The organism is Kocuria rhizosphaerae (assembly GCF_044462265.1).
Lineage (GTDB): Bacteria > Actinomycetota > Actinomycetes > Actinomycetales > Micrococcaceae > Kocuria > Kocuria rhizosphaerae.
The window spans coordinates 1-46,030 of record NZ_JBISWL010000027.1; the positions used below are offsets into that span (position 1 = coordinate 1).

Annotated in this window: 39 protein-coding genes and 2 pseudogenes; 23 read left to right on the plus strand and 18 right to left on the minus strand. The window is 67.5% G+C overall.

The window, feature by feature from the left end; translation table 11 throughout:
* The 6 genes from ACH9EU_RS03315 to nrdF form a co-directional block, all read left to right on the plus strand.
* Positions 1 to 1,063: App1 family protein (locus ACH9EU_RS03315; protein ID WP_396412515.1), on the plus strand; the 1,063-nt coding region annotated here is incomplete at its 5' end.
* 94 nt (positions 1,064 to 1,157) lie between these two features.
* The gene (locus ACH9EU_RS03320) at positions 1,158 to 2,618 is read left to right on the plus strand and encodes an aldehyde dehydrogenase family protein (protein WP_396412516.1); all 1,461 of its coding nucleotides are present in this window, start codon (positions 1,158 to 1,160) and stop codon (positions 2,616 to 2,618) included.
* A gap of 297 nt (positions 2,619 to 2,915) precedes the next feature.
* Positions 2,916 to 3,152, plus strand: a complete 237-nt coding sequence (gene nrdH / locus ACH9EU_RS03325; protein ID WP_396412517.1) for a glutaredoxin-like protein NrdH — start codon at positions 2,916 to 2,918, stop codon at positions 3,150 to 3,152.
* A gap of 82 nt (positions 3,153 to 3,234) precedes the next feature.
* A complete protein-coding gene (nrdI, locus tag ACH9EU_RS03330) occupies positions 3,235 to 3,726 on the plus strand; it encodes a class Ib ribonucleoside-diphosphate reductase assembly flavoprotein NrdI (protein ID WP_396412518.1) in 492 nt (163 codons plus the stop codon).
* Positions 3,723 to 5,882: a class 1b ribonucleoside-diphosphate reductase subunit alpha gene (nrdE, locus tag ACH9EU_RS03335; RefSeq protein WP_396412519.1), complete on the plus strand. Its 2,160-nt coding sequence runs from the start codon at positions 3,723 to 3,725 to the stop codon at positions 5,880 to 5,882. Before nrdI ends, nrdE begins: the two co-directional genes overlap by 4 nt.
* A gap of 80 nt (positions 5,883 to 5,962) precedes the next feature.
* A complete protein-coding gene (nrdF, locus tag ACH9EU_RS03340) occupies positions 5,963 to 6,961 on the plus strand; it encodes a class 1b ribonucleoside-diphosphate reductase subunit beta (protein ID WP_396412520.1) in 999 nt (332 codons plus the stop codon).
* Positions 6,962 to 7,328: 367 nt separating this feature from the next.
* Here the strand turns inward: nrdF and ACH9EU_RS03345 are convergent, their stop codons facing one another.
* Positions 7,329 to 8,246, minus strand: a complete 918-nt coding sequence (locus tag ACH9EU_RS03345; protein ID WP_396412521.1) for a hypothetical protein — start codon at positions 8,244 to 8,246, stop codon at positions 7,329 to 7,331.
* A gap of 850 nt (positions 8,247 to 9,096) precedes the next feature.
* Positions 9,097 to 10,372, minus strand: a pseudogene (locus ACH9EU_RS03350) (IS3 family transposase).
* A 220-nt stretch (positions 10,373 to 10,592) separates the two neighbouring features.
* Between ACH9EU_RS03350 and ACH9EU_RS03355 the strand changes: the two are divergent.
* Positions 10,593 to 11,915 (plus strand): NYN domain-containing protein, encoded by a 1,323-nt coding sequence (locus ACH9EU_RS03355; protein WP_396412522.1) that lies wholly within the window; start codon positions 10,593 to 10,595, stop codon positions 11,913 to 11,915.
* Positions 11,916 to 12,116: 201 nt separating this feature from the next.
* On the opposite strand, the gene ACH9EU_RS03360 is transcribed toward ACH9EU_RS03355, so the two are convergent.
* The 3 genes from ACH9EU_RS03360 to ACH9EU_RS03370 all read right to left on the minus strand — a co-directional run bounded on the left by ACH9EU_RS03360 (position 12,117) and on the right by ACH9EU_RS03370 (position 13,736).
* The gene (locus ACH9EU_RS03360; protein ID WP_396412523.1) at positions 12,117 to 12,593 is read right to left on the minus strand and encodes a hypothetical protein; all 477 of its coding nucleotides are present in this window, start codon (positions 12,591 to 12,593) and stop codon (positions 12,117 to 12,119) included.
* A gap of 160 nt (positions 12,594 to 12,753) precedes the next feature.
* A complete protein-coding gene (locus ACH9EU_RS03365; RefSeq protein ID WP_396412524.1) occupies positions 12,754 to 13,068 on the minus strand; it encodes a 4a-hydroxytetrahydrobiopterin dehydratase in 315 nt (104 codons plus the stop codon).
* 428 nt (positions 13,069 to 13,496) lie between these two features.
* A complete protein-coding gene (locus ACH9EU_RS03370; RefSeq protein ID WP_396412525.1) occupies positions 13,497 to 13,736 on the minus strand; it encodes a hypothetical protein in 240 nt (79 codons plus the stop codon).
* 880 nt (positions 13,737 to 14,616) lie between these two features.
* Between ACH9EU_RS03370 and ACH9EU_RS03375 the strand changes: the two are divergent.
* A pseudogene (locus ACH9EU_RS03375) lies at positions 14,617 to 14,922 on the plus strand (IS1380 family transposase); the annotation flags it as partial.
* Between the two features lie 122 nt (positions 14,923 to 15,044).
* Here ACH9EU_RS03375 and ACH9EU_RS03380 read toward each other — a convergent pair.
* Positions 15,045 to 16,067, minus strand: coding sequence for a hypothetical protein (locus ACH9EU_RS03380; RefSeq protein WP_396412526.1), 1,023 nt, complete (start codon positions 16,065 to 16,067; stop codon positions 15,045 to 15,047).
* Between the two features lie 238 nt (positions 16,068 to 16,305).
* Positions 16,306 to 19,764 carry a TM0106 family RecB-like putative nuclease gene (locus ACH9EU_RS03385; protein WP_396412527.1) on the minus strand — a complete coding sequence of 1,153 codons (3,459 nt, stop codon included), beginning with the start codon at positions 19,762 to 19,764 and terminating at the stop codon, positions 16,306 to 16,308.
* Between the two features lie 827 nt (positions 19,765 to 20,591).
* Here ACH9EU_RS03385 and ACH9EU_RS03390 point away from each other — a divergent pair.
* Positions 20,592 to 21,581: a hypothetical protein gene (locus ACH9EU_RS03390; RefSeq protein WP_396412528.1), complete on the plus strand. Its 990-nt coding sequence runs from the start codon at positions 20,592 to 20,594 to the stop codon at positions 21,579 to 21,581.
* Positions 21,582 to 22,492: 911 nt separating this feature from the next.
* On the opposite strand, the gene ACH9EU_RS03395 is transcribed toward ACH9EU_RS03390, so the two are convergent.
* Positions 22,493 to 23,011: a Pycsar system effector family protein gene (locus ACH9EU_RS03395; protein ID WP_396412529.1), complete on the minus strand. Its 519-nt coding sequence runs from the start codon at positions 23,009 to 23,011 to the stop codon at positions 22,493 to 22,495.
* Entirely contained in the window at positions 23,008 to 23,706 is a 699-nt protein-coding gene (locus ACH9EU_RS03400) for an adenylate/guanylate cyclase domain-containing protein (protein ID WP_396412530.1), read from the minus strand. Before ACH9EU_RS03400 ends, ACH9EU_RS03395 begins: the two co-directional genes overlap by 4 nt.
* Positions 23,707 to 23,827: 121 nt before the next feature.
* Here ACH9EU_RS03400 and ACH9EU_RS03405 point away from each other — a divergent pair, with 121 nt between their 5' ends.
* From ACH9EU_RS03405 to ACH9EU_RS03415, 3 genes are all read left to right on the plus strand, one after another.
* Positions 23,828 to 24,337: a hypothetical protein gene (locus ACH9EU_RS03405; protein ID WP_396412531.1), complete on the plus strand. Its 510-nt coding sequence runs from the start codon at positions 23,828 to 23,830 to the stop codon at positions 24,335 to 24,337.
* 722 nt (positions 24,338 to 25,059) lie between these two features.
* A protein-coding gene (locus tag ACH9EU_RS03410) for an IS5 family transposase (protein WP_396412532.1) occupies positions 25,060 to 25,960 on the plus strand; the annotation gives its coding sequence in 2 pieces (ribosomal slippage) (positions 25,060 to 25,410 and positions 25,412 to 25,960; 900 coding nt in all).
* 753 nt (positions 25,961 to 26,713) lie between these two features.
* Positions 26,714 to 28,225 carry an SLC13 family permease gene (locus ACH9EU_RS03415; RefSeq protein WP_396412533.1) on the plus strand — a complete coding sequence of 504 codons (1,512 nt, stop codon included), beginning with the start codon at positions 26,714 to 26,716 and terminating at the stop codon, positions 28,223 to 28,225.
* An 84-nt stretch (positions 28,226 to 28,309) separates the two neighbouring features.
* Here the strand turns inward: ACH9EU_RS03415 and ACH9EU_RS03420 are convergent, their stop codons facing one another.
* From ACH9EU_RS03420 to ACH9EU_RS03435, 4 genes are all read right to left on the minus strand, one after another.
* On the minus strand, positions 28,310 to 28,930 hold the full coding sequence (locus ACH9EU_RS03420; protein ID WP_396412534.1) for a dihydrofolate reductase family protein: 621 nt from the start codon (positions 28,928 to 28,930) through the stop codon (positions 28,310 to 28,312).
* A 278-nt stretch (positions 28,931 to 29,208) separates the two neighbouring features.
* A complete protein-coding gene (locus tag ACH9EU_RS03425; protein ID WP_396412535.1) occupies positions 29,209 to 29,685 on the minus strand; it encodes a VOC family protein in 477 nt (158 codons plus the stop codon).
* Between the two features lie 305 nt (positions 29,686 to 29,990).
* A complete protein-coding gene (locus ACH9EU_RS03430; RefSeq protein WP_396412536.1) occupies positions 29,991 to 30,434 on the minus strand; it encodes a DUF1801 domain-containing protein in 444 nt (147 codons plus the stop codon).
* 240 nt (positions 30,435 to 30,674) lie between these two features.
* The gene (locus ACH9EU_RS03435) at positions 30,675 to 31,433 is read right to left on the minus strand and encodes a hypothetical protein (protein ID WP_396412553.1); all 759 of its coding nucleotides are present in this window, start codon (positions 31,431 to 31,433) and stop codon (positions 30,675 to 30,677) included.
* 402 nt (positions 31,434 to 31,835) lie between these two features.
* Between ACH9EU_RS03435 and ACH9EU_RS03440 the strand changes: the two genes are divergently transcribed.
* Positions 31,836 to 32,198 carry a dihydrofolate reductase family protein gene (locus tag ACH9EU_RS03440; RefSeq protein WP_396412537.1) on the plus strand — a complete coding sequence of 121 codons (363 nt, stop codon included), beginning with the start codon at positions 31,836 to 31,838 and terminating at the stop codon, positions 32,196 to 32,198.
* Positions 32,199 to 32,460: 262 nt separating this feature from the next.
* Here the strand turns inward: ACH9EU_RS03440 and ACH9EU_RS03445 are convergent, their stop codons facing one another.
* Positions 32,461 to 32,865, minus strand: coding sequence for an MmcQ/YjbR family DNA-binding protein (locus ACH9EU_RS03445; protein ID WP_396412538.1), 405 nt, complete (start codon positions 32,863 to 32,865; stop codon positions 32,461 to 32,463).
* 157 nt (positions 32,866 to 33,022) lie between these two features.
* On the opposite strand from ACH9EU_RS03445, the gene ACH9EU_RS03450 reads away from it, so the two are divergent.
* The 8 genes from ACH9EU_RS03450 to ACH9EU_RS03485 all read left to right on the plus strand — a co-directional run bounded on the left by ACH9EU_RS03450 (position 33,023) and on the right by ACH9EU_RS03485 (position 40,837).
* Positions 33,023 to 33,214 (plus strand): hypothetical protein, encoded by a 192-nt coding sequence (locus ACH9EU_RS03450; RefSeq protein ID WP_396412539.1) that lies wholly within the window; start codon positions 33,023 to 33,025, stop codon positions 33,212 to 33,214.
* Entirely contained in the window at positions 33,211 to 34,458 is a 1,248-nt protein-coding gene (locus tag ACH9EU_RS03455; RefSeq protein ID WP_396412540.1) for an MFS transporter, read from the plus strand. Before ACH9EU_RS03450 ends, ACH9EU_RS03455 begins: the two co-directional genes overlap by 4 nt.
* A gap of 93 nt (positions 34,459 to 34,551) precedes the next feature.
* The gene (locus tag ACH9EU_RS03460) at positions 34,552 to 35,715 is read left to right on the plus strand and encodes a CE1758 family FMN-dependent luciferase-like monooxygenase (RefSeq protein WP_396412541.1); all 1,164 of its coding nucleotides are present in this window, start codon (positions 34,552 to 34,554) and stop codon (positions 35,713 to 35,715) included.
* Positions 35,712 to 36,398, plus strand: a complete 687-nt coding sequence (locus ACH9EU_RS03465) for a CE1759 family FMN reductase (protein WP_396412542.1) — start codon at positions 35,712 to 35,714, stop codon at positions 36,396 to 36,398. Before ACH9EU_RS03460 ends, ACH9EU_RS03465 begins: the two co-directional genes overlap by 4 nt.
* A complete protein-coding gene (locus tag ACH9EU_RS03470) occupies positions 36,395 to 36,841 on the plus strand; it encodes a MarR family transcriptional regulator (RefSeq protein WP_396412543.1) in 447 nt (148 codons plus the stop codon). The genes ACH9EU_RS03465 and ACH9EU_RS03470 overlap by 4 nt, the downstream gene beginning before the upstream one ends.
* A gap of 121 nt (positions 36,842 to 36,962) precedes the next feature.
* A complete protein-coding gene (locus ACH9EU_RS03475; RefSeq protein WP_396412544.1) occupies positions 36,963 to 37,979 on the plus strand; it encodes an LLM class flavin-dependent oxidoreductase in 1,017 nt (338 codons plus the stop codon).
* Positions 37,980 to 38,363: 384 nt separating this feature from the next.
* Positions 38,364 to 40,571 (plus strand): catalase/peroxidase HPI, encoded by a 2,208-nt coding sequence (gene katG, locus ACH9EU_RS03480; RefSeq protein ID WP_396412545.1) that lies wholly within the window; start codon positions 38,364 to 38,366, stop codon positions 40,569 to 40,571.
* Between the two features lie 20 nt (positions 40,572 to 40,591).
* Positions 40,592 to 40,837 (plus strand): hypothetical protein, encoded by a 246-nt coding sequence (locus tag ACH9EU_RS03485; protein ID WP_396412546.1) that lies wholly within the window; start codon positions 40,592 to 40,594, stop codon positions 40,835 to 40,837.
* Positions 40,838 to 40,885: 48 nt separating this feature from the next.
* Here the strand turns inward: ACH9EU_RS03485 and ACH9EU_RS03490 are convergent, their stop codons facing one another.
* The 4 genes from ACH9EU_RS03490 to ACH9EU_RS03505 form a co-directional block, all read right to left on the minus strand.
* Positions 40,886 to 41,092 carry a helix-turn-helix domain-containing protein gene (locus tag ACH9EU_RS03490; protein WP_396412547.1) on the minus strand — a complete coding sequence of 69 codons (207 nt, stop codon included), beginning with the start codon at positions 41,090 to 41,092 and terminating at the stop codon, positions 40,886 to 40,888.
* Positions 41,092 to 41,571: a DUF2975 domain-containing protein gene (locus ACH9EU_RS03495; protein ID WP_396412548.1), complete on the minus strand. Its 480-nt coding sequence runs from the start codon at positions 41,569 to 41,571 to the stop codon at positions 41,092 to 41,094. Before ACH9EU_RS03495 ends, ACH9EU_RS03490 begins: the two co-directional genes overlap by 1 nt.
* A gap of 182 nt (positions 41,572 to 41,753) precedes the next feature.
* Positions 41,754 to 42,413 carry a hypothetical protein gene (locus ACH9EU_RS03500; protein ID WP_396412549.1) on the minus strand — a complete coding sequence of 220 codons (660 nt, stop codon included), beginning with the start codon at positions 42,411 to 42,413 and terminating at the stop codon, positions 41,754 to 41,756.
* Positions 42,414 to 42,584: 171 nt separating this feature from the next.
* Positions 42,585 to 43,349: an IclR family transcriptional regulator domain-containing protein gene (locus ACH9EU_RS03505; protein ID WP_396412550.1), complete on the minus strand. Its 765-nt coding sequence runs from the start codon at positions 43,347 to 43,349 to the stop codon at positions 42,585 to 42,587.
* A 113-nt stretch (positions 43,350 to 43,462) separates the two neighbouring features.
* On the opposite strand from ACH9EU_RS03505, the gene ACH9EU_RS03510 reads away from it, so the two are divergent.
* Positions 43,463 to 44,794, plus strand: a complete 1,332-nt coding sequence (locus ACH9EU_RS03510) for a flavin-dependent oxidoreductase (RefSeq protein ID WP_396412551.1) — start codon at positions 43,463 to 43,465, stop codon at positions 44,792 to 44,794.
* A gap of 7 nt (positions 44,795 to 44,801) precedes the next feature.
* Positions 44,802 to 45,998: an ABC transporter substrate-binding protein gene (locus ACH9EU_RS03515; protein ID WP_396412552.1), complete on the plus strand. Its 1,197-nt coding sequence runs from the start codon at positions 44,802 to 44,804 to the stop codon at positions 45,996 to 45,998.
* The last annotated feature ends 32 nt before the right edge of the window (positions 45,999 to 46,030 follow it).

Sequence of the window (46,030 nt, forward strand, 5' to 3'; positions counted from 1 at the left end):
GGATCCCACCAGCTCGGAGCTTCTGCAGACGGTCGACCAGGTCACCGAAGAGGCCCTGAACCTCGGCTACCGGCTCGAGCAGCGGCTGCACCGGGTCCGGCAGCGCCGTGCGGAGGCCCGCGGGGACGTCCCGGTCATGGTGGCCTTCGAGGGCTACGGCTCCCAGCACCACGTGCGGGTGCTGGGGCGGGCCCTGCTGAAGACCCCCGGGCTGATCGAGTCCACCGACGAGAGCCTCGAGTCCATCCGCGGCTGGCGCTCCTTCACCTCCGTCCCGATCGCCTTCGCCCACGTCAACGTGTGGATCGACGACTACGAGTTCCACCTGGTGGCCGACCGCGGCGGGGTCGTCGACGTCGACCTGCAGGTGTCCTTGCCCCCCGGCGAGCACACCGTGTGGATGCAGACGGAGGGCTCCGAGACGGTCGAGTCCCGGGTCTTCGTCGTGGCCGACGACCAGCGCATCGGGGTGCTCTCCGACGTGGACGACACCGTGATGGTCACGGCGCTGCCGCGGCCCATGCTCGCCGCCTGGAACTCCTTCGTGCTCAACGAGCACGCGCGCAACGCCACCCCGGGCATGGCCGTGATGATGGACCGGCTGCAGCGCCGCCACCCGCAGGCCCCCTTCCTCTACCTCTCCACCGGGGCGTGGAACGTCGCGCCCACGCTGCGGCGCTTCCTCACGCGCAACGCCTACCCCTCCGGGGCGCTGCTGCTCACGGACTGGGGGCCCACCACCGACCGCTGGTTCCGCGCCGGCGCCGCGCACAAGGTCCAGAACCTCGAGCGGCTGGCCGCCAACTTCCCCCAGGTGAAGTGGATCCTGATCGGCGACGACGGCCAGCACGACCCCGAGATCTACAGCGGCTTCGTCCAGCGCTACCCCGACCACGTGGCCGCGATCGTCATCCGCAACCTCTCCCCGGTCGAGACCGTGCTCGCGGGCCACCCGCTGGCCGGCGAGGACCGGCGCGTCACGGTGCCCGAGGGGACGCTGTGGATCGAGGGCAACGACGGCGGGTCGATCTCGCGCCAGCTCGCCGAGCACGGGCTGCTCTGAGCCGGTGCCGCGTCCGGCCCCGGTGCCGGACGCGTGGGCGGCCCTCGGCAGGTGCGCGCCCTGTGGCGTCCGAGGCGCCGCCTACCCTGGACCCATGACTCCCACCCGGACCGACCCCGAGACCGGCCCCACCGCCTTCCCCGAGGTCGACGACGCCGTCGAGCGGGCCCGCACGGCCTTCGTCCCGGACCTCGGCCTCGCCGCACGGCTGGACCGGCTGCACCGGCTCGAGGACCTGATCCGGGAGAACCGCGGGGTGCTCGAGGAGGCCCTGGCCGCGGACCTCGGCAAGCCGGCGCACGAGGCGTGGCTGACCGAGCTCGGGTTCACCCTGGAGGAGGTCGTGGGGATCCGGAAGGAGCTGCGCGGCTGGATGCGGCCCCGGCGGGTCCCGGTGCCCCTGAGCCTCGCCCCGGCCCGCGCCCGGATCGAGGCCCAGCCGCTGGGGACCGTGCTGATCATGGCGCCGTGGAACTACCCCGTGCAGCTCGTGCTCAGCCCCCTGGCGGGAGCGCTGGCCGCCGGCAACACCGTCGTCGTGAAGCCCTCCGAGGTCTCCGCGAACGTCTCGGCGGTGCTGGCCGGGCTGCTCGGGCGGTACCTGGGGGACTGCGTGAGCGTGGTGGAGGGCGGCGTCCCCGAGACCACGCGGCTGCTGGAGCACCGCTTCGACCACGTCTTCTACACCGGCAACGGGTCGGTGGCCCGCGTCGTCATGGCCGCCGCGGCCCGGCACCTGACCCCGGTGACCCTCGAGCTGGGCGGGAAGTCCCCGGCCTGGGTGGACGACTCCACCGACCTGCGCACCGCCGCCCGGCGGATCGTGTGGGGGAAGTTCGTCAACGCGGGCCAGACGTGCGTGGCCCCCGACCACGTGCTGGGCCCGCCCGGGGTGCTCGCGGACGTGGAGCCCGAGCTCGTGCGGGCCCTGGCCGAGCACTACGGGGCGGACGCGCGCCACAGCGACTCGTACGGGCGGATCGTCTCCGAGCGGCACCTCGCCCGGCTGACGCGGCTCCTCGACCAGGTGCCGGCCGCGGACGTCGTCTGCGGCGGGTCCGCCGATCCGGCCGAGTGCTACCTCGAGCCCACGGTCGTGCGCTCCGCGCCCGACGGCCCGCTCATGGCCGAGGAGATCTTCGGGCCGGTCCTGCCCCTGGTGGCCGTGCCCTCGGCGGAGGACGCGGTCGAGCTGATCGCCGCCGGGGACAAGCCGCTGGCCCTCTACGTCTTCTCGGAGCACCGGGCCGTCAAGGACCTGTTCCGCCGCCGCACCTCCTCGGGCGGGCTGTCCTTCAACGCCCCGCTGCTGCAGCTGTCCAGCCCGCACCTGCCGTTCGGCGGGGTGGGGGATAGCGGCACCGGCGCCTACCACGGAAAGCACTCCTTCACCACGTTCTCCCACGCGCGGGCGGTCCTCGACAAGCCGCTCGGCCCCGACACCCTGCGGGTCGTCTACCCGCCCTACCGGGGGCTGCGGAGCCGGCTCGCCGCCGCGGCCGTGGGGCTGCGACGACCCGGCCGCAGGACCCGACACGCCGTGTCCAAAATTTAATCCTGTCCACCGGTCGGCCCACGCCGGGAGCGCACAGCCTGTGCATATCGCGGGGCCCGGGGCGGAATTCCGCGGGACCCGGGGAAGGGGGCCTGTGGATGGGCAACGGTCCCGCTGGGGACAGGTCGCGAGGAGCTGTGGACAACCTTCACCACTGCATCTAGGGGTCGCTTCCTCTCCCTGGCACTAGATGTAGTATTGAAATCAGCCAGTTGGAGAGACCCCCTCACCGCCGCAGCACCTGCGGAAGTCCCGGATCTCCCCCGAAAACATCCGATCGAGCAAGGGGAAACAGCGATGTCCGTGACCGTGTACAGCAAGCCGTCCTGCGTCCAGTGCAATGCGACCTACCGTGCCCTGGGCAAGAAGGGCATCGACTACGACGTCGTCGACGTCACCGAGGACGAGGCCGCCCTCGCCCACGTCGTGGGCCTGGGCTACCAGCAGGTGCCGGTCGTCGAGACCTCCACCGAGCACTGGTCCGGCTACCGTCCGGACAAGATCGCCTCCCTCGCCGTCCTGCTCTCGGCCTGAGGCCGGCGCGCCGTCCGCTTCCCCGCGGCGCCCCGGACTCCCGGAGCACGAGCCACCGACCACACCTCGGAGCGCGGAAGCAATGATCACGCACGACCCCGGCACCCGGACCGGACACATTCCGCGGGGCCACGGCGACGCCGCCGCGGCACCCCGCGACCCAATGGTCGTCTACTTCTCCTCGGTCTCCAACAACACGCACCGCTTCGTCGAGAAGCTCGGCGTGCGCGCTTTGCGCCTCCCGCTTCACACCGGGGAGGAGCCCCCCACGATGACCGAGCCCTTCGTGCTGGTGGCCCCGACCTACGGCCGGCCCGACGGCGCGGGCGCCGTGCCCCCTCAGGTCGTGAGATTCCTGAACCGGGAGACCAACCGGGCCCTGCTGCGCGGCGTGATCGGGGCCGGGAACACCAACTTCGGGTCGTCGTTCTGCCTGGCCGCGGACAAGATCGCGGCGAAGTGCGACGTCCCCGTCCTGTACAAGTTCGAACTCATGGGCACCCCAGAGGATGTCCGCAAGGTCACTCAAGGATTGGAACAGTTTTGGCGACAATTTCGGCAGCCCCCGGCGTGAGCGTCGAGCCGGGCCACGAGGACAAGCGGGTCCCGGAGAAGTACCGGGGCCTCGGCTACCACGAGCTCAACGCCCTGCTGAACCTCTACGACGTCGACGGGAAAATCCAGTTCGACGCCGACCGGCAGGCCGCGCGGCAGTACTTCCTGCAGCACGTCAACAACAACACCGTCTTCTTCCACGACCTCGAGGAGAAGCTCGACTACCTGGTCTCGCACCAGTACTACGAGCCCGAGGTCCTGGAGAAGTACAGCAGGGAGTTCATCAAGGAGCTCTCCAAGCAGGCCTACGCCCGGAAGTTCCGCTTCCCGTCCTTCCTCGGCGCGTTCAAGTTCTACACCTCCTACGCGCTGAAGACCTTCGACGGCCAGCGCTACCTCGAGCGCTTCGAGGACCGGGTGGTCATGGTCTCCCTGTACCTCGCCGACGGCGACGAGACGCTCGCCGCGGAGCTCGTGGAGGAGATCATCTCCGGGCGCTTCCAGCCGGCGACCCCCACGTTCCTCAACGCGGGCAAGCAGCAGCGCGGCGAGCTCGTCTCGTGCTTCCTGCTGCGCATCGAGGACAACATGGAGTCCATCGGCCGGTCGATCAACTCCGCCCTGCAGCTGTCCAAGCGCGGCGGCGGCGTGGCCTTCGCGCTGAGCAACATCCGCGAGGCCGGGGCGCCGATCAAGAAGATCGAGAACCAGTCCTCGGGCATCATCCCGATCATGAAGCTGCTGGAGGACTCCTTCTCCTACGCCAACCAGCTGGGCGCCAGGCAGGGCGCCGGCGCCGTGTACCTGCACGCCCACCACCCGGACATCTACAGCTTCCTGGACACCAAGCGGGAGAACGCGGACGAGAAGATCCGCATCAAGACCCTCTCCCTGGGCGTGGTCATCCCGGACATCACGTTCGAGCTGGCCAAGAAGAACCAGGACATGTACCTCTTCTCCCCGTACGACGTCGAGCGGATCTACGGGATGCCCTTCTCGGACGTCAACGTGACCGAGAAGTACTACGAGATGGTCGCGGACGGGCGGATCACCAAGAAGAAGATCAACGCCCGCGAGTTCTTCCAGACGCTGGCCGAGGTCCAGTTCGAGTCCGGGTACCCGTACGTCATGTTCGAGGACACCGTGAACCGGGCGAACCCGATCGACGGCAAGATCATCATGTCCAACCTGTGCTCCGAGATCCTCCAGGTTTCCGAGCCCTCCACGTACACCGAGGACCTGGACTACGCCGAGGTCGGCAAGGACATCTCCTGCAACCTCGGGTCGCTGAACATCGCCCTCACCATGGAGTCCCCGGACTTCGGGCAGTCGGTGGAGACCGCGATCCGCGGCCTCACGGCGGTCTCGGACATGTCCAACATCAACTCGGTGCCCTCGATCGAGCGCGGCAACCAGATGTCCCACGCCGTCGGGCTCGGGCAGATGAACCTGCACGGCTACCTCGCCAAGGAGCACATCCACTACGGCTCCGAGGAGGGCCTCGACTTCACGAACATCTACTTCTACACGGTCACGTACCACGCGATCCGCGCGTCGAACGAGATCGCGAAGGAGCGGAAGGAGACGTTCGCCGGCTTCGAGCGGTCCAAGTACGCGACGGGGGAGTACTTCGAGAAGTACACGACCCGCCAGTGGGCCCCCACGACCGAGCGCGTGCGGCAGCTCTTCGCCGAGGCCGGCGTGCACGTCCCCACCCGCGAGGACTGGGAGCAGCTGAAGGCCTCGGTCGTGGCGCACGGGATGTACAACCAGAACCTCCAGGCCGTCCCGCCGACGGGGTCGATCTCCTACATCAACAACTCGACGTCGTCGATCCACCCGATCGCCTCGAAGATCGAGATCCGCAAGGAGGGCAAGCTGGGCCGCGTGTACTACCCGGCGCCCTTCATGAACAACGAGAACCTGGAGTACTTCCAGGACGCGTACGAGATCGGCTACGAGAAGATCATCGACACCTACGCCGCGGCGACCCAGCACGTGGACCAGGGCCTGTCCCTGACGCTCTTCTTCAAGGACACGGCCACGACCCGCGACATCAACAGGGCGCAGATCTACGCGTGGCGCAAGGGCATCAAGACCATGTACTACTCCCGCATCCGCCAGCTCGCGCTGGAGGGCACCGAGGTCGAGGGCTGCGTCTCCTGCATGCTGTGACCCCCGACGACCACCCCGAACTCCCTGTGCGCGCCCGGAGGGCGCGCACAGGGCACCACCTCAGCGAGGAAGAGAATCCCATGACTCTGGAGAAGAGCGAGACCTTCGACAAGGTCGACCTGCTCCACCACCAGGCCCAGGCCATCAACTGGAACCGGATCGAGGACCCCAAGGACGACGAGGTCTGGGACCGGCTCACCGCCAACTTCTGGCTGCCCGAGAAGGTGCCGATCTCCAACGACGTCCCCTCGTGGAAGACGCTCACCGCAGAGGAGCAGCAGCTCACCATGCGCGTGTTCACGGGGCTGACGCTGCTGGACACCATCCAGGGCACCGTGGGAGCCGTCTCCTTGATCCCGGACGCCGTGACCCTGCACGAGGAGGCGGTGTACACCAACATCGCGTTCATGGAGTCCGTGCACGCGAAGTCCTACTCCTCGATCTTCTCGACGCTGTCCTCCATGAAGGAGATCGACGACGTCTTCCGCTGGTCCCGGGAGAACCCGTACCTGCAGAAGAAGGCCGAGATCGTCCTCAAGTACTACAAGGGCGACGACCCCCTCAAGAAGAAGGTGGCCTCGACCCTGCTCGAGTCCTTCCTCTTCTACTCCGGGTTCTACCTGCCCATGTACTGGTCCTCCCGGGCGAAGCTGACGAACACGGCCGACCTGATCCGCCTGATCATCCGCGACGAGGCGGTGCACGGCTACTACATCGGCTACAAGTTCCAGCGCGGCCTGGCCCTGGAGACCCCGGAGCGCCAGGAGGAGCTGAAGTTCTACACGTACGAGCTGCTCGACGAGCTCTACGAGAACGAGGTGCTCTACACCGAGTCCCTCTACGACGGCGTGGGCTGGACCGAGGACGTCAAGAAGTTCCTGCACTACAACGCCAACAAGGCCCTGAACAACCTGGGCTTCGAGGCGCTGTTCCCGAAGGAGACGACCGACGTCTCGGCGGCCATCCTCTCCGCACTGTCCCCGAACGCCGACGAGAACCACGACTTCTTCTCCGGCTCGGGCTCCTCCTACGTCATCGGCAAGGCCGTGAACACGGAGGACGAGGACTGGGACTTCTGATCCCTGTGAGACGCCGGGCTAGTTGGCCAAAGCGGCCATAGTTGGCCAAAACGGCAGACCGAGTTGGCCGATGGCCGCACAGTTGGCCAAGGCGTCTCTCAGGGATCAGGGAAGTGCGGTGAGTGACCGTTCTTGAATTGGGTGGTTCCCATGTCCTACAAAGAACGGGTGGCCCTGTGGCAACGGGGCCACCCCGAGGCGGGGCAGCGGACTCGATGCCAGGTATGGCTCCAGACAGTTCTATCCGTCAGCGTTTCTGACGATTGAAGGCCCGGTCGCTGAGGCGACCGGGCCTTCCTCCTTTCAGGCATCGATTACGAGCAGTCTGCGGCGCTTTTCCGGATCCGCTGATTTGTGATTGAGCTTCTTATCGTCCCCTCATGTCGCGCCTTGCACGCTCTGGAACAGTGCTCGGCCCAGCAGTTTCATGACCTCGAGCTGAACGTGCTCGTTGCTGAAGATGTGGTCCACCATCTGGCCCTGATCGGCCTGGTTGCGGAACGCCGCGGAAAGCACGGAGTTTTTTTAGGTCTGGACTGACCATGAACTGGGCCTCGGAGTTGTTCTTCGCCTGCGCCACGAGCCGGTCATCCTGCTGCAGGGAGTTTAGCTGCGAGGTCACGAAGTTCTCCCGCACGTCCTTAGGCAGGTCCTGGCCGAAGATCTCATTGAGCCGGTGCACGATCTCCTCCAGCGCCACGAGCTTCGGGTCCCGGTTCATCCCGGAGCCGGCGGCGCTGAGCGGGTTCAGCTCGCGGGCCTCCCCGGAGGCCAACTGGATATCGGCTGCGGGACCGCGTGGTCGGCTGACAACGTCGAGGAGGTCCACGGTGGACAGGTCCGGGGTCTCGGAGCGCTCGTCCTGCTTGGTGACCTCCCACAGCACCCGGTAGAAGATCACCCGTTTGGCGATGTCGGTGTTCTCGAAGTCCAGCAGCTGGGAGAGGAAATCGTAAAGGTTGGTGAAGGTCCGCAGGTCCTTGCGGAACAAGTCCAGCTCCTCAATCCGAGCGGCGTCCCCGGCGGCGCGGGCGGTGTTGTAGGCGTGCACGATCTCTTGTTGCACGGGTTTAACCGCCGCGGAGACAGCGTTGTTTCCCATCTCTCGCACCACGGCCTCGGCGACCCGGTCGACGTCGGCGTCGGTGTACCAACCCTGGGAGTCCAGCTTGGCCTGCAGATCGTGAATCAGGTTCGGGTCCGTGGTCGCCGACAGGCGCGCCTCGCCGTAGAAGGGCAGGAAGGACTCAAGGATCTCTTCTCCGGTGTTGGCGAAGTCCAGCACGAAGGTCAGCTTCTTCCCCGGATATGCCCTCGTCTTGGACGAGCAAGCGCACTTTCCGTTCATGTTCAAAGCTGACGCGCTTAGAACAGTATACAGGCAGTCCCAAATCTTCGGAGATAAGGGTGACATCGTAATCGAAATACTGAACGCGGCCTCCGAATATATCAGTATCGGTGGCCAATGACGCCTTGAGCTGACCCCACGTAGACACGACAGCGACGCCCTTGTCCTCGTCTGCGTACAGGCTCCACATGCCCGCCGACTCGTGCTCGGCCGCATGCCAGCACGATAAAAAGGTGAAGTTCCGGTACAGCCTCCGATGCCGGTCAAGACCCTCATAAAGTTCACCGATTAAGGCGTCGTCAATACCAGCGGCAACGCTGGACGCAAGGGCTCGATTGTAGTTGCCGACTTCCCCTCATAAGGGTCTCTCATCATCGCAGCATTCGGCATGGCGAGAGTGGCTGTTGAGAGCAATTCCAGGTACTTCCCGAGATCCATGTACCGCCACAGCTTCGTGTCGTCGGGCGGTTCCTGTAGCTCGGTGTCTGGCACATATCCCATGCCCCGAAGCATATCCACCACAGGATTCACTCCAACACTGGGTGTGCACACCGCTACCAACTACCACGTGTCTGCCGCACCATCAGGTGGCATTCGAGGATAGGGCAGTCCCGACGGAACGTCCGATGATCACCATCGTTGCAAGCTGGAGCTGGTCACCAACCTGCAAGTGCGTGCACACACGGGCACTGCCGCGGTCAGCAATGCGCGTACTCAGCAACTGTGGAAACTACGAAACCTGCAGGCAGGCCACTGTATTTGAACCGTCCCCGGTTCTTTGCCGCTCCTATGCGGGTGCCAGCACCGTGTGTGATGGCGTTGTGAGGCCAGCGTAGTACGCGGTCTCGAACTCCTCGGGCGGGACGTTCCCGAGGGTGGAGTGCAGGCGGCGGTTGTTGTACCAGTCGACCCAGCCGGCCGTGACCCACTCGACGTCGTCGATAGTGCGCAGCGGGCCGGTCCGGAATGGAGAGCCGTCCCGGACCGCCTCGTTCTTGAACAGCCCGATCGTGGACTCGGCCAGGGCATTGTCGTAGGCGTCGCCGATGGATCCGATGGAAGCGGCGATGCCCTCCATCGCCAGGGTCTCGGCGAAGGCCACCGAGGTGAATTGGGCGACCCGGCGTCGCTGTGATGGACCAGTCCGTCCTGGACGGTGTGCCCGGCACGGTCGCGCCGCCACAGCCCCATCCGCAGTGCCGTGGTGACCAACGGGGGCGTCTTCGTTGGCCCCGCGTGCCAGCCCACGATCGTGCGCGCGTAGCAATCGATCACGAAGGACACATAGACGAATCCGGCCCACGTGCGCACGTAGGTGAAGTCCGCGACCCACCGACGGTTGGGCGCCGGGGCGGTGAAGTCCCGATCCAGCAGGTCCGGGGCCCGGGCCGCGTTGCGGTCCTGGACCGTCGTGCGCACCCCCTTGCCGCGCACCAGGCCGTTGATGCCCAGCCGGCGCATCAGCCGGTCCACTCGGCGCGTGGACACCTCGAGGCCCTGGCGCCGCAGCAGTGCGGTCATCTTCCGGCGTCCGTACATCGACTCCGGTGATGCGTTACCGCCCGCGTCCACCCGGGTAGTGAGGATCGCGTCGATGATCACCGCATCCTGGTGGTCGCGGGTGCTGGGCCGAGCGCGTTTCCACGACCGGTAGGTCCGCTCGGCGATCTGCAGGCCCTGCTCGCGCAGCACCGTGCAGATCGACCCGACCGAGCGGCCCTTGGCACGCTGATCCTCGATGAAACCGAGGATCAGCGCCGTCGGGGGTCGAGTTCCCCGGCGAAGAAAACCGCCGCGTCCTTCAGGATCGCGTTGGCCTCGCGCAGCTCCCGGTTCTCCCGCTCCAGCTGCTTGATCCGCTCCTGCTCGCTGGAGGACACCCCCTCGCGTTGACCGGCGTCGACCTGGGCCTGGCGCACCCAGCGGCGCAGGGACTCCTTCCCGATGCCCAGTCGGTCGCCGACGGACTGACAGGCAGCGGTCAGGGTGGGGTACTCATCGAGGTGGTCAAGCACCAAGCGGGTGGCCCGCTGCTTGGTCTCCTCCGGGATCCTCTTCGGCATGATCTCTATCTTCCTTCCAGACTCGAAAGGAAGCGGCATCAAACCGGGGACGGTTCAATTTGCTCGTTGGCGTGGCGGAGGGCCGCAGTCGAACGGATGGAAGCCCTGCCGGCTTTCGAGCTGCGTATCTGCTCGCGCCACGGCCGAGTTGCGGCCTCGGGGGCTACTGCAAGTGGTTAGCTAAGGCACATAGTGCAGCTCACGCAATCGCGAGGACGCCATGGGCCACCGCAGATCCGCCATGTTCATAGACTTCGACAACTTCTTCAGCGGGTTGCTGAGTAGCGACCCGAAAGCAGCCCTCGAGCTCGCGGAACGACCGTCCGCATGGATCCACCGACTGGCCACGCATGACGCTGACGACGTCCGACGCTGGCTAGTACTGCGTTGCTACATGAACCCCTCTGGCAGCATCGCCCACCCCCTGAACCCCGGAGAGCGGCTGTACTTTTCAAAGTTCCGGCCATTCTTTACTCAGGCCGGCGTGGAGGTCGTGGACTGCCCCAGTCTCACGCGGGGGGCGAAGAACGGAGCGGACATCCGCATCGTGATAGACGTGATGACCGCTCTGCAGCACGAGACCTGCTACGACGAGTTCGTGCTGGCCTCCAGCGACGCGGACTTCACGCCGTTGCTCCAGGTGCTGCGCGCCCATGACCGTAGGACCGCAATCATCGCCACTGGCTCGACGGCTGTGGCCTATGAGGCCCTGGCCGACCAGTACCTCGATGAGCAGGACCTTTTCGACCTCATGGTCCCGGCACAGGAGTCGGAGGCCGACGTCGCTGAGGAAGCCGCGGCGATTCTGGAGGCGCACAGCGTCGCAGGGGACGCCACTTCCGGGGGCCGGCCCAACGACGAGGAGGCATGGCGGGAGTTCTGCGAGGTGGTGCGCAGCGATTACGAGTCCTCCAAGGTGCCCATCAATTGCGCCCGCCTTGCCAGCCGGATCCACGCAGATCTGGGTGAAGTCGTGACTCGTACCCGGTGGTTCGGTGGAGAAACGTTTCGGAAGGCTGTCGAGCGGATCGGCTTGCCGAATATCAACTTCTCACAGCACCACTTCTGGGACTCAACCAGGCACCCGGTGCCCGAACCTGTCCAGCCTGGCCCGAGCGACCTGCCGGAGGCCTCGGGGCCACTTCCTCCGGGTATCACTCGATTCTGCGACGTCGCCAAGATGCCCCGGCTGCCGCAGGAACACTGGCCCGTCGTGTTCGAGGTGCTCTCGGAGTATGCCCATGAGTTCAACTTCAACCTCTCGGAGGCCTCGAAGTGGTCCAGGGACCGCGCCGGGGAACTGGGCGTCGAGGTCTCCCGGAGAGCACTTCTCTACGTTATTCGAGGTGCCCGTACCGGGGGCGCCGACCTCAGTGTGGACCAGGCCCCTGATGCCCCTGCCATCGGCCGCGCTGTGTTCAGTAGCGTGCTCGAACAGGCCGCCCTGGCGGGGTTCTCTCCTTCCGAGGACGAGAAACAAGACCTGGCCGACTGGCTGGCAGTCGACGCGTCGAGCTCCAGGCTTGTCCACGGAATGCAGTGACGACCGGAGCGGTGCCCGACCTTCAGCCTTGCGTGGGTCGCTGGCAACGCTGTCGCTGGCTCAGTATGAACTCTTGAACGGTTGGAGCCGGACGGTGTCGGAGGGGGCGGGAATGGTCAACTAAGCCGGGTCGTCGAGCACATGTCCGATGTAAGTAAAATGCCTAGATCTCGGGACTTCAGGACTGGCCACATTGGCCAGTTAGCCCGGTGCCTCACATCCCGTGTGTAAGTTCTCTCGCACGTCCTTCGGGAGGTCCTGGCCGAAGATCTCGTTGAGCCGGTTCACGATTTCCTCCAGCACCATGAGTTTGGGGTCCCGGTTCATCCCGGAGCCGGCGGCGCCGAGCGAGTTCAGCTCGCGGGCCTCCCCGGAGGCCAGCTGGATATCGGCGGCGGGGCCGCGGGGGCGGCTGACGACGTCGAGCAGGTCCACGGTGGGCAGGTTGGGGGTCTCGGAGCGCTCGTCCTGCTTGGTGACCTCCCACAGCACCCGGTAGAACATGGTGCGTTTGGCGACGTCGGTGTCCTCGAAGTCCAGCAGCTGGGAGAGGAAGTCATAGAGGTTGGTGAAGGTCCGCAGGTCCTTGCGAAACAGGTCCCCGAACGTGAGCGTCTTGCCGTCTGCCGGCGTGTAGACCAGCTCGGAGAAGCCGCCTTCCTCTGCCGGCCGGCACACATCGGCGCGCCGGCCAGCGCGATCGTCATCCCGGAGGACGGGTCGCCGGTCCTCCACGCAGCCTGACGGAGGCCCGATCACGGGGCGCTTCCCTGATCGCCTCTTGGCGTATCCGCTCGGCGCCTCAACGGTCCGTTCGCCCCTGCCCGACGGCGCGGACTCACTCCGCGGCGGCGACCCCGAGGTCCGCGGCGTGGCCGCTGACGGTGCGGGCCAGGTCGATGTCGCGGCTGGTGATCCCGCCGACATCGTGGCTGGAGAGCGTGACGCCGACCTCGGGGTAGGTGAGGGTGAGGTCGGGGTGGTGGTTGGCCTCCTCGGCGGAGGCGCCGATGCGGTTCACGAGCTCCAGCCCGGTGGAGAACTTCCGGGTCCTGAAAGTGGCGACGAGGGTCTTGCCGGCCTGGCGCCAGCCGGTGAGCCCGGCCTCGGCGACCTCGGCAGCGGACAGCTTCCGTTGTTGGGCATCAGTCATGGTGCCATCATGGCCCCGGCGGGCCGCCGCGGGCCACCCCTAAAGGCACCACGCCTCCAGGGTGATGGCGGGTGTCGGCGACTGCGGGTGAAACGTCCGTCCGTACCGCGCGGGGATAACGCTGTCACGAAGACTCGTCCGAGCCCCAGCGGTCGGCATCGGCGTAGTGGGTCAGATCTCCCGGGGTCTATCAGAACCTCCCACCGATCGGCACGCCAGCCTAGTAGCGCTTGACAGCCATATGTACATGACAAGGCCCCGGAGAAAAACGCTCCCATATTCTGTCGAGGGCTTTCTGGTCGTCCGGGGTCACTGCGGCCCTGCACACCCCATATGTGCGGACCTCGTGCAGAACGCGACACCGCCCCCGTGCCGGGAGTCGGCGCGAGGACGGTGTTGGAGATGTTCAGCGGGGCCGCTGCCCCGGGCTACAGCTCGGGTTCCGGGTCTTCGGGTGCCTCATCGAGCATCTTGCACAGGTCGAAGACGTAGGCGGTGGAGTTCTCGGTGATCTCAGCTGTGATCGGCGGCGGGATCTCTTGGCCGAGTTCGGTGGGCGCGGGGTCGTAGAAGGCCGTCTCCGTCAGATCCCCGGAGAGGTAGAGGAAGGTCTCGGGCAGTCCCGCCTCGGCGAACGCCTCGGCCTCCACCCTGCCCGAGGCCGCCACGATCGCCGGACGGGGCGGTCGTAAGTTATCGTCTGGCCGTCGGGATCGTAGATCTCGAACCACGTCCCGGACACGCTGATCTCGTCGAGATATGCCTCCTCGACCGAGGCCCCCGCGGAGGCGAGCAGGTTGACGTCGAGGGTGAGGTCGCCGCGGTACTCGACCACAGTCTCGCCGATGTCGTTGACCAGGGCGCGGTACTGGATGTCGAACATATCGCCGGGGCTGACGTGGATGTGCGAGCCGCAGGCCGGGTAGGTGTCGTTGATGTTGACGTTGTATGGATACGGGAGGAACCGGCCGTGCGTGCTGGGTGGCCAGGGCACCTAGGCCGGCGGGACGGCTGGGGAGCCTGCTGCGGTCGGTGCGGTGGCGGCGACGAGGACGGCGACGGCCACGGCCACGGCAACCCGCCGTGAGGTGGTGTTCATGGTCGATCCTTGCTGGTGAGCCGTCGGTCTCGGTCCGGTGAGCCGTGGAGGCTGTCAGAGCCGTGGCTGGCGGATGGAATCGTGGCGAGGACGCGACCTCGGGGCTCACCACCGGTCACCCTCGGGAAGCGGTTCTCGTCTGAAGCCGGACTGCGACAAGGAACTCGACGAGGGGTCGGCTGCATTATGGCGCGACCCCATAGGCACAGTGTCGCCCCGCTGCTTCGGGAGAGAGCCGCCCCATGCGCAGATCATCCTTCGATCGTTATGCCGTGCTGAGCCTGGATGCGCCGAAGTCGAGGGGCGCTGTGGGTGGGTCCTGACAGACGAATGCTCCTGTGAACAGTGAGGATGGGACTTTTCTAAGGTTCCGATCCGCTGAGCAACAGGAGCACCCAGTAGCGCGAGGTTCTCGCAGCGTTTCCGCTGATTTCGATGACCCAAACCTCGTGTCCACCGCAGGGCTTCTCCCGGTGATGGCCCTGACCGAGGAGGCCGGGCTGCACGAGTTGATCGCAGACCACCTCACCGTGTCGGGCCCGGCCGGGGCGGACGCGCCCGTGAAGGTCCCAGCACTGGCGGCGGGCATGGTCGCCAGGGCGGACAGCATCACCGACATGGGCCTGCTCCGGCACGGGGGCATGGGACGGCTGATGTCCGCGAGTCGTGCCCCGACCACGCTGGGCACGCACCTGCGGGCCTACACCTTCGGTCACGTCCGCCAGCTCGACCCGGTCGCCTCCTGCCTCCTGACCGGGAGCCAGGACCCTCAAGTGGAAAAGCCGGGTAGACCGGCGAACCCTGCACGCCCAAATCCGAAAAAAGCCGCCCAGTTTCCGATCAGATCACCGGAAAATCCACGTCGGCGAATCCAGGCTCAGCGCATGCGCTCGGCCAGCTGGTCGAAGAACTCGGCAACCATCGTGTCTGCACCCTTCTGCATCAGCTCGGCTCCGCCAAACCGGTAGACCTCGTAGCCGGAGAGCCTGAGCCGGCGGTCTTCGGCAACCATCTCGCTGTAGAGGGTCGGGCTCGCGGTATCGCCGTTCGCGTAGTGCTGTTTCCCGTCGACCTCGAGGACCACGCGATGCCTGCTAGAGAAAAGGATGAGGAAGTCCATCCGTTGCCTTGCCAACGGGCTCCCGCTCTGGCCGACAGCACGCCGGGCCAACTGGGTCGCGGGATCGAAGTGCAGGTAGACCTGGGGGATCAGAGCCGGGATGTCGAACTGGCTGTCCTTGTAACGCCTCGCGTAGGTGTCGAAGACGAGGAGCTCGACAGGGTTGTCGCCCAGGGAGGCCCGCAGGCGATTGTGCAGGTCCAGGCCGACAGCCCGCGGTGGCACATCGTCGGCGAAGCCCTGCCGCTCTCGCCACCACTGAATTAGATTGCTGTACGTCAGGCCGTCAGCCGGGATCGGCTGGTCGTAGACGAGGCAGAACTCGCCGTTGCGGACGATTGCGATGTCATTGTTGACGGCATCACTGAGCACAAGCTCGGGCTTGGGGCCCTTCGCCGCGAAAATCAGGTTCTTGGCCGGCGTGCCAACTCCTCCGCCGCGGTCGTATTCGGCGAGTAACGCAGTCAGATTTTCGAGCAGCCCACCAGTCACCTCGAGCTCGGCGACCATGCGGCGCGCCAGGGCCACGAGTCGGGGAAGGTCCCAGCCCCCCGTGTATCCCCGGATGACGTCGCGCTTGTTCTCCTCGTCGACTGGCTTGCAGTCGGCTATCAACCATGGCAGCTGAAGCTCCTCGGCCAGCACAGTCTCGAGATCGCGTCGTGTGTAGGTTTGGATGAACGCTTCTTCGATGGCGCTCCGGAACGACCGTGAGGACACCTTCACCGGCACCCTTGGGGCGTCGGACAATACTCCATCGAGAAACTCAAATCCGCTCACGGCACCATTGTCCCCGTCTCTGGCGACAGACGCTTGGCCCTAGCTCACCTTGATGACGCTGCTCGGCATGGCGCGGAGCGAGACCAGGTAGTCATTTCCGGCCTGCGTCAGCTTCCAGTACACGGACTTGTCGCTCACCGTGCGCTTCTTCGTGCCAGTCGGATGCGAGGTGGCATTCGTGTCGGCCCTGACCTCATCGGTTACCGTTCTTCTTCCCGCTCTCGCCGCTTTCCTCGCGTCAGTCGAATTGTTCTGTGGTGCGGCAAAGACCGATGAAGGCGCCAAGTTCGAGAACTCCATGAGCGCTACTGGGCATGAACGAAGTCAGTGCTTTGGAGCGGATGAGAACTGCCCGCCATTTCGCTCGAGAGACAGCCACGTTGACCCGATTCCTGTTGAGCAGGAAACCCATGCCGCGGGGTACGTCGCCATACGACGAGGCGGTCATCGAAACGATGGCTACAGGCGCCTCCTGCCCCTGGAACTTGTCGACGGTGCCGACGCGCACGTCACTCAGATCCGCGGCCTTAAGCGCGCGCTGGATGAGCTCCACCTGGGCGTTGTAGGGGGCGACGACGAGGAAATCGTGCTGTTCGATCAGCCTTGGGGCTGCCAATGTGTCCGGGTCAGTCCAGGTCTTGCCAAGGAAGGCCCTGACCTGGGCCACAACCTCCGCCGCCTCCTCCTCGGATTCCGTGCGGTTTCCGGTGTGGTCGAGGCACACGACATGGAGCCCCGGCTCGACGCCGTCGAGACAGCGCCCTGCTGCGGGCGGCGCTGAATAAAGACGTCCGTCGTAGGAAAGGGTCGAGACCTTGGCGCAGAGGTCAGGGTGCATCCGGTAGGACTCTCCGAGGAAGTACCCGAACTCGGCCGGAATGGTGTCGTGGCCGTCCATGAGCCAGCCGAGAGCGGACTCGTTGACCGGCTCCGCGTGCACCGCTTGACTTACCTGCGGCAGCTGCTGGGGGTCACCCAGCAAGAGCAACCGCTGCGCGGCAACGGATGCACCGATGGTTGCTGCGAGTGAGAACTGGCCTGCCTCGTCGACGACCAGCAGATCCAAGCTGCGACGGGCAATAGTGTTCTCGTTGGCGAAGTCCCACACCGTCCCGCCGATGACGCACCCGGTCGCGACATGCTCGGAAAGATACTTCGGCACGTTCTTTAGCGCAGTCCAGGTGGGGCTCTCACTCTGGACCTTGTCCTTACCAACGAGAGAGGCATCGAGTCCGGCCTCCACGATGCCGCCGAGCATGTTCTCGACCACGGCATGGGACTGGGCGACGACTCCGATGCGCCAGTGGTACTTGTCGACGAGTTCCTTGACGACGTGCGCTCCCGTGTGGGTCTTACCGGTGCCGGGTGGGCCCTGGATTGCGACATACGAGTCATTCATGCCGATGAGCGCGGCGACGACGCTCTCATCAGTAGAAGCCGTCACGGGCAGCGTATCGTTCGCGCTGAGCCGCGGTGCCCGTTGCGCAAGGATGTCGAGGACGCCGCAGTTGGGTAGTGACGACGCCGCCGCGGCCTCGCAAGCGACTTCTCTGATCGCTGCCTCAATGTTCGTGGTTTTGGGCGGTGTTCCGGGTACCAGTGCGGCCGGGAGGTCGCTGGAAATGCCGCCGGGGTTTCGACTCTCTGTGAGAAGGACGACGCGCGGGTCCTCGAGGTCGCTCACGACAGCGGAGCTAGGCGCGACGACGTAGGGCACTCCATCGGACACGAACGACCCAGTCAGTGCCGGTGTCGGGTAGACGATTTGGGCCCTTGAGTCGGCCTTGCTGCCCGGTGTCCAGTCGCCGACCAGCCAGAGAACCCGGCGTGCGTTCTTGGCACGTCCCCCGGGGACAGCCCAATCCTCAACGATGGTGGCCGACTCGACGACGTACACGTCGCGGTAGTCGTGCCAGTCATCGACCATATGTCCGAGGCGTTCGTAGTGTTCCCACCAATACGGCTTGTGTTCGCGGCGGTAGTAGTCGAGGGACGTCGCCAACATGGCGAATGTCTGTTCTTCCGGCGTGCGCTGGGACCGCTGCGCCGGACCGGACTTCGCCATGAGGTTGCGGAAGAGCGGATCCTCGTCGGAGAGCTCCTCGCCCTGGATGTTCTTAATGCGGGGGACGATCTGGTCGTCAACGCCCGCCTCGACTGCGCGCTCGAGGAGCCAGTCCCGCAGGCGGAGTGTCGAGAGACAGTCGTACTGGTTGTAGTCAGCCAGGGACACCAGCCGTGCCTCGGCGGCTGCGGGATCGTGGTCCTGCAGTTGGCGGTGCTCGTGGTAGGCGACCACGGATGCGCCGCCGTCACCGACGGCGTCATCGTCGTCGGGGCGCAGCTGGTCACCCATGTAGAGCGGTTCTAGTTTCTTGATGCTGTACGACGGTTGCCCCACCCGCACCGAACCGCGCACGGTTGCGTAGAGATCGACGAACACCTCGGAGCGGAGCAGATCGTCGAGTGCCTTCTCCTTAGTCTGGTACCGCATCGCGAGCCGTTTGAGTGCGGTCGTCTCGTACGAGGCGTAGTGGTAGATGTGCATGTCCGGATGCTGCGCCCGGCGCTCGGCAACGATATCCATGAAAGAGATGAACGCCTCGCGCTCTTCAGTCGAGTTATGCGCCCATATCGCCGCGTACTTCTCCGCGGGATCAAGGACACCCCAAAGGTATTCGAGCCCGACGCGGCTGAGGTCGCCTTCGTCGTAGAGCGGGTCACCCTCGAAGTCGAAGAACAGGTCCCCCTCGGAGGGCGCCGGAAGCAGCGCGAGCATTGTGGACGCGGTATCGGTCAACTCGAACGCAACCGACCCATCCGCAGCCTGCATCTGCTTCCACTGCAGCCCCGCCTGCGCGCGCAGCTTCTCAAATGTCGCCTGCACCATCCCGGTCGGCCTCGCCGTCGAAGCCGCAAGATCCGCGATCGTTCGGATGGCCGGCTCTGCCGCGTGCAGCTTACGGCGCTGCTCCATCCGCATCCCGGCCACGCCGATGAGGTCGTTGGCCGCGGAGGCGGAGGCATGGCACTCAGGACACTTGCCACAGGCAATGAGCCGTTCATCGCCCCACGTGACAGCCACGCCTCCGGCCTGGTGTGAGGAAAGCAAGTGGCGGAGTTGCTCGCGCCGCTCAAGGAACACCGGTAGGACGTCGGAGACTCGGAAGTCGGCTCGCTCGCCGTTACCGAGCAGCAGCGACACGGTCGAGGACAGGGGCAGGCCCATCCGCTGGATCTGGTGGGCATACGCCCCGAGCTGAAGCAAGGCCTTCGGTTTAGCCGAGCGCGCGAGCTTGGCATCGCACACCACCCAGCCGTCGTCTGCGCGTTCGATGAAGTCGGCGTACCCGAAAAACTCACCGTCGAAGAAGGCCGTCTGATAGATCACATCTGGCTCGTCTAAGAAAGCGTCATGTGTCGCCTGGGCCGCCGCCCCAACCTTGACCATCGTGTACGGCGGCTTGATGTGATCTAGCACAGCAACGTTGCGCTCCCTCTGCAGATCCTCCAGCAGCCGAGCCTCGTGCCGGTCACCAAGCCTGCCGAGGTGCTGCAGGAATGAGTTCTTCTTCTCCTCGATGGCATCGGCCCGGCCAAGCTTGTAGTCGAGGGACCGCAGGAGGGCGTACTCGCACCCCGTTGCGGCGGTGAGGTCGGATGCGCTCCAGTGCAGCTTGCCGTCGACGAGAAACATGAGCGTTCCTCCTTTCTAGGACGTGGCCCCAAACCTGCAAGGCGACCACAGGTGTTGGAGGCGGGATATCTCTGCTCAGTGGGGATGGGCACCATCCAGGCGGTCGTGTCCGACGCTGCACGGATTCATGACCGTCATCTACTGTTGCGGCACACTTCAGCGCTGCCCACCGCACAGTGCCAGGAAGCGGGAATCACTTCCAATTTCTCGGTAGCTGGCGCAACGGATGAGTACCGTCATAGGAATACCACCTGGTAGCTACTGCAAAGAATGTGCTTGGCGACCGACCCAGGTGATACGGGCTTACGACGGCATCAGCTCACGTCGGAGACGCCCTCGGTACACCGACGCCTGCGATTTGTGACGCAAGGGGGAGCCTTGGTTCCCTCGCATGAGCGGTAGGTGTCCTTTGGGCAAGGGACCAGAGAGACGTCGTGTTTGCCTAGGCAATGGCGAGCAGTGAGCGGCATCTCAGGGCGAGGTAGCGTCCTCCGGCGTCACGTACTTGGCGTTTTCGTCCCGGTGCGGAAACTTGTCGATAGGTTGATGTTAGCGATTGCACGCGAGCCTGGCGGGGGATCGGTTACGATGCGCCTTTCGGTCGACAGTCCGCACCCGCCTACTACGGGGCGAATGCGGTGAAGAAACCCACCCCACGGCGTTGAAATCGCATTTGGGTCAGACGGTGTGACTTCGAGTGCGATTGACGGAAATCACTGCACAATGAGAAAGGCGGGGGCATGTACGGACGAAATGAGGAGCGGGACAAAAGTCTAAGGGAAGAGGGTGAACGCTTCCTAATATCAGTTTCACGACGGAAGGGGCCTGTGGGCGACGCCATCCGGAGGACAACCTACGAAGAGTTCAATCAAGGAACTTGCGTAAAAGCTAATGTTCGCCGAAAGTTTCGTCTCCCGGAAGAGATGGCCGAGCTTAGTTCGTTGTTGGCAGACATTTCGGAGAGATCCTTCAAAGAGTATGACGAGATCATGCTTAGCGCCTTGGTGTGGAAACAAAAAAAGAAGAATGGGCAAGTGGTCGGCGAGGGCTTCTGGCCACTCGCACACAAGCTCGGCAAGGTGTCATCCGACCTGAAAGACTCCCAAAAACCCGCTACTCTGCTTCGCCTCACCGAGGAAGTGAATCGGTACTTCACCCCGGAGGACCAGGATGGCGTTGAACCCGACGAGTCGCCGGCGCAGAGTGTGGGTGGCGAGTCGGGAGAGGCTCCTCCTGCTTCGCCTCAGCCATCCGCAACGTCACCCCAACCCGCCCGAGTCGACAACGGAGACGGCACGGTGCCTGGCCGTGCAGGACGACTCACTAACTTCACCCCCGGTAACACGCCGGAGGCTCCCTCCGAGCCCATCCCTGCCGCCTGGGTGGATTCGCAGTCCCGGGACGAGGCCACGGCACGTCATCATAAGGCCGTCGGGCGCCTGCGCGGTGTCGTTCAAGCCGCGGGCTACTGCACAGGCGTCTGGGATGTCGGCCAGGATGTGGCTTTCCTCGTCAACGATGTGCTGGTGAACGTCGAGGTCAAGACCGTGAGCGATGACATGTCGGCACAACTTCGCCTCGGGACAGGACAGCTTCTGGAGCAGCTCGAGCACCACAGGGAGCACATGGCCGCACAAACGCCGTGGTACGTGGACTCCAAGGTTGCGTCCCTGGCTGGTGTCCTCGTCGTCGTGGGTCCTACCGAGATCCCCCCGGTATGGACGCGCCTGGCACAACGAGCCGGGTTCTCCATCTGGAGCTGTGAAACCGCAGAGCAGGAGTTCGGCAAAGACCTCCCATCCGTCCCGCCATCTTAAGCCGCTAACATTCCGACGGCTTGCTGCGCGTTATTCATGATGGAGCAGTGAAGGATGGGGCTACCGGGGCAGGTAGCCTCATCCAGCTGCGGGAATGGCAATTGCCGCACCGATAGGTCAAGGTGTCACCAATTCGTGCGGCAGTCCCTCCCGCTCGAAGGTGACGGCGATCGGCTTGATGTCACTGGGAACGTCAGGGTCGTTCGGCTCAGTGATTAGTTCAACAGGGATGGTAAGTGTGCGCTGATCTTTACCTCCTTGTTGGTCCCAGAGCTCGTATGTGCGCTGGACACAATCATCGACGATATACGTCGTGTGAGTGCCTTCGCTGGCCAGTCGGTAGAGCGTCCGCTCATGAAGGCCGATGAAGTCGTCAGTAGAGAGGTACTTGTTGCCGTCATGCTCTATGTTATCGACTCGGGGATGAGAAGCGCGTCGATGTACTCAGGGGAGAGGGCTTCAGCGGTGCCTCTCACTAATTCCTGGTTGGCTGCCTCATCCTCGGGCGAATCCGCCTTCTTCCACGCGAATGGGCCGTATATCCCCGACCCAAACCACTTGTTCAGTTCATTCACAAAGTCGAGAGCCAGCCGTTGACCTGTTTGCCCCGCTAGAAAAGGCGTTGGCTCAGTGGACTTGGGTGGGGTGAATACTGTGGCCCCGTTGGCGGGGATGTCGCCGGCCTAGTGGAAGAGAATGGCGCTGGAGCCACTGGCTCGCTGGACTCCATGGTGGGCGTTGGCGATCACGTGTCCGGGAACGTATAAACCCGGGGGCTCGACTCGGGTGATAATGCAGGGCTTGCCGTCGCCGTTGGTTCGCCAGCTGTTGCTTCCCCATCGCTGTCGCCGCATCCGATTGCGACCAAGGCGACCACACTGGCCCCCCGACTACCCGTAATGCACTCGTTCTCATGGGTATGGCTGCCCCGAACTGTTGGCCGATATGAGTGCGGCGATGAACAGCGACAAGACACCAGCTCCGATCAGCCAGAGAGACCAACCCACCTTGAGGTGCTTCTTCCAAGCGATACCAGCCATGGCCACGATCTGCCGGGACAGAACAAGCGAGACGTCGTCGGTCCTAAGGGCAGCATCAAGGAACTCCGGTTGCCAGCCTTTTGCGTGTCCGAAGAAGACGAAATTCTCCTGGCGCTCTGCCTTCATCTGACGCCATCGCAGAGACGGTGCCACTGCCCAAAGGGCCAAGAAGCCGCCGACGATGAACAGCACAACGCTGGCCCAGTAGGGAAGCCAAGCCCAGGTATCACCCATGTTTGCGAAGATCATGTTTTGCCCGGACAAAGCCACGAGTGTGGCGATGGCAGCCGAGTCCAGAGCCACCGCGAAGCCAGCCTTGGCATCTACCTTGCCGGTCCAGTCCATCTGAGCGGAGTGGATCTGCCAGGCGTTTTCGATCGAGGCATTCACTGAAGGCCCCATTCAACGTTGCTGTGGTAAGTCACGGTATGAAATCCGAGAGCCTCGCAGCCCATACTAGAGTTCCAAAACTTGAGATCGCCGTAAGAGCGATGCAAATCATGTAGATCGTCGTGCACAGCTTTGGTGATGTTGATGGAGTACCGCCTATAGTCGCTCAGTCTGGCAGCATCGTTCGGCGCATCGCCTATGGATATCAGATCGTTGTCGATGCGCACTCCGCCGCGGACAATCAGTGCTTCTCCAGTGTCAATTCCAATCCCATGATCAATGTTGTACACCCGACTAACTTCGGGCCATTTGGCGTTAATGGCTGGTTCAATCACCTTGGACACTGCCCAATTGATTGCGAAGGCTGCACGGACAGCCATATCGTTCTTTCCCTCACCCATGAAGACAGCCATGACCCGGTCCCCGTCAAAACTTCTGATGGAGCCGTCTAGCTCCTTCAATATTCGGGAGGCTGTATTGATGTACGCCCGAATGATCGTAGCGGTGATCACCTTATCGACTGAGTGAGCGAGCTTGCTTGAGCCAGCTAGATCTGCGTACAGGTAGGTTGCGTCTAAGAGGCGTCCGCCATTCTCCATCACGACGTCTTCGGATTTTGGCACTACGATGCCTCGAGTGATGTTCCAGTCGGCGTCGAAGATCTTTTGAACCGATGTTTCAATGGAGGGATACACGCGGCACCTTTCTAATCTAAGTTCGACGGTTGCATCTGCATCGACTTTAGCGGCGTGAGCGGACACGCGTGTCGCACGGGTCGTCAGCGGCGGCATGTAGTCGGAACCGTACGCTTGAACCATGACTTCACATGAGACGAACCCATACCGTCAGAAGGTCGATGAGCTGTTGGAGCAGCAGGCCGCCGCAGCCGAACGACGTGACCGGGATCGAAAGGGAGATCGAGCAAAGATGCAGGAGACCATCGCAAACAGCGAGGGGCGCCTCAACAAGAACGTCTCACTCATGAGGGACGAGTTCGTCCGGCTGTACGTCCGGACTGCACCGCTCCAGGGGGTTGATGAGGACGGTTGGAAGCTTGACGACCGCTTCGCCATCGGGCAGAGCGGCACGTTCTACTACTACCCGCCTACGACGTTGCATCCCTCGCGCGGAGGACAAGGAGCGCCCCATGAGTGGGCGCGCTTTGACCTCAGGGAGCAGATGGGAAATCCGAACGGTGTGGTGGCGTACAGCCAGTGGCACAAGGACAACATAAAAATCGATGCACGCAACCTGATGTTCGACTTCTTCCCTTACCTCGATGACTGCTTCGACAAGGTCGTCAAGGAATCGATGAGGTCACGCTGACATCAGGTCCCCTAGATCAATCTGCCGACCGAACCGTCAGCGACCCCGACGCGCCCTTCAATAGGCTGCGCGTCGATGCCCCGCTTGGCCACATTGCAAGCCGCTCCCATAGGGTTGTCAATCCACGTAGGTGCATCAGACCGAGCCCGGCGGAGGGCAAGGCTCTTGCATGAGGTGCAGTTGAACAGCGAGCGGGTCATTGGTGCGGTCCGATGTTGACACCATTCCATCCAAGCGCGCCCTCAAGCTTGAACGCATGGAAGCGGGGCCGCGTGAGACTCGGAGCATCAAGGGGCCACCCTGTGGACAGACGGTGACAAGTAGATTGAAATACTGGACTCCGTTCGCATTAGCGAAAACCGCGGAATCATGCGGGAGGCCTGAGCACACACTTTGACAAATGGACTGACATCTCACAATCGAGTTCGCCAATGGCCGCGTAGTTGGCCCAAGCGTCGACGAGGGATCAGAACGTGAGGTGAGTGCCTGGCCGGACCCCAGGATCCGGTGCGGGTGGCACGTAGTGTCAATGGCAGTGCTGGCGCAAGACGATTTGTCAGCAAGGCGACCGCGTCTCGATGGCCGGGCAAGACGACCCGTGAGGTCGTGGGCTCGGGCGCTGGCAACAAGCGCACGGTGACCCGATCGGCGGCGACCGGGCGCTTTGTGCCGACTAGGGCATGTCTCTTTAATTGCGTGAACGGTTCTGCGACGCTGGGAGCATGTCTCGTACGGCTGTGCTCACCGATGACCAGTGGGAGCGGATCCGCCCCCTCCTGCCGTCCTCCGAGGGCAGGAGGGGGCGGCCGTTCCGTGACGACCGTCCCGTGGTGGAGGGCATCCTCTACCGGTACCGGTGCGGGATCGCCTGGCGCGACGTCCCCGAGCGGTTCGGGCCCTGGCAGACGGTGTGGAAGAGGCATCGGCGCTACAGCGCCGATGGGACCTGGGATCGGATCCTGGCTGCGCTGCTGACCGACGCCGACAAGGTCGGCCTCATCGACTGGGCGGTGTCGTTGGACTCGACGATCAATCGGGCCCATCAGCACGCGACCAACTTCGCCCGGGACACAGGGGGCGGGATGGAACTACACGAATCTGTCCATCGAGCCGGCTGATCACGCGGTGGGCCGCTCCCGCGGCGGGCTCTCGACGAAGATCCACTGTCTGGTCGACGGCACCGGAGGGCCCATGGTGGTGCTCGTGGGCCCCGGTCAGGCCGGGGACGCCCCGATGTTCCCCCACCTCATGCGCCACCTGCGGGTGGCCCGTGACGGACCGGGCCGTCCCCGGACCCGGCCCGGGCGGCTGCGCGGGGACAAGGCCTACTCCTCCCGCGCCATCCGCTCCCGGCTGAGGGCCCGGGGCATCACCGCCGTGATCCCCGAGCCGGCCGACCAGCAAGGCCACCGGAAGCGCCGGGGATCCATGGGCGGCCGGCCGCCGTCCTTCGACCTGGAGGACTACAAGGGCCGCAACGTCGTCGAACGCTCGTTCAACGTCTTCAAGCAGTGGCGCGGGCTCGCGACGCGCTACGACAAGCTCGCGCTGACCTACCGGGGCGGAGCCGTGCTGCGGGCCATCACCGTCTGGCTCAAAGCCCTATTGGGAGACATGCTCTAGGCACGGTGACAGTAACCCTGACGGCAGGATCCGCCAGCGTGTCCGACGGTTGAGGGCCCGGTCGCTGAGGCGACCGGGCCCTCATTCTCATGGCTCTTCTTCTCATGGCTCTTCGAAGTCGAGGCTGTAGCTGCCGCGTGATCGGGGCGATCGCCGGGCTGGGTCGTGCTCGTCGAAGCACGCCGAGTGGCACCGACTCACTGGTCCAGCGCATCGCGCGGAGCCCACGCGGCGGAAGGCCGGCGCTCACTGACCGTTCTGGGCCGAGCCGACGGGCGCGGACCGCCGCCCCCTCAACCCCAGCGTCCGTGACGACACGGAGTGCTTCGCCCCGCCAACACCGGACCCGCCTCGCCGCCTGGCAGGTGACCGGGATGGGACGCAGGCGTCGACATCGCCGATGTCCCGAGCGGGCTTGCTGATTCCGTCGACTGAGTCGTCGTGAGCGTGCGTCGAGAGCGGCCCATGGATCCGTGGACTCCAAGGCTTCCGGCCGGTGCCCACCTGACACCCCGGGGCTACAGCTTCTGTGAACGCATATCATGGCGTCCGAGCCGATCCGGATAATGATCGAAACGTGTTACATATGAATAATGCGCTGTTGTGCGCCCATCCTGAACCAATATTGCTCTAGGGTCGAGGGGAACGTTGTGATCTGCGCTATTCAGACTTCGAAGGGAACCCATGTCAGTGTCGTATCCGCCTGGAGCTCAAGAGGACACCAGGCCCGAGACCTTGCCGGCCAGAGACGCAATGGGGGACGTGGCTGAAAAAGCCGATGCTTTCGACGTCAAAGGCAAGCGCAACTGGTGGGCGCTCGCGGCCGGTCCGCTCGTGGGGGCCCTTCTGGCCTTCGTCCTTCCGGACACGCTGTCCTTCGAAGGTCGAGCTGTGGCGGGTTGCGCACTGTGGATGGCCATCTGGTGGATGACCGAGGCGGCGCCCATTCCGGTGACCTCGCTCCTCCCCCTGGTGCTGTTCCCCCTGTTCGGCATGGCCTCCATGTCGGAGGTGGCCGCTCCCTACGCCAATCCAGTGGTCTTCCTGGTCATGGGCGGCGTCATCCTCGGCCTGGCCACGGAGAAGAGCAACTTGCACCGCCGTGTCGCACTGCTGACCATCCGGGCTGTGGGCACCAGGCCGGCCCAGATGGTCTTCGGCCTCATGCTGGCCTCGGCGTTCATGTCTGCTTGGATTTCCAACACCGCAACCGCCGTGATCATGGTGCCGATCGGGGTGTCCATCCTCCACCTGGTGCGCAACCTCGACCGTAACGCCGTGGACGCCAAGTTCTCCGCGTCCATGATGCTCGGAATCGGCTACGGCGTGACCATCGGATCCATGGCCACTCTGATCGGCCAGCCGCCGATGGCGCTGATGAAGGCCTACCTGAGCTCCGAGCAGAACTTTGACATGGAGTTCGGGCAGTGGATGCTGGTGGGGGTGCCCATCTCCTTGGTGATGCTGGCCACCGCTTGGGTGGTGCTCACCAAGTTGGTCTTTCGCACGCGGCTCGAAGCCATTCCCGGCGGTGCCCAGCTGATCCGTGCGGAACTGGCCAAACTGGGTCCGATGTCGACCCCGGAACGTCGCGTGGCCGCTATTTTCCTGCTGGCCATCTTCTTCTGGGTGGCTGTGCCTTTCATTGCGAGCATTCCCGCGGTTGCGCGGACGCTGCCGTTCCTCGGTGAGATCTCCGACACCCAGGTCGCCATGGGTGCGGGCATCCTCACCTTCCTGATTCCGGCCGAGAAGCGCTCCACGGACAAGGACGGCGCGCCGCTTCTCGGCTGGAGCGCCGCCAAAGAAATCCCGTGGGGCCTTCTTCTGCTCTTCGGCGGCGGTCTGAGCCTCTCGGCCATGTTCACGGCGACCGGGCTGTCCCAGTGGATCGGCAACCAGGTGGGCGGCCTGACGGGTCTGCCACCCATCGTGATCATCTTGGTCGCGGCTGTCGTGGGCCTGGGCCTGACGGAGTTGACGTCCAACACTGCGACGGCCGCGGCCTTCTTCCCGATCATGGGCGCGGTGGCCGTGGGTCTCGGGATCGACCCTCTCCTGATGACCATCGCCATGACCCTGGCTGTCTGCTCGGCATACATGCTCCCGGTCGCCACCCCGTCCAATGCGGTGGCCTTCGGGTCCGGCGAAGTCTCCATCAAGCAGATGGTCCGCGCAGGCATCTGGCTCAATCTGATCTCACTGGGGCTGATCGTGGTGGCGCTGTACACCGTGGTTCCCTGGGCGTTCGGCATCACCGTCTAGCGCCACCTCGGCGACCAGCGGCCCGCGGACACCGGAACCTTCCAGGCGTCACGCGGGCCGCCGCGCGGCGAGGTCGACCGTCGCCTACTGCGACAGCTGCGAGATGTCGACGCCGGTGACCGGGGTGCCGGCCCGTTCGTAGACGAGCGAGATCGCTCCCTTGGGGAACGACTGCGGCGGCCTCACCAGTCTGAAGGCGGCCGGTGCGGCGCCGTCGCGGAAAATGCGCTTGCCCGAGCCCAGGACCAGGGGATAGAGGAGGAGGTTCAGCCGGTCGACGAGGTCTTCCCGCAGCAGGGTTGTCACGAGGTCACCGCTGCCGAAGAGGTGGACCTGGTCGAACCGGTCCTTGAGCGCGCGCACCTCGGTGGCGACGTCCGTCAGCACCGTGGTTCCCTCCCACGCCGGGTCGGTCAGCGTGCGCGACGCCACGAACTTCGGCACCGCGTTGAACTTCGCGGCGACGGGGTCGTCGTCGCCGTGGGCCGGCCAGTAGCCGGCGAAGATGTCGTAGGTCTTGCGACCGAGCAGCAGCGCATCGAGGTGCTCGATCTCCGCGCCGATCGTCTCGCCCGAGGCGTCGTCGAAGTAGGCCCCTTGCCAGCCGCCGAATTCGAAGCCGCCCTCACGGTCCTCGTCGGGTCCGCCCGGCGCCTGGTAGACGCCGTCGAGGGTGAGAAAGAGGTTGACCTGGATGATTCCCATGGTGTGATCCTTCGCTGGGCTCCCGCGAGATCCGCGGTGCACCATCTTGTCGCGACGGGATTCTGGCGTCAATCCCTCGCACGCGGACGACGTCGGCCCCGGGTTTCCGGCGGCTGCGGCGTGTCCGGTCACCGTGGCCGTCCGCGTCTCACATCCAGCCCTGAGCCTGTCGCAGGCGGATGAGGTCAGGTCCTGGCCGTCATCGGGGCCATTTGCCGCGTCCGCCGACGGCGCCCGCCGAGGCTCGGCCGGCCGGTGCCGAGAGCGTTCGACACTCCTCAGGAGGCGTCGGCGGCGGCTTCCAGGTCCGCGACGATGATCTTGCGCATCGGCATCATGGCGGCCATCGCCCGCTGCGCCCGTTCCGGGTCGGGGTCGGCCAGCAGCTCGACGAGCCGTCGGGGTACGACCTGCCAGGACAGTCCGTACTTGTCCTTGAGCCACCCGCACATGTCCTCCTGACCACCGTCGGCGGTGAGGGCGTCCCAGTACCGGTCCACCTCCGCCTGATCGGCGCAGTCGATCTGGAACGACACGGCCTCGGTGAAGCTGAACTCGGGTCCGCCGTTGAGGGCGGTGAACGGATGGCCGTCGAGCTCGAACTCGACCGTCAGCACCATGTCCGCCGGCCGCGGCCCGGCCTCGCCGTAGTGCGTGATGTCGGTGATCCTTGAGTTGGGGAACACCGAGATGTAGAAGTTCGCTGCGTCCTGGGCTTCGGTGTCGAACCACAGGCAGGGCGTGAGAGTCGTCATGGTGGGATTGTCCGCCCCCACCCCGGGCACGTGGAAGGTGTGGGTGCAGACATGACGAGGCGCCTGACGGGACGATCGGGCGTGCCGGAGCAGCAGAACGGGGAGGCAATGGGCTGACGGCCGATCCCGGTCACGGACGTGCGGGGCAGCCAGGAGGTGACAGGATCAATGGGTCCCCAGGCAAGACGTCCACGATGTCACGGTGCGAGTCCTCTCGAGCCGGTGCCCCGGGGCGGCCGAGGGGACGGTTGCCGACGTGCTCGACGGTGGCTGGGCCCAGGGGTCAGGCCGGCCCAGCAACGTGGTCACATCTTCTCGCCGGGCAGCCGGCCGGCCTGCTCGATCCAGGACCGCAGCTGGTCCGTATCCAGTTCATCGGTCTCGCGGATGTCGAGGTAGCGGACCTCCTCGTGCTTGGATGCCTTGGGTGGCACCGGATCCAGCGAGGATCCCCTGAAGAACTGCACCTGCACGTAGTTCGTGTAGCAGCGGAAGGCGAGGAACCAGCCCTCGTGCTCGAGGCCGTAGAACGGCTGGTTCCACTTCACGGCCTTGTGCACCTCGGGAACCGTGCGCACGATCAGCTCGTCGAGGCGTTGCCCCACGGCCTGTTTCCATCCTGGCATCGCCGCGATGTAGGCCTGCACGGGGCCGTCGCCCTCGCCCTTGGGGACTTGCGGGTTGCCTCCCGAGAGCAGTTTCGGTCCCGTGTCCTCCGTGCTGCTGTCTTCCGTGCTGCGGTCGGTCATCACATGTCGTCCCTTGAAGCAATTCGTGGCAGTCGCCGGGTTGATCCTTGCGTGCGTCGGTGCGTACTGAGTGTAGTCCCGGCTTCCACGTCGGTTGTCGCCAACGCCGTGAATACTGACCCCCGGATGCCGGGCAGCTTCCAGGGCCAGGCGGCGTCGTCGGTGGTCACACTCCCGTCACCTGTTCTGCTGTTCCTGGTCACGGCGGATGTTCCACCGGTGGAGGCCGCGGACAGTTCGTCAGTCACGACCTCCGCGCAGCACGTCCACGTGCACGTGGTCGAGGTGACGCAGGATCTCGTTGCCGGGCTCCGGGGCGTCGTAGTCCCGCCAGTGCCCTCGCGAGCTGTGGGCACTCCAGAACCGGTCGTCGAAGATGACGTACTGGACGTCCAGGTCCTCGGCATGAGCGACCAACCAGTGGGCCAGCAGCCACCCCGCACGCCGATTCTCCTCGGTCACCGGGCGGAAGAAGACGTCGACGGCGCGGCCGTCGTAGTGCGTCGACTCCGCTCCGTGCCCCTGGTCGATGCCACCGGGGGCGAAGCCGCCCAGGCTCTGGTCGCCGAACACCTCGGTCATCGCCTCGCGAAGCCGCTCGGCGCGCGGGGTCAGCCCGGTCTCGGTCAGCTGCTGTTCCGGCAGGTCACCGGCGGCCGAGCCCTGGCAGTACAGGCTCGGACCGGCGTCCCCGGGCGGACCGTCGGCCAGCCGCTCCAGCACCGCCTCGTCGATGCCGGAGGTGTCCGGCGCCTCCATCCCGCGGGCGGAGAGCGCCACCGCCGTCGTGGCCCGCTTCGCCTGGTCACGGTCGAGTCCGACCTCTCCGTCCGACGTCTCGACCGTGCACTCCGGGCCCCACCGCAGCCAGCCGTCTCCCGCGCGCAGGCCGGGTCCGAGGAGCGCCAGCGCTCCCGTCAGCATGCCGAGCAGCAGAAGAAGGCCCAGGACCGGCCGCCAGGGGCGGGGCCGGCCCCCGGGTGCCCCCTCGATCGTCATCACGAGCGCAGATGTGCCAGCGGCACGGTGGCCTCTGGGGTGACGAGGCCGGCCGGCTCACGGGACAGGGCTGATCCGACGAGACCGACGCTGACCACGGGGATCTTCCCGACGATGACGCACCTACTTCGCTGGTTCCGTGAAGGTTCCACCTATAGCAGAGCGAGCGGCACCTGGCGAGGAGGGGCCTCCTGATGCGCTGAGCCGGAGGGCGACGGCTCGTGAGACGGCTCCGCGTCGGTGGGCGGGGACGAGTGGTCGTGGCGCCTCGTGAGGCGGCGCCGCTCCTCGGTTGCGCTGACGCCCTGTTCGACGACGTGGGGACCCGTGTCGTCGACGTCCTGGCGCACCGGTCGCCCACGGCCGGCACATAGCCTGATTTGGTACCGGTGGTCCAGTTACTTGGTACCGAGCACCCTGGACCGGGTCGACTGGAACGCGGAGTTCGTGCGCGGGAACCTGGGCGACGCCATTGGGCGCCTGAAGCGAGAGCCGTGTCAAGGTCTGCTCGCGGACGGCGTGACGCTCCCGCTGGCGCTGGCGGAGCTGGGACTGATCGACGAGTACGAGTTCGTGGTGCAGCCCAGGCTGGCGGGCCACGGGCCGACGTTGGTCGCGGGACTGTCGAGGCATGTCGACCTGAGGCTCGTGGACCGGCTGGAGTTCGGCTCGGGGGCGGTGGCCATGCGGTACGTGCTGAAGGGCTGGCCGTCTGACACAGGGCCGGGTGATGCACGAGTCGCTGTTCACCGGAGTGCTTTCTGAAGGACTCGCCGTCCGGGGATCTGTGGCTCGAGATCGGCGGTGCGGCGGGGGAGAGAGGCATCCACCGCTCCACGGGCGCGTCGTCGACCGCGGCCGGAGTGCCGCGGTGGTGCATGAGCAGCAGGTTCGTGGAGATCGTGTTCCTCCTGGACACCGGTGCAACCCCCCCCGTGCGGGTCGGTGGCACGGCAGGGACGGAGCCGGTCACGGGTTCTCGACATCACCGACCGTGCGGATCGCCGGTCGCGGTGTCCGCCGGCTGCTACCGGGCCCCGTCGTGCTCGGCACCGGGCCCGGGGGAACGTGCGCCGAGGACCGGGCGGCGGGCCGCGGGCATCCCCTCCACCACGAGCTCGTAGGCGTTGAGGACCAGTTCCTCGACCAGCTCAGCAGTGATCCCCGGCCCTGCGGCCACGGAGATCCAGTGCTTCTTGTTCATGTGGTACCCCGGGGTGATCGTCCCGAACTCCTGGCGCAGCGCCTCGGCGTGCGGGGGTTCGCACTTCATCGTCACGATGGGCGTGCCCCGCAGCTCGGTGACCACCAGGAAGACCCTGCCGGCCACCTTGAACACGTCGTGCTCCGGGCCGAACGGGAAGGTGCGGGTCACCGCCCGCAACGCGCCGGCCGTCTCCATGGCGACGTCCTGCAGCCTCGTGCCGTCCACGGGAGCTCCTTCTGCCACGGCTCCAGAATGGCACAGGACAAGGAACGCCGGCCCCTGGACCTGGTGCGGCGGTCAGAGCTCGCAGAGGCCGTGACCCGGCATGCCCTCCGGCCCGGACGTGGCCGGAGGGAGACGCCGGAGGTGAAAGGATCGGCACATGACCCAGACCCCGTGGCGGTTCCCGGTGGCGCAGCGCTTCTCGGGCATCAAGTCCTCGCCGGTGCGCGACATCGTGGCGCTGGTGGAGCAAGCCACCTGCCGCGCGGCCCTGCCCGGGACGTCGAGCCGGACGCTGCTGCTGAACGGGGTGTCGAAGATCATGGCCCCGGGCCACCGGGGGAGCGCGTGAGCGCCCCCGGGTCGGGAGCCGGGGAGCGGACCGGGTCGTGGTGGTGGCCGGCGCTGGCCATGTTCGCCGTGGGCTACGGCGCCAATCAGTTCGTGCCCCTGCTGGTGGCCTACCGGTCGACGCTGGGGCTCGCCGACGCCGAGGCGACCGCGGTCTTCGGGGTCTATGCCCTGGGCCTGATCCCCGGGCTGCTGGCCGGTGGGCGGGCCAGTGACGTGCACGGGCGCCGACGGCTCATGATCGTCTTCGCAGCCCTGTCCCTGGTGGCCACAGCGGTGCTGATCGCCGGACAGTGGGGTGTGGCCGGGCTCTACGCCGGGCGTTTCCTGACCGGGGTGGTGTCCGGGACGGTCTTCAGCGTCGGCACGGCCTGGATCAAGGAGCTCTCCACGGACGCCGGCCCGGCGGCCGGTGCCCGCCGGGCGGCCCTGGCGCTGACCGCCGGCTTCGGCGCCGGCCCGCTGGTCGCCGGCCTGCTCGCCCAGTGGGCTCCGGCCCCGCTGACCGCGCCCTACCTGGTGCACCTGGTGCTGGCCGGGGTCGCCCTGGTGCTCCTCCCGCGTGCCCCCGAGACCAGACCCGTGGTACACCGGCAGGCGCCCCGGACCCGCTCGGTGCCGGCCTCGGCCGCCACGGCCCGGTTCCGCGGTGTGGTGGTTCCCATGGCGCCGTGGGTCTTCGGCAGCGTCACGCTGGTGTTCACGACACTGCCCGCCCACGCGATCCCGCCCGGCGGTGGTCTCGACCTGGCCTTCCCGGGATTCCTGGCCGCCGGCGCCCTGGTGGCCGGAGCCTTCGTCCAACCGTGGGGGCGGACCCTGCGGTCGGCGCTCAACGGTGCCGGAGGGGCGGGTGCGGGGGCGTTGGGCCTGGCCGTGGTCACCACCGGGTGCCTGGTCGCCGCACTCGCCACGGCCCGGCCCGGGCTGCTGGTCGCGGCGCTCGCCGCTGTGCTGCTCGGGGCCGGATACGGGGTGTGCATGATCGTGGGCCTGACCGAGGTGGAGGAGCTGGCAGCACCGGAGGAACTCGGTGCGGTGGTCGCCGTGTACTACAGCCTCACCTACACCGGCCTGGCCGCGCCCTATCTGATGGCCCTGGCCGCCCCGTCCCTCGGCTACCCGATCGCACTGATCTGCCTGGCAGGCGCGGCAGCCCTGACCCTTCTCGCCGTCCTGCTCAACGGCCGGACCCACCCGTCGTCGGGCGGGAAGGCCCCGGCAACGCCGACCGGCCGGGAATAATCCCGGACCGCGTCCCCTTGTAGGGAGTAGTTCAAATTTGAAGAACTAGCTCGAGGCGTCCGGACGGACGCCGCCACGGACCAGGAGGACTCCATGCAGTTCGGCATCTTCACCATCGGGGACGTCACCCCGGACCCCACCACGGGGCGCGCACCCACCGAGCACGAGCGGATCCAGGCGACCGTCGCGATCGCCCGGAAGGCGGAAGAGGTGGGCCTGGACGTCTTCGCCACGGGTCAGCACCACAACCCGCCCTTCGTGGCCCCCGGCAACCCGCCCACGCTGCTCTCCTACCTGGCCGCGGTCACGGAGAAGCTGATCCTGTCCACCGCGACCACGCTGATCACCACGACCGACCCGGTGCGCATCGCCGAGGACTACGCCTACCTCCAGCACCTCGCCGGCGGGCGGGTCGACCTCACGATGGGCCGGGGCAACACCGGCCCGGTCTACCCGTGGTTCGGCAAGGACATCCGCCAGGGCATCCCGCTGGCGGTCGAGCACTACAACCTGCTGCACCGGCTGTGGCGCGAGGACATCGTCGACTGGCAGGGCCGGTTCCGCACCGCTCTGCAGGGGTTCACCTCGACCCCGCGCCCGCTCGACGACGTGCCCCCCTTCGTGTGGCACGGCTCCATCCGCTCCCCGGAGATCCCGGAGCAGGCGGCCTACTACGGCGACGGGTTCTTCCACAACAACATCTTCTGGCCCGCCGAGCACACCCGGCAGATGGTGGACTACTACCGGCAGCGCTTCGAGCACTACGGCCACGGCTCCTCCGACCAGGCGATCGTGGGGCTGGGCGGCCAGGTGTTCATGCGCCGGAACTCCCAGGACGCCGTGCGCGAGTTCCGCCCCTACTTCGACAACGCCCCGGTCTACGGCCACGGGCCCTCGCTGGAGGACTTCACGGCCCAGACCCCGCTGACCGTCGGCACCCCCGAGCAGGTCATCGAGAAGACCCTCTCGTTCCGCGACTACGCCGGCGACTACCAGCGCCAGCTGTTCCTCATCGACCACGCGGGCCTGCCGCTGAAGACCGTCCTGGAGCAGATCGACCTGCTCGGCGAGGAGGTCGTCCCCGTGCTGCGCCGGGAGTTCGCCGCGCTCAAGCCGGCCCACGTGCCCGAGGCCCCGACCCACGCCTCCCTGGTGGCCCGCCACCGCGCCGGCCAGGACCCCGTGCCCGGCGGGACCGAGTTCTCGCCCGCCGGGCGGGCCCGTGCCGCCCAGGCCACGGAGGGGGCCCGCCGATGAGCGCCCACGGCACGACGACGTCGGGGCCCGGCGCCGTCCGCCCGATCACCCTCGCGGTGGTCTCCGCGGGGATGTCGGACGCGTCCTCGACCGGGCTCCTGGCCGACCGTCTCGCCGAGGCGACCCGCGACGGCCTCGGCGGGGTCCCGGTGCGGATCGAGCGCGTGGAGCTGCGCCCGCTGGCCCACGCGATCACCGACCACCTGCTCACCGGCTTCCCGGGTCCGCCGCTGCGGGCGGCACTGGAGGCGGTCGCCGGGGCGGACGCCCTGATCGCGGCCACCCCGACGTTCAAGGCCTCCTACTCGGGACTGTTCAAGTCCTTCGTCGACCTCCTCGACGAGACCGCGCTGGAGGACCTGCCGGTGCTGGTGGCCGCCACCGGGGGCACGGCCCGGCACTCCCTGATGCTCGACACCGCCATGCGCCCCCTGTTCGCCCACCTCAAGGCCCTCGTGCTGCCGGTGGGCGTCTACGCCGCGACCGAGGACTGGGCGGGGGACTCGCTCGAGCCGCGCATCCGGCGGGCCGGGACCCAGCTGGCACGCCTGCTCGCTCCGGGCCGGGGACAGGACGGAGCGGGCACCGGCGAGGCCACGCCCCGCGCCCCCCGCCGGGAGCGGGGCGACGCGTTCGCCTCGGTCCCGGACTTCGCGGACCTGCTCGCCGGGGCCGGACGGTGACCGGGCAGGAGGCGGCCGCCCGTCCGTGGGACGTGTGGCAGCTGTTCTTCGAGACCTCCGCCCGGCTGACCACGGAGATCGAGACCCGGCTCAAGGAGCACGGCTGCTCCCTCATGGACTACCAGGTGCTCCTGCTGCTGCGCGACGCGCCCGACCACCGGCTCCGGATGGGGGAGCTGGCCCAGCGGATGGTGTTCTCCCCGAGCCGTCTCAGCTACCAGATCGGCGTGCTCGAGAAGCGCGGCTGGGTCCGGCGCCGACGCTGCCCCGAGGACGGGCGCGGTCTCGAGGCCGAGCTCACCGACGAGGGGCTGCGCGCCTTCCGGCGCCTCCGGCCGGCCCACGCCCGCGACGTCGAGGAGCTGTTCCTGAACGCCCTGGAGGGCGACGACGCCGAACGGCTGCGCGCCGTCATGGAGCGGCTGGCACGCCACCTGACCTGACAGGACGCGACGTGCCCGGCCGGGTGCGGCCCGCGATCGCGGCCGCCCCCTCGCCCGCAGGCACGCCACCTCCGGCGCCGCCCGACACGCCCACCCCTCGCCCGAGAAGGAGCCCACCCCGATGAAGCGCATCGGCTTCCTGTCCTTCGGCCACTGGGCCGACGTCCCGGGCTCGCCGGTGCGCACCGCGGCCGACTCCCTGCTCCAGGCCGTCGAGCTGGCCGAGGCCGCGGAGGAAATCGGCGTGGACGGCGCCTGGTTCCGCGTCCACCACTTCGCACCGCAGCAGGCCTCGCCCTTCCCGCTGCTGGCCGCGATCGCCGCCCGGACCTCCCGCCTCGAGATCGGCACCGGGGTGGTCGACATGCGCTACGAGAACCCGCTGCACATGGCGGAGGATGCGGCCGCCGTCGATCTGATCAGCGGCGGGCGCCTGCAGCTCGGCGTCAGCCGTGGCTCCCCGGAGTCCGTGCTGGCCGGCTACGAGGCCTTCGGGCACGTCCCGGAACCGGGGGAGTCCGACGCCGACATGGCCCGGCGGCACACGGCCCGGTTCCGGGCCGCGATCGCCGGGGCCGGGATCGCTCCCGCCGACCCCCGGGCGACCGGGCGGGCGGGGCTGCTCCCCGTCCAGCCGCTCTCACCCGGCCTGCCCGAGCGGATCTGGTGGGGTGCCGGCAGCCGGGCCACCGCGCGCTGGGTCGCGGAGCAGGGCATGAACCTGATGTCCTCGACCCTGCTCACCGAGGACACCGGGGACCCGCTCGACGTGCTCCAGGCCGAGCAGATCCGGCTCTTCCGCGAAGCGTGGACAGCGGCCGGCCACCGGCACGTCCCGCGGGTGTCGGTCTCGCGCAGCGTCGTCCCCCTGGTCGACGACGAGAGCCGTCACTACTTCGGCCTCCGGGCCCGGGCCGGTGCGCGCGACCAGGTCGGGACGATCGACGGCGCGACCGCCCGGTTCGGGCGCAGCTACATCGGCGAACCCGACCGGCTGGCCGAGGAGCTGGCCCGCGACGCAGCGGTGGCGGCGGCGGACACGCTGCTGGTCGCCGTGCCCAGCCAGCTCGGCGTGGAGTTCAACGCGCGTCTGCTCGAGGCGGTGGTCCGCGACGTCGCCCCGGCCCTCGGGCACTGAGCCGGTGTCATGGGACACGTCACCGCCAGTCCTTGACTGGCCCCGGGCAGGACACAAGACTTTGAGGGGTGATCGCACCGCCGGATTCCCAGCCGCTCCTCCCGGGCGCCGCCCGGCGGATCGCCCGGATCCCGGCGAGGCCGGCCGAGGCCGTGCGCGCCCACCGGCCCACCGGCTCGCGCCCGATCCCGAGCCCCGCCGTGGCGCACCCGGTCCTGGACGGCACGGCGCCCGCCGGCCCGTCCCGCCGCCCGGCGCCGTGCACCGGGGGCGTCCCCGTCGCACCTCCCTCCGCCGTCCCCGGCACCCGTCCGGTCCTCCGCGGCGGTGCCCCCGGCCAGCGACCCACTCCTGCCCGGCACCACCATCCTGGAAGGAAGTCCCATGTCCCAGACGCCTGACGCTCCTGTGCACGGCAGCGAGAGCGAGAACCCGGCGATCGACGCCCCCACCCCCGCGACCCACCGTCCGCGGACCATCCAGGACTGGTGGCCCAACCAGCTGGACCTGGGAGTCCTGCGCAAGCACTCCACCACGACCGACCCGCTGGGCCGTGACTTCGACTACGCGAAGGAGTTCTCGAGCCTCGACGTCGAGGAGCTCAAGCGCGACCTCACCGAACTGATGACCAGCTCGCAGGACTGGTGGCCGGCCGACTTCGGGCACTACGGAGGACTGTTCATCCGGATGAGCTGGCACTCGGCCGGCACCTACCGGATCGCGGACGGCCGTGGCGGGGCGGGGGAGGGCATGCAGCGGTTCGCCCCGCTCAACAGCTGGCCCGACAACGCCAATCTCGACAAGGCCCGGCGGCTGCTGTGGCCCGTCAAGCAGAAGTACGGCCGGAAGATCTCGTGGGCCGACCTGCTGGTCCTGGCCGGCAACGTCGCCCTCGAGTCGATGGGCTTCAAGACGTTCGGGTTCGCCTTCGGCCGCGAGGACGCCTGGGAGCCCGAGGAGATGTTCTGGGGACCGGAGGACACCTGGCTCGGCGACGAGCGCTATGCCGACGACCGGGAGCTCTCGGGCCCGCTGGCCGCGGTGCAGATGGGGCTGATCTACGTCAACCCCGAGGGCCCCAACGGCAACCCCGACCCGCAGGCCGCCGCCCGGGACATCCGCGAGACCTTCGGCCGCATGGCGATGAACGACGAGGAGACGGTGGCCCTGATCGCGGGCGGGCACTCCTTCGGCAAGACCCACGGGGCCGGTCCCGCCGACCACGTGGGACCCGAGCCCGCGGCCTGCCCGGTCCATGCCCAGGGGTTCGGCTGGACGAGCACCTACGGCAGCGGCAAGGGCCCGGACGCGATCACCAGTGGCCTGGAGGTCACCTGGACCAGCACCCCGACCCAGTGGGGCAACGGCTTCTTCGGCAACCTTTTCGGCCACGAGTGGGAGCTGACGGAGAGCCCCGCCGGGGCGCACCAGTGGGTCGCCAAGGACGCCCCCGAGACCATCCCGGACGCCTACGACCCGCAGAAGAAGCACCGGCCCACGATGCTGACGACCGACCTCGCCCTCCGGGTCGACCCGGAGTACGAGAAGATCTCGCGGCGCTTCCACGAGAACCCGGACGAGTTCGCCGAGGCCTTCGCCAAGGCCTGGTACAAGCTGCTGCACCGCGACATGGGCCCGGTCTCGCGCTACCTGGGCCCCTGGGTCCCGGAGCCGCAGCTGTGGCAGGACCCGGTCCCGCCGGTCGACCACGAGCTGATCGGGGACGACGACGTCGCCGCCCTGAAGGAGACGATCCTCGGCTCGGGCCTGACGGTGTCGCAGCTGGCCTCCACGGCGTGGAACGCCGCCGCCAGCTTCCGGGGCACCGACAACCGGGGCGGGGCCAACGGGGCCCGGATCCGGCTCGAGCCGCAGCGCGGCTGGGAGGCCAACGAGCCGGACCGGCTGGCCGATGTCCTGCGCGTCCTGGAGCAGGTCCAGCAGGACTTCAACGGCGCGGCGTCCGGCGGCCGGAAGGTCTCGCTGGCCGACCTGATCGTCCTGGGCGGCTGCGCCGCCGTCGAACAGGCGGCCCGCAACGCCGGCCAGGAGATCGAGGTCCCGTTCCGGCCCGGGCGCACGGACACCACGCAGGAGCAGACCGACGTCGAGTCCTTCTCCGTGCTCGAGCCGCAGGCCGACGGCTTCCGGAACTTCCTGAAGCCCGGGACGCAGCTCTCCTCCGAGACGCTGCTGCTCGACCGCGCCTACATGCTGAACCTCAACGCGCCGGAGATGACGGTCCTGGTCGGCGGGATGCGCGCCCTCGGGGCCAATCACGCGGAGTCGGCCCACGGCGTCCTCACGGACCGGCCCCAGGCCCTGACCAACGACTTCTTCGTCAACCTGCTCGCGGCCGGCACGGAGTGGCGGGCGTCCGAGTCCTCGGAGGAGGTCTACGAGATCCGTGACCTCGCCACGGACGAGCTCAGGTGGACGGCCACCGCGGTCGACCTCGTCTTCGGCTCGCACAGCCAGCTGCGGGCGATCTCGGAGGTCTACGCCGCCGACGACGCCCAGGAGAAGTTCCTGCGCGACTTCGTCGCCGCCTGGGTCAAGGTCATGGAGCTGGACCGGTTCGACCTCCGCTGACGCGCACCGGGCCCGGATGGGTGGCGGCGGCCGCGGCCGCCGCCATCGCCCATCTGGTGGCCGGGTTCTTCTACCTCTCGAGCGGCCTCGTCGCCCCGCTGCCGGCCGTGGCGATGCTGCTGCTGTGGTGGGCGGTCCTGGCGTGCGCCGGGATGTGGCTGGTGGCGCGCCGGTCCTACCTGGTGCTGGCCGTTCCGGTCGTGGCAGTCCTGACCTGGCTCGGGCTCATGTGGTTCGGTGGCGCGCTCCTGGGCTGGAGGGGCTGACCCCGCGGGCCGGCGCGGTCGAGGTCTCCGGCCGGGACGTGGAACGGTTCAGTCCTCGACGTACTCGAGGAGGTCGCCCGGTTGGCAGCCCAGCACCCGGCACATGGCCTCCAGGGTGGCGAAGCGCACCGCCTTGGCACGGCCGTTCTTCAGCACGGCCACGTTGGCGGGGGTGATCCCGACCCGTTCGGCGAACTCGCCCACGCTCATCTTGCGCCTGGCCAGCTCGACGTCGAGTCGCACGACGATCGGCATCAGATGACCGCCTCCATGTCGGTGCGCAGGGCGGTCGCCTGTCGCAGCAGTGCCCGCATGACCACCATGAGCAGCCCCAGGACGGTGACGCCCGTGGACGCCAGCATCAGCACCAGCACGGGCCCGGGGTCGTCGGCGTTGACACCGACGACGAACGACACTCCCAGCAGCACGACCCACGCGGCGCCGACGGCCCACACGATCGCGTCCACCCAGATCAGGGAGGCCTCGCTGAAGATGCGGTCGTTCTTCACGAGGCCGAGCAGCTTCCAGGTGGACACGACCACCACCTCGGCGCAGAGGATCCAGAATCCGAACAGCGCCGTCAGCGGCCACCTGAGGTGCGCCGACTCCGGGGACTCCTGAGCCATGTGGGCGAACTGGCCGGGCAGGGACATGACCTGGAAGACGACCAGGATCGCGAAGAGCAGGACCAGGAAGACTCTGAGGGCGGCAACCGCCCAGCGCTGGGTCATCATGAATTGAGTATCAGCAAGTATCTATCGAAAGTCAATCGCAAGCATGGGGAGTCTCCATGACTGCGCCGAGGTCCGGGCACCAAGCCGCCCCGGCCCGTGAGGACTGATCCCCACGGGCCGGGGCGAGCGAGGTCGAGCCTGTGCGTACCGGTCGAGCCGTGACGACGGCGAACGGCCGGCGCTCAGGTGCGGGGACGGTCCTCGGGCCCGCGGCCCTCGTCGTGCCCGCTCCTGTGACCGTGACCGCGGTCTCCACCGGGCCCCAGATCACCGTCGCCGCGGACGCCGTCGTCGTCGCGGACGCCGTCGTCGTCGCGGGCGCCGCCGTCGGTCCGGCCGTCACCGTCCGTCCGCCGGTCGGTGCCGCGCCGGGCCCCGCCGTCGTCGTGCGCGTCGTCGGTGGTGCGGGAGTCGTCCTGGTGGCGTCCGCCGGAGCGGTTGTCGGTGCCGCGGCCGTCGGCGCCGCGGTCGTCCAGGCCGTGCCGGTCAGGGTCCTGCCGGTCCCCGTCGGGATCCAGCTCGGCGGCGTCCCGGCGGTGGGTCTCCGCCTCCTGGTGCACCCGGTCGGCGTCCTCGGCGCGGCGCTCGGCGTCGTGGGCGAGACGATCGGCCTCGACGCGGGTCTTCTCGGCCTCGGCCCGGGCCGCGTCGGCGTCGGCCTTGCTCCGGCGGGCCGCCAGTTCCTCCTCGTCGCTGCGGGTGCGGAGGTCGGCCGCCTGCTCCCGGTGCTCCCTCTGCACGGCGGCGTCGTGCTCCTTCTTCTTGCGGCCCCCGGCCATCACGGCGATGACGATCAGTGCCAGGACGACGATGCCCAGTACGATCCAGATCCAGGTGTCCATCGGATGCTCCTCCTCGGTCGACCCTGTGGTTCCCCCATAGAAGCAGACGCGAACGGGTCCGGCTACCCGCACGTAGGTGCCGCGTGCGCCGGCCGCCGTCCGGCCCGTCGGCGGACGGCGGTCCACCCGCCGGGCGAGGGCCGTGCGGGGTCCCGTGACGAGGGGCGACGGTCAGAGCAGCCCGCCGATCCGCTCCGCCGTCTCCCGCAGCGCACGGACGTGGCCCCGGAGGCGCGAGACGCCGCCGCGATCGGCCGGGACGCTCACGGCCAGCGCCGCCACGGTCCGGCCGGCGGCGTCGGGAACGGGGACGGCGGCCGCGTGCAGGCCGTCGAGGCTCTCGCCGAGGTTGAGCGCGTAGCCGGAGCGCCGGACGTCCGCCAGCTCCTCGTGCAGGCCCCTGGCGCTCGTGGTGGTGCGCTCGGTGAGGCGGGGCAGCCCGGCGTCGATCAGCGACCGGGCCTCCTCCGGGCCGGCCGCGGCCAGCAGGACCTTCCCGCCGGCGGTCGCGTGGACCGGGAGCAGTGCCCCGCGGCGTCCGCTGACCCGGACGGGCCGGTCGCACTCCACGCTCTCGACGAATCGAACGCTCGGGCTCTCCAGGACCATGAGGTTGACGGTCTCCTCGAGCGCGGCGCCGAGGGTCTCCATGAGCGGGTGCGCGACCTGCCGCAGCTGCGGGATGCCGGCGGAGGACAGAGCGAACTCCAGCAGGGCCGGACCCGGCCGGTAGGCCCGGGAGTTGCGCTCCTGCTGGACGAAGCCCTCGTGGGCGAGGGTCATCAGAAGGCGGTGGGCCGTGGAGCGGGCCACGCCGAGCTCCGCCGCGGCGTCCGTCACCCGGAGGGAGTCCCTGTCGCGGAGCATCAGGAGCAGCCTCAGGGCGTTCGAGACCGACTCGACGGCGTACGGCGGCAGCTCCGGTTTGTTCTGCATGCAAGAAAGATTGACCGATCGGTCCTGTTCTGCGCAACACCTTCCTAGCGTGGGGTTCCACGGGACCGCCGGGACAGGCCGGCGGCACCCACCGCGGGCGAGGAAGGCAGGCCATGACGCATCCGGACGAGAGCACAGCGGTGGACGGGAGCACGGTGCCCACCGGGCCCGGCCCGGGCCGGAGACCCCGGGTGGCGGTCGTGGGCGCCGGGATCGGCGGTCTGGTGCTGGCGCTCGAGCTGCACCGGGTCGGGATACCGTGCCGCGTCCTCGAGGCGGCTCCGGAGATCCGGCCGCTGGGCGTGGGGATCAACCTGCTCCCGCACGCCACCGCCGTTCTCGCCGGCCTGGGCCTGGAACCCGCGCTCGCGGCCGTCGGGGTGACCACGAAGGAGGCGGTCTTCTACAACAGGTTCGGGCAGTTCATCCACGCCGAGCCCGCGGGCCGCTACGCCGGGTACGACAGCCCCCAGTTCTCCATCCACCGCGGCGACCTCCAGCAGGTGCTGCTGGACGCCGTGCACGAACGCCTCGGCGAGGACGGCGTGCTCACCGACCACCGGTGCGAGTCCGTGGACCAGGACGACTCCGGAGCCGTCCTCCACCTCACCCGCAGCAGCGACGGCGCCGCGCTGCCCGACGTCCGCGCGGACGTCGTCGTGGCCTGCGACGGCGTCCACTCCGCGGTGCGCCGGCAGTTCTACCCGGAGGAGGGGGAGCCCCGGTACTCCGGGGTCACCATGTGGCGCGGGGTCACCGTGGCGCAGCCCTTCCTCACGGGCGCGAGCATGGCCCGCGTGGGCTGGCTGGCGAGCGGGAAGATGGTGGTCTACCCCATCCGCGACGACGTCGACGACGACGGCAACCAGCTCGTCAACTGGGTCGCCGAGGTCGAGGCCCCGCAGCGGGCCCGCCGCGACTGGACCCGGGAGGGCCGGCTGGAGGACTTCCTGGGCGTCTTCCAGGACTGGACCTTCGACTGGCTGGACGTGCCCGCGCTCATCACGGGCGCCGAGACCGTGCTCGAGTACCCGATGGTGGACCAGGACCCGCTCCCGCGCTGGACCTTCGGGCGGGTGACCCTGCTGGGCGACGCCGCCCACCCCATGGTGCCGCGCGGATCCAACGGTGCCGGCCAGGCCGTGCTCGACGCGCACCGGCTCGCCGAGTCCCTGGCCGCCGCCGGCGACCCGCTGCAGGCGCTGGCCGACTACGAGGCCGAACGGCTGCCCCGGACCTCCGCCGTGGTGCTCGCCAACCGGACGTCCCCGCCGGACACCATCATCCGCGAGGTGTGGGAGCGCACCGGCGACCGCCCGTTCGAGCGGATCGAGGACGTCATCAGCGCGGAGGAGATCGCCGCGATCTCCCGGCGGTACCAGGAGGTCGCCGGCTACAGCCTCGACGAGCTGCGAGCCGCGGACGACCCGGACCGGAAGGAGTGAGCACCCCGTGACCGGCATCCCGTTCCGCTGCGACCCCGCACACACCGCCCTGGTGGTGGTGGTGGACGTCCAGAACGACTTCTGCTCGCCCCGCGGAGCCCCGGCCGGCGCCGGCTTCGGGTGCGGCGCAGGGCCTGCGTCCGCCCCGCTCGACTCCACCGTCCTTTCGTCCCGCCACCAGACGCGTCACCACCGTGACGCACCACACGTCCCCACGACCATGGAGTCCATGATGAAGCGCATGCCACTCGTCAGTGCCGCCGCCGCCGCAACCCTCGTGCTCAGCGGGTGCGGCGGTGGGTCCGAGTCCCCCGAGCCCCAGGGGCTCGACCCCGACTCGCCCGTCGCCGTCAATGTCGCCGAGACCGCCGGCATCCCCTCCGCGTACCTCAACTACGGGGTGCAGCAGGGCTTTTTCGAGGAGGAGGGCCTCGACGTCACCGTCGACGTCAGTGCCGGCGGGGCGGCGGCCGTGCCCGGGCTGATCAGCGGCGGGCTGCAACTCGCGGGCTCGAACACGGTCAGCGCCCTCCTGGCCGTGGAACAGGGCCTGCCCATCACCATGGTGGCCCCGGGGACCTTCGGCTCCGAGACCGAGGGGGAGGACTTCTCCGCCGTGCTCGTCGCAGGGGACAGCGACATCCGGGAACCGGCGGACCTCGCCGGGAAGACCATCGCGGTCAACACCCTGGAGAACATCGGCGACGTCACCATCTCCGCGGCACTGCAGGAGCACGGGGTGGATCCCGAGAGCGTCCGGTTCGTGGAGATCGGCTTCCCCGACATGATCCCCGCGCTCGAGCGGGGACAGATCGACGCCGCCTGGGAGATCGAGCCGTTCGTCACCATCGGCGCGGAGTCCGGGGCACGCCCGCTGCTGTGGCCGTACGTCGAGGCCCGCCCCGGCCTGATGGTCGGGTCCTTCCTCGCCACCCAGGAGTACCACGAGCAGAACCCCGAGGTCATCGAGGCGTTCCGCAACGGGCTGGAGGCCACCGCCGAGTCCGTGACGGAGGACCCGGACGCCTTCCGCGACGCGCTGCCCGACCTGGCCCGCGTGACGCCCGAGGTCGCCGAGTCCATGACCCTGCCGCAGTGGAAGGCCGAGATCGACGTCGAGTCCCTGGAGTACATCGAGGAGCAGATGCGGGAGCACGGGATCATCGGCGAGCCGGTCGACATCGACGCCGTCGTCGCCGACTGACGGCCCGCCCGGCCGCGGCGGGGCCGGCCCCC

What these genes read in the sequence shown, in the direction of transcription:
- ACH9EU_RS03475 (WP_396412544.1), top strand. Translation starts at nt 36,963, where the DNA reads ATGAAGCGCATCGGCTTCCTGTCCTTCGGCCACTGGGCCGACGTCCCG.
- ACH9EU_RS03425 (WP_396412535.1), bottom strand. Translation starts at nt 29,685, where the DNA reads ATGACGACTCTCACGCCCTGCCTGTGGTTCGACACCGAAGCCCAGGAC.
- nrdF (WP_396412520.1), top strand. Translation starts at nt 5,963, where the DNA reads ATGACTCTGGAGAAGAGCGAGACCTTCGACAAGGTCGACCTGCTCCAC.
- ACH9EU_RS03510 (WP_396412551.1), top strand. Translation starts at nt 43,463, where the DNA reads ATGACGCATCCGGACGAGAGCACAGCGGTGGACGGGAGCACGGTGCCC.
- ACH9EU_RS03430 (WP_396412536.1), bottom strand. Translation starts at nt 30,434, where the DNA reads ATGACCGACCGCAGCACGGAAGACAGCAGCACGGAGGACACGGGACCG.
- ACH9EU_RS03490 (WP_396412547.1), bottom strand. Translation starts at nt 41,092, where the DNA reads ATGCCGATCGTCGTGCGACTCGACGTCGAGCTGGCCAGGCGCAAGATG.
- ACH9EU_RS03355 (WP_396412522.1), top strand. Translation starts at nt 10,593, where the DNA reads ATGGGCCACCGCAGATCCGCCATGTTCATAGACTTCGACAACTTCTTC.
- ACH9EU_RS03505 (WP_396412550.1), bottom strand. Translation starts at nt 43,349, where the DNA reads ATGCAGAACAAACCGGAGCTGCCGCCGTACGCCGTCGAGTCGGTCTCG.
- ACH9EU_RS03365 (WP_396412524.1), bottom strand. Translation starts at nt 13,068, where the DNA reads ATGACTGATGCCCAACAACGGAAGCTGTCCGCTGCCGAGGTCGCCGAG.
- ACH9EU_RS03320 (WP_396412516.1), top strand. Translation starts at nt 1,158, where the DNA reads ATGACTCCCACCCGGACCGACCCCGAGACCGGCCCCACCGCCTTCCCC.
- ACH9EU_RS03385 (WP_396412527.1), bottom strand. Translation starts at nt 19,764, where the DNA reads ATGTTTCTCGTCGACGGCAAGCTGCACTGGAGCGCATCCGACCTCACC.
- katG (WP_396412545.1), top strand. Translation starts at nt 38,364, where the DNA reads ATGTCCCAGACGCCTGACGCTCCTGTGCACGGCAGCGAGAGCGAGAAC.
- ACH9EU_RS03405 (WP_396412531.1), top strand. Translation starts at nt 23,828, where the DNA reads ATGACTTCACATGAGACGAACCCATACCGTCAGAAGGTCGATGAGCTG.
- ACH9EU_RS03495 (WP_396412548.1), bottom strand. Translation starts at nt 41,571, where the DNA reads ATGATGACCCAGCGCTGGGCGGTTGCCGCCCTCAGAGTCTTCCTGGTC.
- ACH9EU_RS03450 (WP_396412539.1), top strand. Translation starts at nt 33,023, where the DNA reads ATGACCCAGACCCCGTGGCGGTTCCCGGTGGCGCAGCGCTTCTCGGGC.
- ACH9EU_RS03415 (WP_396412533.1), top strand. Translation starts at nt 26,714, where the DNA reads ATGGGGGACGTGGCTGAAAAAGCCGATGCTTTCGACGTCAAAGGCAAG.
- nrdI (WP_396412518.1), top strand. Translation starts at nt 3,235, where the DNA reads ATGATCACGCACGACCCCGGCACCCGGACCGGACACATTCCGCGGGGC.
- ACH9EU_RS03500 (WP_396412549.1), bottom strand. Translation starts at nt 42,413, where the DNA reads ATGGACACCTGGATCTGGATCGTACTGGGCATCGTCGTCCTGGCACTG.
- nrdH (WP_396412517.1), top strand. Translation starts at nt 2,916, where the DNA reads ATGTCCGTGACCGTGTACAGCAAGCCGTCCTGCGTCCAGTGCAATGCG.
- ACH9EU_RS03435 (WP_396412553.1), bottom strand. Translation starts at nt 31,433, where the DNA reads ATGACGATCGAGGGGGCACCCGGGGGCCGGCCCCGCCCCTGGCGGCCG.
- ACH9EU_RS03420 (WP_396412534.1), bottom strand. Translation starts at nt 28,930, where the DNA reads ATGGGAATCATCCAGGTCAACCTCTTTCTCACCCTCGACGGCGTCTAC.
- ACH9EU_RS03465 (WP_396412542.1), top strand. Translation starts at nt 35,712, where the DNA reads ATGAGCGCCCACGGCACGACGACGTCGGGGCCCGGCGCCGTCCGCCCG.
- ACH9EU_RS03460 (WP_396412541.1), top strand. Translation starts at nt 34,552, where the DNA reads ATGCAGTTCGGCATCTTCACCATCGGGGACGTCACCCCGGACCCCACC.